A 57,671-nucleotide genomic window follows, 5' to 3' on the forward strand; every position below is an offset into this window, starting at 1 on the left:
AGGTTGAGGTCACGAGTTCGAACCTCGTGTGTCGCTCCAAATTTCTTACAGAACATCATCTGTAAGCACCAACACTCCGCATTGAATGCACCAGTTATTTTTAGGGTGTAGCGGGTCGTTGTCTTTAATGCTGTGAAGCATTATCTCCGGGCAAGGTCTAGCCCAAATACAATCTGAATGAGTTTTTTGCAGTAACGTGTCTGCATCACGCTTTGAGCACCTTTTTATCGTGTTTCTTAACAGAGTTATCCACAAAGTCTAGCTTGTGGGTAAAGCCGTTGATGAATATCAGAAGATGTGACGTTACTCAGAGTTATTTGTGCGGATGTTGATCGGTGGAAAACTGATCCCTGTGAATTGTTTTTGTTGTAACTCTATGTTTTTAATGATTTTAAAGTTTCGAGTTTCAATGTTTTCAAAAGATTATCCCCAGTTTCATCACCTTTCGTGACTTTCATCTGAGATTATTCACAGAGTGTGTTTAACTTTATCAGCATGCACTGTTTTATAGCGTACTGAAAAGGTTTTCCACATTTCGCAGAAGAAGTGAATCTATGTCTTGTTTTTGCATTAATTTTGAGCAGATAGGTGACTTTCCACTACCGCACGATTGCGCTTAGGCATCCCTTGGTAGGCCTTTCTGAACGATTCTGACTAACCTCTTGGTTGAGGAAGGCAGAACATCAACAGCATGTTCATTTCGGCGTTTAATCTGTTGTTCAAGCGCCCAATCAAGGTGCTGATCAAGCATAGCAGAGAATCCTTTGGCCGATTCCAAAAGTTCAATAATCTCTGGATCATAAGGGGCGTTTCCCATGGCCACAGAGAGGTTGCGGCGCCATTTTTCGTGGCCTATACGGCGAATGGCCGAACCCTCAGTTTCTTTCAAAAATGTGGATTCATCCCAGCTGAACAACGTTTTCAGAGGTTGTTGGACCAAGCTTTCTCGCCCATAAAAATCAGACTCGTTGGTTAACTCAGCTTCGCGGTTGTATGGACAAACCAACTGGCAGTCATCACAGCCATAGATCCGGTTCCCCATCGCCTCACGAAACTCTTCTGGGATTTCACCATCAAGTTCAATCGTGAGGTAAGAAATACAACGTCTGGCATCGACAATGGTGTCGCCAACAATGGCATCAGTTGGGCAAGAGGTAATACATGCTACGCACTTGCCACACTGACTTTCTGTTGGCTCATCCACTGGTAAGGGCAGATCAATCAGCAGTTCACCCAGAAAAAACCAGGAACCGACGTCTTCACTGAGCAACAGCGAATGCTTGCCTGTCCAGCCAAGACCGGCCTTCTCTGCCAGTGGACGTTCCAGAACCGGGGCAGAGTCGACAAAAGGTCGATAGCCGAATTTCCCAACTTCTTCTTCAATTCGCTGCCCTAATTTTTTCAGGCGGTTGCGGATGAGTTTGTGGTAGTCACGGCCGAGCGCATAACGACTGATATAGGCGAGAGAAGGCGTTTCCAATGTTTTGGCAAACCCCGCATCTGGCGGGAGGTAGTTCATTCTGGCACTGATCACGCGGACTGTGCCTTCAACCAGTTCCTGAGGACGGGCGCGCATCATGCCATGGCGTACCATCCATTCCATTTCCCCGTGATAGCCATTATCGAGCCAGCGTTGCAACTGAGCTTCATGCTGACTGAGATCAACATCAGTGATCCCAATATGCTGAAATCCTAGTTCATGTCCCCATTGCCTGATATTTTCAGCAAGTTGGGTAAAATTGATCGACAAAGAAGATCGGGACTCAGACATAAGATCAGCAAGGAAAAACTAAGATGAGCGCAAGTCTACCACACTCGCTTTACCGATCGGATCAGGTCAGAGACGGAGAGCGCAAGATCGCAGCAGATCTTGGCGTAGAAATGTACAACCTGATGGAACTCGCAGGACGTGCTGTCTTTGAAGCGATGAAAGATCGTTGGCCTGATGCAGAATCGATCTTCGTATGTTGTGGTAGCGGTAATAACGGCGGTGATGGCTATGTTATTGCGAGATTAGCTTTGGAAGCCAATATGTCGGTAACCCTCTGGTCGGTTGCCGACCCATCTAGCGTTAGCGGCGATGCGTTAAAAGCGCAGCAGAAGTTTGTGGCTGCTGGTGGCTTGATTGTACAAGGTGCCTTTCCTGATGGTGATTATGATCTGATCGTTGATGCGCTCTTTGGTACCGGGCTCAGCCGCGATTTATCCGGCGCATACCTGTTAGCAGTTAGTGCTATCAATGCGATTAACTGCCCCAAGATCGCGGTGGATCTTCCCAGTGGCTTGGATGCGGATACCGGACACGTCTGGGGTGAGGCCGTCATCGCAGATTGCACCGTCAGCTTCGTGGGATTGAAGCAAGGCCTCTTTACCGGCAAGGCGCGCGATCATTGTGGTGACATTCTCTATGACGGCTTGGGTATTGGAGAGGAGTTTGCTGCGCATATCTCTGCTTCGTCTAAACTGCTGACGCATACTCTTGCCAAGACACTGGAGCCACAACGCCAAAATAGTGCACACAAAGGGCAAGCTGGACGCGTCATTTGTATTGGTGGCCAAAAAGGAATGGGTGGGGCAATTATCCTCAGTGGTCAGGCGACACTGCGAAGCGGCGCCGGGCTCGTCGCGGTGCTCACCGATGAAAGCCATATTCCGGCAGTGTTGGCGCGTCAGCCTGAATTGATGACACGTTGGTGGCTTGAAGATGACGGCATTGAAGCGTTAGAGGAAACGCTGCGATGGGCTGATGTGATTGCTATTGGTCCCGGTCTTGGTCAAAGCGAGTGGGCGAAGAAACTCTTTGATGCCGCGGGGGCGTGTGGGATCCCCATGGTGGTGGATGCTGACGCATTGAATCTCTTGGCATTATCTCCGATGCGCAGGGATAACTGGATTTTGACTCCACATCCTGGAGAAGCCGCAAATTTATTGAGTACTCACGTAACAGAAATTGAACGGGATCGTTTTTCTGCCGTCAAAGAGTTACATAAACGCTATGGTGGCGTAGTGGTGCTTAAAGGCGCAGGCACAATCGTTTATGATGGCAGTACTTTACAGATCATCGATGCGGGCAACCCTGGAATGGCCTGTGGCGGCATGGGGGATGTTCTGACTGGTGTGATTGCCGGATGCGTAGCACAGATGTCTTCGCTGTCGGAATCAGCCAGTTTTGGTGCCTACTTACATAGCTATGCAGCAGATATTGCTGCACAAGACGGTGAGCGTGGCCTGATCGCCAGTGATTTGCTCCCGCTTCTTGGCAACAACATAAAAACAGAATCGCGATAGGGTAGCGCCTTATCGCAGAAAAGCAGTGAGAAACATGACACAGACTTTTATGACTGAGCTTGCCGATGAGCAAGCAACAGTGGCCTTTGGTGCAGCTGTCGCAAGCGCCTGCGCGCAGCAAACAACCATTTATCTTCATGGCGATCTGGGTGCAGGAAAAACCACTTTTTCTCGCGGATTCATCCAGTCTCTTGGCCATTCTGGCAACGTAAAGAGCCCGACTTATACTCTGGTTGAACCCTACCAACTGGATAGCTGGCAAGTCTATCACTTTGATTTGTACCGATTGGCTGATCCTGAAGAGCTTGAATTCATGGGGATCCGGGATTACTTCACACCTGACGCACTTTGTTTGGTTGAATGGCCAGAAAAAGGCGAAGGTTTGTTGCCGCAACCTGATCTTGATATCACACTGAAATATAACGATGAACAACGCACAGTGCAGGTTCAGGCCAATACGCCTGTTGGTGAAGCGTTGCTGGCAAAACTGGAGTGGAAATAACGATATGCTTTGGCGGGGCGTGTTAGCAGGGTTGCTATGCTGGTTTGGTGCACTTTCTCCTGTACTGGCTAATTCACTGGAAAATGTGCGGATCTGGCCTGCGCCGGATGAAACGCGCGTGGTGATGGATTTGGCCGATGATCCTTCCTATACCTATTTTACCCTGACCAAACCGAATCGCCTGGTGGTAGATCTGAAAGACACGACCCTGGGGATGACACTGCCTAAAACGGTCAGCGACAGTAAAATTCTGACGAAAATCCGCAAGAGCAATCCGCCTGACAACAAAACATACCGTTTGGTCTTTGAACTTAAGGATCAAAGTGTCCCGCGTCTGTTTCCGCTGGCACCCGGCGGTGAATATGGCCACCGTCTGGTGATTGATATTCCTCACGGAAAGAAAACCGTCGCGGTGAAACCTGCCAAGCCTGCCGCTACAGCCGAAACCCAGACCGCACTGCCGTTTGGTACCGACGACATTATTATCGCCATTGACCCAGGCCACGGAGGAAACGATCCGGGTGCCGTGGGACCACGACGTAAATACGAAAAGCACGTAACACTGGCTATTTCGCGCCAAGTCGCCGCCAAGATTAACGCGGTGCCAGGCATGAAAGCGGTACTGACGCGTAATGGTGATTACTTCGTCGATCTTAACAAGCGCTCGGATATTGCTCGCCGTAAGGGAGCGCATCTTTTGGTGTCTATTCATGCTGATGGTTTCCACAAACCACAGCCTCGTGGTGCGTCTGTATGGGTACTGTCCCGTCGTCGCGCGAACAGTGAAATTGGTCGTTGGATTGAGAAGCACGAAGAGCAATCGAACCTGTTAGGTGGTGGTGCGCTGCTGAATGACAACGAGGACGAATACCTGAGCCGTGCGGTGTTGGACTTGCAGTTCAGTAACTCACAAAAAGAGGGGTATGACGTTGCAGTTCGCGTGCTGAAAGAAATGGGTAAAGTGACAAAACTTCACAAATCCAGCCCGGAACACGCGAGTCTTGCTGTGCTGAAATCCCCAGATATTCCCTCTCTGTTGGTTGAGGCGGGTTTTATCACCAACCCACAGGAAGAAAAGCTGTTGCTGAGCTCCAGCCACCAAAACAAGATTGCCAATGCTGTATATAAAGGTGTGTTGACCTATTTTGAGGATTTCCCACCAGATGGCACCTTGATGGCGGCGCGTAAGAACGGCATTAAACACAAAGTCACGTCAGGCCAGTCCCTGTCTGTCATCGCCAGTAAATACGGTAGCTCAGTGTCGGCGATCAAAGCGGCAAACGGCTTGAAATCCAATAATCTGAAAGTTGGTCAGGTACTGACAGTGCCAGACGTCAACGTTGGGGCATTGACCAATGCCTCGAAACCTTCGTCTTCAGGTGCCAGTGCAAAACCCGCGTCACCTTCGGGTAAAACAGTGACTCACACCGTCAAACGTGGAGAGTTCTTGGGTAAAATCGCGCAGGAATATGATGTCAGTGTTGCCAGTATTCGCAGTGCCAACAAGCTGCGCTCAGATGAACTGGCGATAGGGCAGAGACTGAAAATTGTGGGTGTCCAGCCCAAAGACAAGCAGCACAAAGTGCAACGCGGAGAGTATCTGGGTAAAATCGCCAGCAATTATGGGGTGACGGTAGACAGTATCCGTCGTGCCAATAAGTTGCGTTCTGACGAGTTGGCTATCGGCCAGACCCTGATTATTCCTGGGAGTTAAGCATGGCAATTCAAATCCTACCTGCACGTCTGGCAAACCAGATTGCGGCAGGCGAAGTGGTTGAAAGGCCTGCTTCTGTCGTAAAAGAGCTTGTTGAAAACAGCATTGATGCTGGGGCGACCCGCATTGATGTTGATATCGAAAAAGGCGGCAGCAAGCTTATCCGCATTCGAGACAACGGCTCAGGCATAGCCAAAGAAGAACTCGAATTGGCGCTCAGCCGTCACGCGACCTCTAAGATTTCTTGCCTTGATGACCTCGAAGCGATTATCAGTCTTGGGTTTCGTGGTGAGGCACTGGCGAGTATCAGCTCGGTATCGCGACTCACCCTTACATCGAGAACTATCACTCAATCAGAAGCCTGGTCTGCCTATGCGGAAGGGCGTGATATGGCTGTGCAGGTTAAACCTGCGGCCCATCCAGTCGGCACGACGGTTGAGGTGGTGGATTTATTCTTTAATACACCAGCCCGCCGCAAGTTTCTCCGCACCGATAAAACCGAATTCGGCCATATTGATGAGCTTCTGAAGCGCATTGCGTTGAGCCGTTTTGATGTGGCTATTACCCTTCGTCACAACGGCACCATCGTGCGCCAGTACCGCGCAGCATCGAACGATGCCCAGCGTGAAAAGCGACTGGCGGCTATTTGCGGTTCGCCGTTTGTAAAAAGCTCTGTGGCAGTGAGCCTTGAACATCAGGGTTTAACCCTTCATGGCTGGATTTGTACGCCGGAAGGTGCGCGGGCCCAGAACGATATTCAGCACTGCTTTGTGAACCAGCGGATGATGAAAGACAAACTCATCAATCACGCGATTCGACAGGGCTATGAAGCATCATTGCGTCCTGATCAATTCGCCGCTTACGTTCTTTATATTGACATCGAGCCGCACCAGGTGGATGTGAATGTTCACCCTGCCAAGCATGAAGTCCGTTTCCATCAGGCCCGCTTGGTTCATGACTTTATCTATCAGGCTGTAGCCGATGCCCTGATGCAAGTTGCAGCGGAACAAGCACCTGCACTTGAGTTTGAACATCCGCCAGTGAGTGATCTCAGCAGTGGGCAGAATGCTACCCAGCCTGAAACCATGCCTGACACCCCAACACCTGAAATTCATGATTCGTTGGAGCCTCAGGGGGCGGGAAATGCCTCATACTCAAACTACCCTGGTCAGACTGAACACACAGAATGGCGGCCACAGTCGTCAGGGCAAAGTCCACGAGGGTCAAGCCTTGGCCACTCATCTGGCAGCGGCTCACGCCGAGAGCAATATGGTGATAACGCCCCATCAAAGCGTGAACAAAAAGTGTATCAAGCACTCATGACAACGCCTGTTGTCCCACCTGCGGATACGCAGGTAGCCGAAGCGCCACCTGTCTTTACGCCTTCATCAGTGGTGCAAACACCCGTTTCCGTCGGGCATGCAGGAAATGGCTTAGGTAAGGCGTTGGCCGTGGTGTCGTCTAAGTATTTGTTGCTTCAACGTACCGAGGGTATAGCCCTACTGGATTTGGATGCCGCCTCTTACCTCGCCATGCTTGGACAATTCCATGCTGCGGCAGAGGGTGAAGGCTTGAAAGCACAGCCGCTTCTGATCCCACAGGCGCTGCCCGCTTCGACGGAAGAATTGGCATTGATTGCGAAACATGAAAGTCTGCTTCAGCAATTTGGTATGCTTCTTCGTCAAAAGTCGCCAACCCAATTGATGGTGATGGCGGTTTGTCAGCCTGTACGCAATCATAACTTGCAGCAGCTCATTCCTTCGTTGATGACATTTCTTACCAGCGAATCTGACACTTTGTCGGCTGAGTTACTGGCAAACTGGTTTGCAGATCAGGCGACGCAAAAAACAGACGTCTATGGTTTATCACAAGCCGTTACACTGATCTCTGACTTAGAAAACTGCTGGCAGGAAAGGCTGGCAGCGCATTATTCAACGTTGTTGCGTCCGGTTGACGTAGCAGCGGCAATAGAAGCTTTTAAACATGACTAAGCCATTGCCGAAGGCAATTTTTTTAATGGGGCCTACCGCGTCGGGTAAAACTGATCTGGCGATCGGCCTGAGAAAACAATTTCCTGTCGAGATCATCAGTGTCGACAGCGCCCTTATCTACAAAGAGATGGATATCGGCACCGCCAAACCAACTGCAGATGAATTGGCACTGGCTCCACACCGTTTGATCAACATCCTCGATCCGTCAGAAGCTTACTCAGCGGCTGATTTCCGTGCTGATGCCTTGCGGGAAATGGAAGAGATTGTCGCAAAAGGGAGAATTCCCCTTTTGGTTGGTGGTACCATGCTTTACTTCAAAGCATTATTAGAAGGTTTGTCACCTTTGCCACCCGCGGATCCAGCGATTCGCGCTAAAATTGAACAGGAAGCAAAGGAACACGGTTGGCAGGCTCTGCATGATGAGTTATGCAACATTGACCCTGTCGCAGGTGCGAGGATCCACCCGAATGATCCTCAACGATTGTCGAGAGCGCTGGAAGTTTTTCGTATTTCGGGTAAAACTCTCACTGAGTTGACCGAAACCAAAGGTGAACCATTGCCATATGAGGTTCACCAATTTGCTATAGCCCCTAAGGAAAGGGGAGAACTGCATCGCCGTATTGAGCTGCGTTTCCAGAAAATGATGGAAGCGGGTTTCGAAGCGGAGGTACGCAAGCTGTATGATCGTGGCGATCTGAATCCTGATATGCCGTCGATCCGCTGCGTTGGGTACCGACAGATGTGGGATTATTTGGCGGGTAGCTGTTCGCTTGACGATGCAGTTTATCGAGGTGTGTGCGCAACCCGTCAGTTAGCCAAACGTCAGATCACCTGGCTTCGCAGCTGGGATAATTTGACATGGCTTGATAGCGACGATGCCGAGCTATCGTTACAAACAGTCACAAAGTGTCTGACCTGATCTAGGAAGAGACAGGTATACTTTGGGTTGTTGTAAGCGGCATTGTTGATTTTATTGTTGCTAATACAACTACAAACCAATAAGGAAAATTAAAAATGGCTAAGGGGCAATCTCTACAAGACCCATTTCTGAACGCACTGCGTCGTGAACGTGTACCTGTTTCTATCTATTTGGTAAACGGTATCAAGCTTCAGGGCCAGATCGAATCTTTTGACCAGTTCGTGATCCTGCTGAAAAACACTGTAAACCAAATGGTTTACAAGCACGCGATTTCTACCGTGGTCCCAGCTCGCCCAGTGAACCACCATCACAACAACTCTGAGCGTTCGCCAAACGAACGTCAGCAAGAGAAGACTGAGGAGTAATAATCCTTTGGTAAGGAGTTGATCGCTTGTTTGACCGTTATGAAGCCGGTGAACAGGCTGTTTTAGTTCATATCAACTTCACCCAGGAAGGCGAATGGGAAGATCTCAGCGAATTTGAAATGCTGGTATCGTCAGCGGGGGTTAGCAGGCTGCAAACCATTACGGGCAGTCGGCAGTCCCCGCATTCCAAATACTTCGTTGGTGAAGGTAAAGCCCAAGAAATCGCTGATGCAGTTCGATTGACAGGGGCTGACATTGTTATCTTCAACCATGCGCTTTCTCCTGCGCAAGAACGAAACCTTGAACGTCTGGTCAAATGTCGAGTGCTTGATCGCACTGGTCTGATCCTGGACATCTTTGCACAGCGTGCCCGGACTCACGAAGGTAAGTTGCAGGTCGAGCTGGCGCAGCTTCGCCACCTTTCCACCCGACTCGTCAGAGGCTGGACGCACTTGGAGCGTCAGAAAGGGGGGATTGGTTTGCGTGGTCCGGGTGAGACCCAGCTTGAGACTGACCGTCGATTGCTGCGTGATCGCGTTAAGGCAATTTTGCGTAGACTTGAGAAAGTGTCTAAACAGCGCGAGCAAGGGCGACGAGCTCGAAGCCGTGCTGAAGTACCAACCGTCTCGCTGGTGGGATACACCAACGCTGGCAAATCCACCCTCTTTAACCGCATTACTGAAGCGGGGGTCTACGCAGCGGATCAGCTGTTCGCGACCCTAGATCCGACGTTGCGTAAGATTGAGGTGGAAGATGTTGGTGACGTGATTCTTGCTGATACCGTTGGTTTTATCCGCCACCTACCGCACGATCTGGTCGCGGCGTTTAAAGCCACTTTGCAGGAAACACAGGAAGCAGCTTTGCTTCTGCATGTTATCGACGCCAGTGATGATCGCTTCCGCGAAAACATCGAAGCGGTTGACGTGGTACTTGAAGAAATCGATGCTCATGAAATCCCAACACTGTTGGTGATGAACAAAATCGACAACATGGAAGAGGCCTCGCCACGAATTGAGCGTGATGAAGAAGGTTTACCTCGTGTTGTCTATGTATCTGCACTAGCAGATCAGGGCATAGATCTTCTTTTTGAGGCACTGACCGAGAGGCTGGCGGGGACTATGGTAAGCTATCGCTTACGTATTCCACCTGCGGCTATCGGCAGAATGCACAGTAAATTCTGTCAGTTGCGCTGTATTACGCATGAAGAATACGAGCAGGACGGACATTTGCTGGTCGACGTGCGGTTACCTCAAACAGACTGGTTGAGGTTGAAAAAAAGGGAAGGCAGTGAGTTAGGCGACTTTATCGTCAACTGACAGCCTGTTACAGTATAAAAACTATCGTCATATCATACTGATGGAGTGCTCTAATGGCGTGGAATGAGCCAGGAAACAATGGCGGTCAGGACAAAGACCCGTGGGGAAACCGCGGAGGTCGTGACCAAGGGCCGCCGGACCTCGATGAGGTGTTTGGCAAGCTAAGCCGCAAACTGAGTGGCTTGTTTGGCGGCAAAGGGCCGTCTTTTGGTGGCAGCGGTGCTGCTGGTTTGGGCGTAATTGCCGTTGTGGGTGCAGTTATCTGGGGTGTCTCAGGCTTTTACACTATCGGTGAAGCTGAGCGCGGTGTCGTGCTGCGCTTTGGTGAATACAACCGCATTGTGCAGCCAGGTCTGAACTGGAAGCCAACGTTTATCGATGAAGTGACTCCGGTAAACGTTCAGGCCATTCGTTCTTTGCGCGGTTCAGGCGACATGCTGACCAAAGACGAAAACGTCGTGCGTGTTGAAATGGACGTGCAATATCGCGTTGCTGATCCTAAGAAATATCTGTTTGCAGTCACCAATGCCGACGACAGCCTGCGTCAGGCAACTGACTCTGCGCTGCGTGCAGTGATTGGTGATGCTGTGATGGACCAAATCCTGACCTCTGGTCGTCAGGAAATCCGTGAACGCACTGAAGTTGAAATCAACCGCATCGTGGACCGTTACGACATGGGTCTGCTGGTGGTTGATGTGAACTTTGATACAGCACGTCCACCGGAGCAGGTCAAAGACGCATTCGATGACGCCATTGCAGCGCGTGAGGATGAAGAGCGTTTCATTCGTGAAGCAGAAGCTTATCGCAACGATATTTTGCCTAAAGCAACGGGTCGTGCAGAGCGTCTGAAGAAAGAAGCACTGGGTTACAAAGAGAAAACTGTTAATGAAGCAGAGGGTGACGTAGCGCAGTTCGAGAAGCTGCTGCCTGAATATCAGGCTGCACCTGAAGTCACACGTAGCCGTCTGTACCTCCAGACCATGGAGAACGTCTTCGGTAACACCAGTAAAGTGTTGATTGATTCACAGGAAGGCGGTAACAACCTGCTTTACCTGCCATTGGATAAGCTGATGAACCAAACTCCTCAGCAACGTTCGACCACGGTTAACAGCAATGCATCAGATTACGGCATTGAGCTGGAAAGCTCGACGCAATCTGCAGCGCCAAGCAACAGCCGTTCGTCGACTTCGCGCCAGGGGAGATATTAATTATGCGTAAGTTGTTAATTCCTCTAATCATCATATCGCTCGTTTTAGGCTTGATGTCAGTATTCGTCGTCGACGAAGGAGACCGCGGTATTGTGATTCGTTTCGGTCGTGTACTGAAAGCTGACGATGACATGGCGAAAATTTATCCGCCGGGACTTCATTTTAAAGTTCCTGTTTTCGACAGCGTTAAAGTGCTGGATGCACGTATCCAGACCATGGATGACCAATCAGACCGTTTTGTAACGTCTGAGAAAAAAGACGTGATCATCGACTCCTACGTGAAGTGGAAAATCAAAGATTTCGGTCAGTACTACCTTTCAACAGGTGGTGGTAACCGTCTGACTGCTGAAGCCCTTCTGCAACGTAAAGTGGCAGATGGTTTGCGTGCAGAAATCGGTTCGAAAACCATTAAGGAAATCGTGTCCGAGAAGCGCGAGCAGGTGATGGCAGACGTACTGAGTGAACTTCAGGAAAGTGCTAACGACATCGGCATTGAAGTGATTGACCTTCGTATCAAGAAGATCAACCTGCCTGATGAAATCAGTGAGTCAATCTACGCTCGTATGCGTGCTGAGCGTGAAACTGTTGCCCGTCGTCACCGTTCACAAGGCCGTGAGAAGGCGGAAGTTATCCGCGCTCAGGCTGAACTGGAAGTGGCTACTGTTTTGGCAGAAGCAGAGCGTACTGCACGTGTAACACGTGGTGAGGCAGATGCAGAAGTTGCAAGGATCTATGCAAATACCTTCAACAAAGAGCCTGAGTTTTATAACTTCTTGCGCTCTCTGCAAGCTTACGAGAAGAGCTTCAACAACAAGGGCGACATCATGGTAGTCGACCCGAACAGTGAGTTCTTCCAGTACATGAAAGAGCCAACGTTGAAGGCAAACTAATCGTTGCCAGACAGCAAAACAGAAAAGACAAGGCGTCATGCCTTGTCTTTTTTTTATCCAAACGAACGAGAGTAAAAAAATGGGCAATGAGTTGTGGCTTGCAATGGGTTTAGTGCTGGTAGTTGAAGGGCTGGGGCCGATGTTGGTACCGAAAAAATGGCGGCAAATGGTCAGCGAAATGAGCCTGTTACCTGATGCTACCCTACGTCGTATTGGCGGGTGTTTAGTCGTCGCTGGTGCGGTAATCGCATATATGATGTGGCCGTCCAAGTAAATCGAAAGAGCAAAAAACTGTGACAGCCCGATGACCATAAGCAGGACGGCGCTCAAAAAATGACTGCATCCTTCAAACGATGGTGCTAGAATCCCGTTTTAATCATCAACTGACTGGAAAAGATGAGTAATAACGTAGTCGTTCTCGGCACCCAATGGGGTGACGAAGGTAAGGGTAAAATCGTTGATCTGTTGACTGAAGACGCTCAGTACGTTGTTCGCTACCAAGGCGGCCACAACGCAGGTCACACTCTTGTCATTGACGGTGAAAAAACCGTTCTTCACTTGATTCCTTCTGGCATTCTTCGCAACAACGTAAAATGCATCATCGGTAACGGTGTTGTTTTGTCCCCAGACGCCCTGATGAAAGAAATGAGCGGTCTGGAAGAACGTGGCATTCCAGTACGTGAGCGTCTTTTCCTGTCAGAAGCTTGTCCGCTAATTCTTCCTTATCACATCGCCCTTGATATGGCGCGTGAAAAAGCACGTGGCGCGAAAGCAATCGGTACAACCGGTCGCGGTATCGGTCCTGCTTACGAAGACAAAGTTGCCCGCCGCGGTCTGCGCGTTGGTGACCTGTTCGATAAAGAAGCGTTTGCCGAGAAGCTTAAAGAAGTGATGGAACTGCACAACTTCCAGTTGGAGCATTTCTACAAAGCTGAACCAGTAAGCTACGAAGAAACCCTGGCGAAAGTGATGGAGCAAGCTGACATCCTGACCAGCATGGTTATCGACGTGACCCAAGAACTGGATGACGCACGTAAGCGTGGCGACAAGATCATGTTCGAAGGCGCGCAAGGCACGCTACTGGACATCGACCACGGTACTTACCCATACGTAACGTCTTCAAACACTACCGCTGGTGGTGTTGCTGCAGGTTCTGGCTTTGGTCCTCGTCACCTGGGCTACATCCTGGGTATCGCAAAAGCATACTGCACCCGCGTAGGTTCTGGTCCTTTCCCGACTGAACTCTATGACGGTCAAGAGAAACAAGATCCAATCGGTAAGCACCTGGGTACTGTTGGCCACGAGTTTGGCGCGACTACCGGTCGTCTGCGCCGTACTGGTTGGTTTGATGCGGTTGCAATGCGCCGCGCAATCCAGATCAACTCGATCACTGGCTTCTGTCTGACCAAGATGGACGTTCTGGACGGTCTGGAAGAAATCAAAATCTGTACGGGTTACCAGAAAGCTGACGGCACCATCCTGAATGTTTCACCGATGGCGGCTGACGAGTACGAGAACATCACACCAATCTACGAAACCGTTCCAGGTTGGAGTGAGAAGACTTTCGGTGCTAAGTCTATCGAAGAGCTTCCGCAGGCTGCACTGGATTACATTGCGCGTATCGAAGAACTGACCGGCGTGCCAGTAGACATCATCTCTACTGGTCCAGACCGTAACGAGACCATCATCAAGGTTCATCCTTTCGCGTCTTAATCGGTTTCCGGTGAAAAAAAAACCAGCCTTCAAGGCTGGTTTTTTTTTGCCCAATCGGCCTTATACTGTTGATATTAGTCGGCGGAAATTTTTCGCCGGAAAAAGGGTAAAGTTCGGCAAATCCTTGCCGATATAAGTTAGGCAAGACACACCGTATCCAAGGCCAAAGAGGCGGATGTTTCCTCTTTTTGGCAGAACAATACCTGTATAGTGGGAAGGCATGAAACTGCGTACCTTATTTATATCCATGATGTTAGCCAGCCCTTTCGCGAAAGCGGAAGTGGGTCCGGCTCTTCCTGTGTATGAAGAGTCGCAACTGATCCGCCTGTTTGAGTCGAATACGCACCTCAAGAAGGTGAAAGAAGACGATTGTCAGCTCCTTCAAGATATCGAGGCCCGCGCCATTCGCGTTGAATCCCCAGCTTACCAGTTCCTTTATGGTGATATGTTGGCATGGGGTGTGTGTGTCGACAGAGATGTCGAAACTGGCGTTTATTATATGCAGGTCGCGGCGCAGCAGGGTTTGCCTGCAGCGCTAGAGCAACTTGGTCGCTATTACTCCAAAGGCACTTTGGTGCAGCAGGACAAAGAACGGGCGATCCCATACTTGCGTGAAGCCGCATCTCTAGGGAACACTCGGGCGAGGCTTCAATTAGCCGAGCTTCTGGTGGCTGATTACGGCAGCCCATTGGATTACGAAGATGCCTATCGCTGGCTGTATCACACCATTACCGCTGACACATCCACGCACAATCGCATTGCCCTACTACGAAGAGCGTTGGAAGACAAAATGCCGCGAAATGTCATTGCCCGCGCGAAACGACGCGATACCTATTGGTGATGACCAGAACGAATTAAAAAATGCCCGCAGATTGCGGGCATTTTTGCTTTTAGGTGAACGCTTAAATCACTTTATGTGGGCCAAAGCACTCATAGAATATTCGGTCTTTGCTGATGCCCGCATCCACAAGCTGTGTGGCAACAGCCTGCATGAAACCGACGGGGCCACAAAGATAAAAGTCTCGGCTCGAACCTTGGGTTAACCCTTCAACTTTGCTGATGTCTATCAGGCCTTGATGGTCAAATTGTTCGCCCGGCAAATCTGCGTTTGAAGGCTCACGGAACCATACGTCACGCTTGGCAGTATGATGCTGGCTCAGCAAGGTATCAATATGAGCACCAAAAGCGTGGTGATCGCCATTTTCAGCAGCATGTAGCCAGTGGATTTCGGCATCATGCTTGCTGCTGAGAGATTCCAGCATCGACAGCATAGGCGTCAGCCCAACACCGCCTGAAATCAGCGCAACAGGGGTGTCATTGTCTGAATGGAAGAAAAAGTCGCCGGTTGGTGGCGCGAGCTCAACGGTATCGCCCACATTGAGGTGATCGTGTAGATAACTCGAAACCGTTCCCTGAGCTTCTCGTTTCACAGAGATACGGTAAAGCTCACCATTTGGGGCGGCAGACAGGCTATATTGACGGATTTCCTGATTGGCAAACTGTTCAGGAGACAGGTAAATACCGATGTATTGTCCCGGCACGTAGTCCGCCACTTGCTGACCATCGACAGGGGCGAAAATGAAACTGGTGATCACTTCACTCTCGGGTGTTTTGCTGACCAGCTTGAAAGTGCGTGTTCCACGCCAGCCGCCGTTAGAGCCAGCATTCTGTTGGTAGATTTCCTCTTCTCGATTAATGAAAACCTGCGCGAGCACTCCATAGGCTTCTGCCCATGCATCTAACACTTCCTGACCTGGCGAGAAAAGCTCGTCAATTGTAGCCAACAGGTTTTCACCGACGATGGCATACATTTCCGGTGTGATATTAAAGCTCGCGTGCTTTTGCGCGATCTTTTCCACCACTGGAAGCAGGGCTGGCAAGTTATCAATGTTGGCGGCATAGCCGTAGACCGCATTGAAAAGTGCCTCGCGTTGAGCTCCCGTAAACTGGTTACTCATGTTGAAAATATCTTTGAGTTCAGGGTGTCGGCTGAACATGCGCTCGTAAAAATGCGCAGTCAGTTTTGGGCCAGTTTCAGCAAGCAAAGGGGCAGTAGACTTCACTATTTCAATGGTTTTCTCGTTGAGCATGAGGGTTACCTTCTTATGTTTTGTGTTTTTAAAGCTTCATTTGAAATGCATGTTTAAAGTTGTATATGAAATGAATGTTTAGATCAACCAAAATTCCATAAAACGGTCAGTGAAAACGGCGAAGACGTGTATACCCAAACAACCTGAATCCTGCTTTATCAGGTTGTTTGGGTATAAACAGAAAGAAAATCAGAGAGTACGCGCCTTTTGTCTGTGATAAGAGTACAATGTGTGCAAGGAGATTTGAAAACGTGCAATTAACCAGCTTTACAGACTATGGCCTTAGGGCGCTTATGTATCTGGCTATGCTGCCTCCCGGAGAGTTGACCAGTATTACCGTGGTCACCGAGAAGTATGGGGTTTCCCGCAATCACATGGTGAAGATCATTCACCGTATGAGTCAGGTCGGCTACGTTGAAGCCGTGCGGGGAAAGAACGGGGGGATTCGACTCGGCAAGCCAGCTGACACGATTGTTATCGGGGAAGTGATCCGTTCACTTGAACCGTTGCAACTCGTCAACTGTGCGCCGCAAAATTGCCACATCACGCCAGCCTGTCGCCTGAAAACTGCCGTAGCGGCAGCGTTGGAGGCATTCCTTGCTGAGATGGATAAATACACACTTCAAGACATGGTGTCAGGCAACAATGACCTGCATCACCTTCTTATCCCAGTTCGCCCGATCTGATTCTCACCCTGTGAGACGTCATGCCAATTTTTACTGGCAATGACTACGGGCACCCAATTTCGAAATATTTAAGCGATATACTTGATATGCCAATGTCGCTAACGGGAATCTTATATGTCTCAAGACAAACACCTACACAGCAACGACCCTTTTTTGGGGCGTGAAGCAGAAAAATATGACAACCCTGTGCCAAGCCGAGAGCATCTGCTTGAAGTGATTAAAGGCTTTACCACACCGGTAAACCGCGACCAGTTATTTGAAGTACTGGGTTTGCGCAGCGACGAAGAATACGAAGGCCTGCGCCGACGCCTGCGCGCGATGGAGCGTGATGGCCAACTGATTTTTACCCGCCGTCAATGCTATGCACTGCCTGAGCGTCTGGACTTGGTAAAAGGTACCGTGATTGGTCACCGTGATGGCTTCGGTTTCCTGCGCCCTGAAGGGAAAGGCAACCGCGAAGACTGGCTGCTGCCACATCACCAGATGAAACAGGTGATGCACGGCGATTTCATCCTTGCTCAACCTGCTGGTACCGATAAACGTGGTCGTAAAGAGGCGCGTGTTGTCCGTGTGCTGGAAGAGCGAAAAGGCCAGATTGTGGGCCGCTACTTTGTCGAAAATGGTCAGGGCTTTGTGGTACCTGACGATTCTCGTTTGGGTCAGGATATTGTTATTCCGCAAGACGAGCGCAAAGGCGCGCGCATGGGTAACGTTGTGGTGGTGGAAATCTTCCAACGCCCAACCCGCCAGCATAATCCGGTTGGCCGAGTGGTCGAAGTTCTCGGTGAGAACATGGCACCGGGCATGGAAATCGAAATTGCCGTCCGTACCCACAACATTCCGCATGAGTGGCCGCAAGACGTCGAAAAACAAATCAAGAGCTTCACCGAGCAAGTACCGGAAGACGCGAAAAAAGGTCGTGTTGATCTGCGTGATTTACCACTGGTGACCATTGACGGTGAAGATGCCCGTGACTTCGATGACGCCGTCTTCTGTGAGAAGAAAAAATCAGGCGGTTGGCGCCTTTGGGTCGCGATTGCGGACGTGAGCTACTACGTACGACCAGACTCGGCGTTAGACAAAGAAGCGGTAAACCGCGGCAACTCGGTGTACTTCCCGTCGCAGGTTATTCCTATGCTGCCGGAAGTGCTGTCGAACGGCCTTTGTTCGCTGAACCCGCAGGTAGACCGCTTGTGCATGGTCTGTGAAATGACCATTTCAGAAGCCGGCAAGCTTTCCGGTTTCAAACACTACGAAGCGGTAATGAACTCCCACGCGCGCCTGACTTACACCAAAGTCGCCGCGATGCTGGACGGTGATGAAGAGCTTCGTGAGCGTTATGCGCCCTTGGTTCCGCATCTGGAAGAGTTGAACCGCATGTACAAAGCGCTGAAAGCGTCACGCGAACAGCGCGGTGCGATTGAGTTTGAAACCGTTGAGACCAAATTCATCTTCAACGCCATGCGTAAGATTGAGCGCATTGTGCCAGTTGAGCGTAATGACGCCCACAAGATCATCGAAGAATGTATGATTCTGGCGAACATCGCGTCGGCGCGTTTTGTTGAGAAGGCCAAAGAGCCTGCGCTATACCGCGTGCACGAAGCGCCGGGCGAAGAGCGACTCACCGGCTTTAAAGACTTCTTGAGCGAAATGGGTCTGGCGCTTGAAGGTGGCTTAGAGCCATCTCCAACCGATTACGCCAAACTGGCGCATTTGATTGCTGGACGTCCAGATCAGGAACTTATCCAAACCATGCTGCTGCGCTCCATGAAGCAGGCGGTATATCAGGCCGACAACTCTGGCCACTTTGGTCTGGCGCTCAAACAGTACGCGCACTTTACCTCGCCAATCCGCCGTTATCCGGATTTGCTGCTGCACCGTGCGATCAAGTATCTGATTGCCAAAGAAGAAGGACGTAACAAAGACCGTTGGACGCCAACCGGTGGTTACCACTATTCCTTCGACGATATGGACGTGATGGGTGAACAGTGCTCGATGACAGAACGCCGCGCCGATGACGCGACGCGTGATGTTTCAGACTGGCTGAAGTGTGAATACATGCAGGATCACGTTGGCGAAGTCATGGAAGGCACCATTGCCAATGTCACAGGGTTCGGCTTCTTTGTACGTTTGAACGAGCTGCACATCGATGGTCTGGTGCATATCTCGAATCTTGACAATGACTACTACAACTACGACATGGTGGGTCAAAAACTGGTGGGCGAGAGCTCTGGTCGCATTTTCCGACTTGGCGATCAGGTCACGGTCAAAGTATTATCCGTCAACCTTGATGAAAGGATGATCGATTTCGAGCTGGACGGAACAACCCGTAAAGCCCGCGGAGCAGGAAAAACTGCCCGTAATAAAGCCAAGAAAGGCCGCGCTGAGTCAGGGAAAAATCCTGAAGCACGCCAAGAGCGTATGTCTGTTCGTCAGCAATTAAAACGCGGCGCGATTCCAAAAGGTGAGGGTGATAAAGCCCCGGCCGGAAAGCGCGGCGAAAAAGCAGCTGCTGGCAAACGAGGCGGCAAAGGCGAAAACCCGGCGAAGAAGAAAACCAAGGCTGAGAAGGTGCGCAAGAAAAAAGCGCAGAAAGGCAAACCAGCCAAAGCAGGCAAGAATAAGAAGTAATCCATGAGCAATGAAATGATTTACGGCATCCACGCCGTTAAAGCCGTACTGGAATCTGATCCGTCCCGCTTCATCGAAGTCTTCGTGCTGAAAGGCCGTCAGGATGATCGTGTATTGCCTGTACTGAATGAGTTGACCCGCCTGGGCATCACTCTGCAGGAAATGGGTCGCAAGGCGCTGGATGACAAAGCCAAAGGTGCGTCGCACCAGGGCTTGATTGCCCGCGTGAAACCCGGTCGTCAGTACAACGAAAACGATCTCGATATCATTCTGGATGGTAAAGAGAACCCGCTACTGTTGGTGCTGGACGGTGTCACTGACCCACACAATCTGGGTGCGTGTCTGCGTAACGCGGATGCTGCCGGTGTGTGCGCGGTTATCGTACCGAAAGACAAATCTGCTCAATTGAATGCGACGGCGCGTAAAGTGGCGGTAGGCGCTGCAGAAGTGGTGCCATTGGTTCGTGTGACTAATCTGGCGCGCACTATGCGTGCACTGCAGGAAAAAGGCGTGTGGTTTGTCGGTACCGCTGGTGAAGCGACCCACGATGTCTACGATGCGAAACTGACTGGCCCATTGGCGATTGTGATGGGCGCAGAAGGTGACGGTATGCGCCGCCTGACCCGCGAGACCTGTGACGATCTCATCAGCATTCCAATGGCGGGCAGCGTATCGAGCCTGAACGTGTCTGTGGCAACTGGTATCTGTCTGTTTGAAGCGGTGCGACAACGCCGCGGATAACCGCAAGAAAACAGACCGTTTTCAGATAAAGCAACGCCCGGTGATTTATTTCTCCGGGCGTTGTGCTTTTTGTTGCTATTAGCGGCGCAATTCTGTACTATCCTGCCTCCAAATTCCCGGTCTTTTACTTTCGTTCCTTGCTTCCGCTGGACGACCGGGCCAAGCGTGGAAGCTGAATAATCCGTAAGGAGCAACCAATGCGTCATTACGAAATCGTATTCATGGTGCACCCTGATCAAAGCGAGCAAGTTGCTGGCATGATCGAGCGTTACACTGGTTCTATCAAAGAGTCAGGTGGTCAGATCCACCGTCTGGAAGACTGGGGCCGTCGTCAACTGGCTTACCCAATCAACAAGCTGCACAAAGCACACTACGTTCTGATGAACGTTGAAGCTGAGCAAGCTGTGATTGATGAGCTGGAAACTGCGTTCCGCTTCAACGACGCTGTGATCCGTAACATGATCATGCGTACCAAAGGCGCTATCACTGAGCCATCTGTAATGATGAAGGCTAAAGAAGAGCGCGCACCACGTCGCGAAGAGCGTGCAGAAGCACAATCTGAAGACGAAGCAGCAGCTGAGTAATTTGATTTGATGACCAATCGGATTGAGCTAGCAGGTGCTATCACCCAAGGCCCGATTCGAAAACAGAGTCCTGCCGGCGTGCCCCATTGTCACTTTGTGATTGAGCATCGTTCGGACCAACGGGAAGCTGGATTGCCAAGGCAAGTCTACTGCCGTTTACCGGTTGTAGTGAGCGGGCAAGGGTCGCAAAACAAAACACAGCACTTAGCTTTAGGCAGTAACATCAAGGTAGGCGGGTTTCTCGCTTATCAGACCGGCCGAAATGGCGTAGGCAAATTGGTGTTGCATGCTGATGAAATTATAGACATTTAAGATCAGGAGATAGCCCCATGGCACGTTTCTTCCGTCGTCGTAAATTCTGCCGTTTCACTGCAGAAGGCGTACAAGAGATCGATTACAAAGACGTAGCGACTCTGAAAAACTACATCACCGAAGCTGGTAAAATCGTACCTAGCCGTATCACTGGTACCCGTGCTAAGTACCAGCGTCAGCTGGCACGCGCTATCAAGCGTTCACGTTACCTGGCTCTGCTGCCATACACTGACAAGCATCAGTAATCGGCACTGTCCAAGTTAATAGAGGAATAGATAATGCAAGTTATTCTGCTTGATAAAATCGCTAACCTGGGTGGTCTGGGTGATCAGGTAACTGTTAAGTCTGGTTACGCACGTAACTTCCTTATCCCACAAGGTAAGGCAGTAATGGCTACTAAATCTAACGTTGAGCACTTCGAAGCTCGTCGTGCAGATCTGGAAGCTAAAGTTGCTGAAGCTCTGGCTGCTGCTCAAGCACGCGCTGAGCAAGTTGAAGCACTGGAAGCAGTAGAAGTTGCTTCTAAAGCTGGTGACGAAGGTAAACTGTTCGGTTCTATCGGTACTCGTGACATCGCTGACGCTGTAACTGCAGCTGGCGTTGCTGTAGCGAAGAGCGAAGTTCGCCTGCCAGAAGGTGCACTGCGTAACACTGGTGAGTACGAAATCAGCCTGCAACTGCACTCTGAAGTATTCGCTACTGTTAAGCTGAACGTTGTTGCTGAGTAATTCAGACACATCGTCGCTTTGAAAAAACCGGCCTTTGGGCCGGTTTTTTTGTACCTGGAGTTTGGGAAAGCGATCCTAGGAAAAGCATAAGCGGACCTAGTTCCTGGGAGAAGAAGGTCCTAGGAAGGGGTAAAAGGGCTTACCTCTAAGCCTACACCATCTAAAATCATGCAGTACCCAGTACCTAAAACTTATAAAGCATATTCACAGTAAAAATCGAATCGAGGTTTTTTAATCCCGGCGGCACTTCACTGATGTATTTCTGGGTGGTGGAAAGCTTGATCGCCAGATCGTCGATGAGGCTGGTGGACACCGATGCCCGCGCTTCAAAACTGGTGTTACTTGGCCCACTGATAGCCGTAATTCGACCTTCAAACAGGGCGGTCTTAGTCATCTGCCAGGACAGTTCTGCCTGACCACGCAAAATCGCCTCTTCCACGTCATACGGCAAAATAAGGTCATCGTCATCCAGCTCATCCAGATTCGGGGTTTGATAACGGTAACCGGGGCCGATCTCGAGCAAAAGTGACAAATCTTCCTGCCAAATAGCCTGATAACCTAACCCTGCGGCAACGGTGAGATCCTCGTAGTACGGGCCATATTTATCATCCAGAAAGCTGATGTTTCCCCACACATAGCGTTTTGGGTCAAACTTATAGTTGGCCTGGCTCTCGAACTCACTTTTACGTTTGTCTTCCTCGCCATCTTTTTCAACTAGCAGGAACTTAGCTTCTGAGGTGTGTCGGTAGGGGCCCTCGGTGTAGTTAACCCCTAGGCGGCTGTTGATGGTCATCGAGTCCGAGTTACCGGAAAGGGCTTGAAACCCCAACTCGACTTCTGATTGCCATGGTTCAGGTACACTGGCGCTTGCACAAAGAGGGAGTGCCACCAGACAAAACAGAGACGGTTTCAGTAGCGACGACGCCATTTAGGTTACCATTACAACATCAGGGGCCACATTCTATATGAATCTTCCTGCATTTCGTCAGCAACACGTTAAATTGGCAGGCAAAAAAGTCGTGGTCGCTCTAAAGCGGCTAGCGATAGTTATTCGCCAGACGTTCTGGGTATAATGTCGGTCGAATCGACAAGGTAATAAGTGATATGGCAGAGCAACGCAGCAAGCAATTTAATTCCAACAAACCCAAAGACCGTCAGGTTGATGCCCTGAAGGTGCCACCGCACTCTTTGGAAGCCGAGCAGTCAGTGCTGGGCGGCCTGATGCTGGACAATGAGCGTTGGGACAGTGTGGCGGAAAAAGTGGTTGCTGCCGACTTCTACAGCCGTCCTCATCGTCTGATTTTTGAAAGCACGAAGCAACTGCTTGATGCAGGTATGCCGCTGGATCTTATTACCCTTTCTGAAAACCTCGAAAAGCATAGCCAACTGGAAGATGTCGGCGGTTTTGCTTATCTCGCCGAGCTTGCGAAAAATACCCCAAGTGCGGCGAACATTGTTGCCTATGCGGATATCGTCCGTGAACGTGCTATGGTGCGTAACCTTATCAGCGTCGCCAATGAAATCGCTGATGCAGGTTATGACCCAGAAGGGCGTACGTCAGAAGACTTACTCGACATGGCAGAGAGCAAGGTTTTCGCCATTGCCGAATCGCGCACCACGGAAAACGAAGGTCCACAGAACATCGACAATGTTCTGTCGAAAACCCTTGAGCGTATCGAAATCCTGTTCAAATCACCGCAAGATGGTGTGACCGGTGTGTCGACCGGCTTCGCAGACCTCAACAAGAAAACTGCAGGCCTGCAAGGCTCTGACCTCATCATCGTGGCGGCGCGTCCATCCATGGGTAAAACGACCTTTGCGATGAACCTGTGTGAAAACGCCGCCATGGATCAGGAAAAGCCAGTACTGATTTTCTCTCTCGAGATGCCTGCTGAACAGCTGATGATGCGTATGCTCGCGTCGCTTTCCCGAGTTGATCAGACCAAAATCCGTACCGGTCAATTGGATGACGAGGACTGGGCGCGTATTTCATCGACCATGGGTATTCTGATGCAGAAGAAGAATATGTATATCGATGACAGCTCAGGCCTGACGCCAACAGAAGTGCGCTCCCGAGCCCGCCGTGTGGCGCGTGAACATGGCGGTCTGTCGATGATCATGGTCGACTACCTTCAGTTGATGCGTGTGCCTGGCCTTCAGGATAACCGTACCCTTGAGATTGCCGAGATCAGCCGCTCGCTCAAGGCGCTGGCTAAAGAATTAAACGTGCCTGTTGTGGCCCTGTCGCAGCTTAACCGCTCGCTGGAACAACGTGCAGACAAACGCCCTGTAAACTCCGACTTGCGTGAATCGGGCGCGATCGAGCAGGATGCGGACCTTATCATGTTCATTTACCGTGATGAGGTGTACAACCCGGAAAGTCCGCTAAAAGGCATTGCAGAAATCATCCTCGGTAAGCAGCGTAACGGTCCAATCGGTAGCGTGCGTTTGACCTTCCAAGGCCAGTTCTCCCGCTTTGATAACTATGCGGGTCCTGCGTTTGATGAAGAATAAAACAGAGTTTGTTGAGTATTAACCGCGAGGTGTTATGAAAGCGGCAACAGCAATCATCCATACCGCTGCCCTGAACCACAATATCGACATTATCCGTGCCATGGCGCCGAACAGTCGAACTTGGGCGGCGATTAAAGCGAATGGATACGGACATGGCCTTTTGCCCGTGGCAAAGGCACTTTCTTCTCAGGCCGATGGCTTCGGCGTTGCACGCCTTGAAGAGGCGATGAGCCTTCGCGCTGGCGGGATTGTGAAACCTATCCTGCTGCTTGAAGGTTTTTATTCTTCTGCGGATTTGCCAACGCTCGAAGCACAGAATCTGCAAACGGCGGTTCATTGTATTGAGCAACTGGAAGCGCTGGAAAAAGCCAACCTAGAACATCCACTTCATGTCTGGCTGAAAATCGACACCGGTATGCATCGTTTGGGTGTGCGTCCGGAATACGTGGCGGAATTTATCGAGCGACTGAATGCCTGCCCGAATGTCGCGAAACCACTTAACTTTATGAGCCATTTCGGCTGTGCGGATGAACCGGAAAAGCCAGTCACAGAGCAGCAAATTGGGCTGTTTGAAGAACTGATTGCTGGTCAGCCGGGTTACAAATCGTTGGCAGCATCTTCCGGTAGTTTAATTTGGCCAACCAGCCATTTTGATTATGTTCGCCCTGGAATCAGTCTTTACGGTATATCTCCGATGGTAGAGCGCTGTGGCAAGGATTTCGGCCTCAAGCCAGCCATGACCATGACCTCAAGCCTTATCGCTGTGCGTGAAGCCAAGAAAGGCGAGACGGTGGGCTACGGCGGACGCTGGATGACAGATCGTGATACCAAAATCGGTGTGGTGGCGATTGGCTATGGCGACGGATACCCGCGCGCAGCGCCAGATGGCACTCCGGTAATGATCAATGGTCGACGTGTGTCTTTGGCTGGGCGTGTTTCAATGGACATGATCACCATTGATTTGGGGCCAGATGCGACCGACCGCGTGGGCGATGAAGTGATCCTGTGGGGCGAGGAACTCCCTGTAGAAGAAATTGCCCGTCATGTAGGCACCATTGGCTATGAGCTTGTCACCAATCTCACATCCCGTGTTGACCTAATTTATACCTAGGGTCAATAGACCCAAACGTAAGTTGTAGAACGTTTTGAATCTAAATTTTTCTAAAGCCGTAACCCGCGTTACGGCTTTCTTATCTTTGCCATTTTTGCTTTTTCCAAATGGCGCTCTGGCATCAAGTCATCCAGAGTCGGAATTGCTGGATATTGAAGTGGTTCCCTTTGTCTTCTCCACTGAAACCTTGGGTTTCTCCGCGGGTATGGCTGGGCTTTGGAAAGGTGCGGGACAACCGCAAGCCTCGTTGTTTGCGGCGGGGCTTGGTACATCAAAAAGCACGTGGATGGGCTTTGTTGCCGCCAATAATTACATGCTTTCAGCAGACAGTCGCTGGCTGCTGAGTGGGCAGTTTTATGAAGGTGACTTCAAACAGTTTGACTACTATCTGGGTGATGCCGCGTCCAACAACTCTGTCTATGACGATCGTCTGACTGCAGACAGTCGTGATGCCCAGCATCATCTTTCCTTCCGTTATATCTTGCCTTTGGGCGAAGCAGTAAGCAGTCCCGTTCGTGCTGCGCTTTCCCCTGAGCGAGACGTTGAAGGAAATGCGCCGTGGAACAGCGGCGTCTCTTCGATTGATTTCCGCCCCTTCTACAATGCCCGAACGTTGGAAGGTGAGGGCATCAATACGCCGAGCGATTTTTCGGATGCAACCGAAGTGTGGGGACTTGAAACCCACTTGAAATGGGATAACCGCGACAGCAGTAACAACCCAACTAAAGGCAGTCTCAGCGAGGTTATTGTCACCGTCGATCCGGGCGCTGATAACAGGGCGAGTTGGTGGAAGTGGGAACTAAATCAAAGCTGGTACTGGGACCTCGGCGGTTGGGATGATCTTGCCAACGAGCAAGTTTTGGCGTTCAACCTCTATACCTCAGATACGCCAAGCTGGAACGACAAATCTGAGATAAATGGTGAATGGCTCTATCGCAGACCCCCGGAATTCGCCGCAGCTCGCTTAGGGGGACTATATCGTTTGAGAAGCTTTCAGTCCGGCCGTTATGCTGACCGTTCGGCGTTGAGTTACAGTGCGGAATACCGGGTGATCCCGGAATGGCAGCCTCTGGGCCAGTTACCCGTTTTCAATTGGTATGACGTGCCATGGTGGCAGTGGGTGCTATTTACTGATGTTGGTCGTGTGGCTGATGAGCACGATTTGAGTGAGCTTCACAGTGATATGAAATGGAGCGCTGGCGCAGCAGTGCGTTTTCAGGTGGAAGGCATTGTAGTGCGCTCAGAGCTTGCAATGGGCTCGGAGGAAAGCATTTTCCGCGTCATGATTAACCAGCCATTCTGATAAAAGAAAAAGCCCCGACGCATAGCGTTGGGGCTTTTTCGTTCTACCAAGTGATTTTTTCAAATCCTATTGAGACGTCATCCCCGCCACCTGGTTCGTCAGACCTGATGTTCCACGTTAGCCTGAACTTGGCAGTGCTCGATGCAGGCGTAAAGTTGAAGGTATAGTTGGTTTTAATTGGCTTAGAAGAAATTCGCGATTGATAGTTACCCACCAACTCCCAGCCATTCCCGTGGTCAACCTCAACTTTTAACTGTGATAGCCCACCAATATCTTGCGTTGAGAGGATTTGATAATGCAATGTACTGGCAGAGCCCACGGACAGGCCAGCAATCGTTCCTTCAAAGCGAGATGAGTGGTTGGAATTGTGGTAGTCACCAACCCATGCCCTTGGGTAGGAACCTGGATCAGAGCAAAAAGTAAGACTTGCAGGTTTCCACGCCCAGCTGCCGTTACTACAAAACTTATTGAAGGTGACTTGAGCAGGATCATTATCGGTAATGGTGACACTGGCTGAACTCAGGTCACTCTTATTGGTGTTCACCCACGCATCCATCGAAAACTGTTCACTGGCCTCATGCACCGAGTCATTGACCGTAGGTACCGCAATACGCACCGATGTCACGCCTTGTGGCAGGCTGATGTCAGTACCTGTTGATGAAAGGGTGGCCGACCCGGTTGAGTTATCAGAGAACAGTAATGCCACGGTGTTTGTAAAATCAGTGGTCACTTTCGCCGTACCATCTTTCAGAGCGACGTGCAGTTTGGTGTTTGTATCACTGGTGGCTTTGTCAAAGTTAACGGTGAAATAGGCTGTCGCGCCTTCTGCTACCGAGTTCGAAGCCAGCGTAATGCCAGAGACCGTTGGTTTCAGGTCACTCGGGAACACGGTCTTATCATAACAAGTGTGATCTTCAGAGGTGACAGTGGCCATTGCACTTATGCGACTAGGGAACAAGCCCACCGCTTTTTTCTCGCCGGTAGAAGGTTTGATGCGGAACAGGTGGTTACTGTTCACGTTACCTGAAACGTTTTGGTTCTTGGCGGCAACCAGCATTTGTCCGTTTTGATCCAGCGTCGCTGCGGCAACTAAATCAATAAAGTGGAAGGCTTTCAGGGTTTGTGCACCTGTGGTGGTATTAATCACGAAGGTGCGGCTATTGGTCACAAACAGCAGTTCACCGTCCTGAAACACAAAATCGCCCCAACTGGTAAAGCCGCCAAATTTCAAGTCGTCAGAAAAGTCAGCGATGTGCGTGGTCTCACCTGTGGTTGGGTTGACCTTGAAAATGGTTCTTGCGTCTGACGCATAAAGCTCACCAGAGTCTGGGTCAAATGCCATACGCATAATCTGCTTATTGACGGTTGGACCTGCGACATGCTGTCCTGTTGCCGGATCCATATACGCCAATTGATAGCTTTCGATGCGGTTAGCGTGCAGGTCTAAGCTTTTTAGCTCTTCATCTGTGTAGGTTCCTTCAGGAACATCCACATAGTAAGACGTTGGCTGAGGTGCGCTGGCGTAATACAGACGATCAGTGACGCGATCGTATGACATGCTGGAAGCACTGAAGTGTGCACGGGAATGGAAAATCGAACGATCAACCGCATCAGCGAAGTATCGGGACGACATTTGCTTGGCTTCCTTCACATCAAGCAACATGCCTGCGTGTCCGCGACCTGCATTCATAGAGTAAACGTTACCGGCACAGTTGGCGAATGCCTGCAATGAAGTCAATGTTCCAGTAATGATTACAGCAGTGAGAAGTGATTTTTTTATTTTTGTCATATTTGTAATCCATGGGTGGTTTGTAAATCTATTCATCCTGATTAGCTATATCAGGATGGTCGATTAATTTTTGTGTTCTCGCTTCTGAAACAGTAGCGATAAGAAGAGTGTATTGAAATGTTCCAACGAAATGTTGATGAAAGATGATAAGCGTATTTTTTTAATAAATTATTAGGAAATAAATACGTGTTATTTGGTTGGTCGATTAAGAAAGTAGTGCGGGCAATCTCAATAGAAATGATTTTGCTGGTAAAAAAGAATGAATAATGGGTGAATTAGATGTTCTTCTTGAAATGAACTTGCATGTCTGAATTTATTAGCATCGCTGATTGATAATTTGGTTGAGTATCAGCATGTGAGACGACACTCCTCAGAATGTTGAATTAAAAAAGGTGAACAAGCAGCCCACCTTTTTATGTTTTCTCATGCATATCTATCGGCTACAGCAGTTTTTACTTTTTTGCTTTGCTCGATACATGGCTTCATCTGCATGCCGGATTAAGGAAGTGGTATCTTCAGCATCGTCTGGGCACACTGCAATTCCAAGGCTCAGCGTCACCGGGATGGTTGCACTGACCAGTTTTAGTCCGGTTTCAATAGATACGACCAACTTTTCGGCGATCTCCATGGCTTCGTCTGCTTCGCGAAGATTGGTGAACAGCAGTACAAATTCATCACCACCAATTCGGGCAACAAAGTCACCATCACGCAATGCTTCCTGAAAAATACGAGCGGCGGCTTTAAGCACTTCATCGCCAATATGGTGACCCAAGGTGTCATTGACGGTTTTGAAGTTATCAAGATCAGCGAACATAACTGCAAACGGGAAATGCTCTTTGCTGTAGCTTTTTGTCATGTCTTGCAGACGATCTGTAATGAGCTGCCGAGTTGGAAGTCCTGTTAACATGTCGTGGTGCGCCATGTAAGTCAGCTCTTTTTGTAGCTTATCTTTTTCAATGGCATTGCTTTTAAATACCTCCAGCGCTTTGGCCATGTGGCCGACTTCATCTTTCCGCTCTGATACAGAAATGTTGATGTCCAATTCATTGTTAGCAATACGGTTCATCATTGATGACATGGCAGCGATCGGCTTTGCAATGTCTGAAGCAAGAAAATATCCGACGATAAAAATAACGACGGTTCCTGCCAGCACTGAAAAGGCTAACGCACTGACAAAAACGCGAAGAGGGCTCAATATTTCGTCTCGCTCTATTTCAGCGATGATTGCCCAATGCAGCGACATAAAGTCAAAAGGCGCGAAGGCAGTGAGTACTTCCATCCCTCTGTAATCTTGCTCAAACTGAACGCCAGAAACGCCACTGAGTGCTTTCACAGCAGACTCGGTATGAACAGAGGCTTCCAGAATACTTTCTCCATCAAGAAATCGGGAATTGCTTCGCATCAGCTCATCAGAACCAATCAGAATGGTTTCACCGGTCTCCCCCATACCTGCGCTGATTTGCATGACACTGTTGATATATTTAATTGGCATTTCGAAGATGAGGACGCCTATGTATTCCTCACCATTTTTGTGTATGGGTGTAGCGAAAAAGGCTTCAGGTTGATTGAAGCTGGGCTCATATCTTTCGAAATCAGTTAGGTAGGCATTACCCACAGAAGGGTTCTTATTGACCATTGTAAATGCCTGGGCCAAGTGAGTGTCTTTCCATTTGCCATTGAGAAGATTAGTGGCAAAGTCATCTTCTTTTTTGACGGTATAAAGGATATTGCCCGTTTTATCGACGAGGAAAATATCAAAGTATCCATGCTCAGCGGCTAGATTACGGAAGAAAGGGTGATATTTTTTATGGGCTTGGCTATATGCAGAACCATCTTCGGCATTCAGCAAAGCTTCTTTTTGGCCGACATCGAATGGGTTATCAGTAATATAAAGCGATTGAAGAGTTGATTGCTGATGACGACCTAAATCTGCCCATGCCTCAGAGATTTCAATCACTGCATCTCTCGTCTGAGGTGAGCGAGCGTGAATAAAGAGATCTCGCTTTACCGTATCAAAGTACTGAAGTAGCGATTCCTTCCTTGAGTCGAGCAGCGCAACAAGTTTTGACTCCGCAGAGAGGATGAGCTGTTCTGATGCGAACTTGTAACTCATTATTCCCGTTGTAATTGAAGATAAAAGCGCGAAAGAAATAATTACCAGTGGCAGTTTTCTTGTGATTTTGACGTTTTCTAACATTTGACCTCCCCAAGCCCTTTGAAAAGTATAGGAAGTGAGTCGTCAAACGAGAGGTTGTTTATGCGGTGTTATTCATGTTTTTACAAGCTAGCAGTACAGTTAGCGTGAACGGACTCAGTTTTGCCCGCCTTGTATTGTCACAATCATTCTTCGTGTACCACCGTGGTCTCGATGCTCACCCAGATAAATACCCTGCCAGGTTCCTAAGGCCAATCTACCGTTGCTGATTGGAATCATGACACTTGCGCCCAAGAGCGATGCCTTGATGTGCGCTGGCATATCGTCGTCGCCCTCGTAGGTGTGCTGATAGTAAGGTGCGCGCTCTGGCACGAACTGGTTAAAGTGCGCTTCCATGTCGCTTCTCACCGTTGGGTCAGCGTTTTCATTGAGTGTCAGACTGGCCGAAGTGTGTTGAATAAACAGGTTCACCAAGCCGACATCCAGGCTGCGAATTTCCGGTATTTGCTTTACCACTTCGTCGGTGATCAGGTGGAAGCCTCTTGCGCGGGGACGTAGGCTAATTGTTTTTTGTGTCCACATTTAAAACAACCTGCTTTAAAAATTTTGGGTAGAGTGCGTGACGCTGCGAGTTCAAGTTGGTTAATCGGTCGTCACTGACCTAGCGCAACATTGCAGCAATTTTTTCGTGGCAAACTGTCACGCCCTTGGTGCCTGTTTTGAACAGGCATTGGATTTTATACCTAGATGTCCTGAAATCTACAACTGAGCAGTATTTGGGTATACCATTATGCGATTCTGGAGGCTGCCCCGAAACAAGGCGGCCTACCTCTGTAACGTGGGAAGGCAGTGCCCGCGATAACAGACTCTGTCTACAAAGGAACAATGATTATGTTGAAGTCCATCAATCCGACGCAAACCGCAGCGTGGAAAGCGCTGACGGCTCACTTTGAAGATGCGCAGGATTTGACCCTCACCTCGCTTTTCGCCAACGATCCGAACCGTTTCGATAAGTTCTCTGTGCAATTCGGCAATGACATCCTACTGGACTATTCAAAGAACCTGATCAGCGAGCAAACGCTGGACAAACTGTTCGCATTGGCTGATGAAACGGAAGTAAAAGGCGCTATCGAAGCGATGTTCCGTGGTGACAAGATCAACCACACTGAAGGCCGCTCAGTGCTGCACGTTGCCCTGCGTAACCGCAGCAACACGCCAGTGATGGTCGATGGCGAAGACGTGATGCCTGCAGTTAACGCTGTGCTGGAGAAAATGAAAGGTTTTTCCGAGCGTCTTATCAGTGGCGAGTGGAAAGGTTACACCGGCAAAGAAATCACTGACATCGTGAACATCGGTATCGGCGGCTCTGATCTGGGTCCTTACATGGTGAGCGAAGCGCTGGCTGCTTACAAAACACGTTTGAACCTGCACTTCGTTTCTAACGTTGACGGTACACACGTTGCGGAGACCTTGAAAGATCTGAATCCAGAAACAACCCTGTTCCTGATTGCATCAAAAACTTTCACGACGCAAGAAACCATGACCAATGCTCTGTCTGCGCGTGATTGGTTCCTGGCATCAGCAGAAGATCAGGCGCACGTAGCGAAACACTTCGCTGCGTTGTCTACCAACGCACAAGCCGTTGCTGAGTTTGGCATCGATACCGACAACATGTTCGAGTTCTGGGACTGGGTGGGTGGCCGTTACTCACTCTGGTCTGCGATTGGTCTGTCAATCTGTCTGGCCATTGGCTACGACAACTTTATTGAGTTGCTGGCTGGCGCGCATGACATGGATAAACACTTCCAAAGCTCGCCGTTCACTGAAAACCTGCCTGTGCTGCTGGCACTGATTGGTCTGTGGTACAACAACTTCCACGGCGCGGAATCAGAAGCGATTCTGCCTTATGACCAGTACCTGCACCGCTTTGCGGCGTACTTCCAGCAAGGCAACATGGAATCAAACGGTAAGTATGTGGACCGTGACGGCAAGCCTGTTGACTACCAGACCGGCCCAATCATTTGGGGCGAGCCAGGTACCAATGGTCAGCACGCGTTCTACCAGCTTATCCACCAAGGCACCAAGCTGATCCCATGTGATTTCATTGCACCTGCAATCAGCCACAACCCGCTGAGCGATCACCATCCTAAATTGATGGCGAACTTCTTCGCGCAAACGGAAGCACTGGCATTCGGTAAAACCCGCGAGCAGGTAGAAGCAGAATTCGCAGCAGCGGGTAAATCGGCTGAGGAAGTGGCGGATCTGGTACCGTTCAAAGTCTTTGAAGGCAACCGCCCAACCAACTCAATTCTGGTGAAGCAAATCACCCCTCGCAGCTTGGGTGCGCTCATCGCAATGTACGAGCACAAAATCTTCGTACAGGGCGTGATTTGGAACATCTACAGCTTCGACCAGTGGGGCGTAGAGCTGGGTAAACAGCTGGCGAACCAAATCCTGCCAGAACTGGCGGATCAGGATGAAGTGACCAGCCATGACAGCTCAACCAATGGTCTGATCAACGCGTTCAAACAGTGGCGCGCATAATACCAATCGTAGTAAATATCTGCTCATCCTAGCTTGTTAAAATGCTCGATAACTGCGTTGAAAAATTTAATTGTAGAATAACTACTTATCGAAATTTTCCGCCTTGTTCTCGAGCATTTTCCCTGCGCTATTTCTGAACAGCTACCCACTGTGATTGGTATAATCGCTGAAGTTTGAATGTTAGAAACAAAAACGCCGCATCAATGATGCGGCGTTTTTTATGAGGGTATTTTCTGCTCAGTCGAAGCAAATTTCGATATAGGCACGGCCAAATTCGGAATCGAACGGCATGATGATGATCTGACCTTCACTCTTATGGGTGATGGTATGTTCACGGCCAGATACCACAATCGGGGTCGCCATATCAAAATCGAAGCCTTTTTCCGCCAGCAGACGTTTGGCTCCACCGGTCACCATATTGGTGATTTCGCCCACCATGTCGGTGACATCCGCATCAATAGAAGTGGGTCTTTCGCCCAGCATGCGGCTCATGATTTCCAGCGCCAGTTCTTCTTCAAAGGTCACAGAGAAAGAGCCTTTGGTCTTTGGACCGACCATGCCAATAAGACCGGATACATCGCCCTTGGCGACTTCAGATTTCTTTAGCTGAGGCTTTTTAGGCGTAATTTCCAGCTGCGCCATGGTGGTCAGCACGTTTACCAACGAAGACAAAAAAGGGTTTACAAATTCAGCGCGCATAATAGTTCTTTACCGTCCTACTGCATTTTCTGTGTCGCCACCTGGCAGGCGTGACAGGTTCCATGTGTTTCAACTACGTGATGACTCACTGCAAAGTTAACCTGATTGGCTTTTTGCTGAAGAGCTGTCGACAGTGTGTCAGTGTGACACTCTTCGACTGTGCCACAAGAGTTACAAATCAATAGCTGTGAACAATGTTGCTCATGTCCGGGCAAGCAGCAAGCAATAAAGCTATTTGTTGACTCCACTTTGTGCACAAAGCCCTGAGAAAGCAAAAAATCGAGCGCGCGGTAAACCGTCGGTGGTTTGGCTTGCGGCTCTGTTTCGCGCAATACGTCCAGCAAATCATAGGCGCTAATCGCCCTTTTGCTCTGGACGATAATCTCATATACCCGCTCGCGCTGTGCTGTCAGACGGACACCGCGCTGCTCACAAAGCGATTGAGCTCGGGCAATTAATTGTGAAAGATTGGCCATAAGACCTCAAAAATCAGGCTGAGGAAAACATTCTATCACAGCCAACAAATCACGCACCCGCCAAGCCGTGACCGGCGTTCGCCTTTAGATAATTGTAGATGATACTTCAGCGCGGAAAGGGTACAACGCCCAGGGTTTGAGCGTGCTTTTCACTGTTTTGTTTTAATCGAGAGTATGTTCCCGGCAAATCAGCTCCCCTCCTGCGGCATCCAGCGTTTCCTTGGTCAACTCGCAGAAGAACTTACCATCGGCAATGGGTTGATGGAATTTGCAGGTTTTACAAAGCCCAAAGCTGGCACTATTGGTAGCTTTTTGCATGCTACGTAGCAGGGTCTCGAGTTGCTCCCTCAGTGCGTGTTGACCTTCGCCCAACTGCTCCAATCCATTTTGCAGCACGGTGGGAGGAATCGCGCTTTTCGCGACCTCTTCGCCTTTTTCCGTTAACACCAGATGGGTGACACGGCGATCAACCGGATCTTTCTCTTTGGTTAGGAAACCTTTTGAAGCCAGAAGGGTGATGGACTGAGAGGTTGTGCCTTTGGTGATCCCCAAAAACTCAGTGACAGCAGCTGGTGTGTCGCTGAATTTGTTGCAGCGGGAGAGGTAATACAGCACTTCCAGATGCACAGGGTGCAGGCCATGCTCCACGCCAACCAAGCGCACTTCGTTGCGGTAGAGGGTCGTGATGCGTTCGAGAATGTCACTCAAAGGGTCAATGTGGCTCATTCGTTTTCCCTGCAAAAAGGTTTTTTGTCGAAACTATGTTGACAAGTTTAGCAGGATCCTTATTCTGAATAAAGTTTCGATACGAAACCAAAATTCAGAATACAAGGAGTTCATGATGAGAAAGACATCTCTTGCTTTAGCCCTTTTCGGGGCTATCAGCTCGGTACAAGCACATACCAGCGCCCATGAAGGGCATATCGTCAGCGCTAAGAACGGTGCGATTTCCCCGACATTCGATATTGTTCACGCCAAAGTCGTGAAAAATGGCGGCTCACTGACGTTCCAAACAGAAGTAGCCGCTGACATAGGTGAGGAAAAGCCGACAGCAGTTGGCAAGCTCGCGGGTTCATCGGTTTATAGCTACGTTTGGCCAACCTCGCTCAACTCGGCAGACATTGGCTTTGATGAGGGCAAAGGCATTGTGGCGCTCGCGGTTACTGCGCACCCAGATTTTGACGATACCCCGCGTTACGACGAAAACAAAGATGGCAACAAAGCCAACGATGGTAATGAATGGCACTCGCACTGGGTGGTATTGACCGAAGACAAAGCCTGTCCAGCTGGTCTAAAAGTCCGCGACATTCCAGAAGGAGCCACACCCAAAGTGCCTGTGACCTGGCCGGAGCTTCCAATCTATATCGACAGTCCGGGCTATGAACCACGCTTTACCAGCACAGAATTAACGGTGGAAGTGCCAGTTAAAGACATTGGTTTTAAAGACGACTTCAACTTCGATGCCGTGACGTCAGTGCTTAAAGTGAATGCGAGTGTGCACAACCCGCTGCTTTGCGTGACCGCCGTTGATGATATTGCCTCTGGCGATCTGTCGCTGCCCGGTTTCACCAAATAAGAAGGAGAGTGCGAATGGCGATTCATGTTTATGACACCTACGCGACCTCATCTTCCGGGAAAATCCTGCATTTTGATGTGTTGCTTCGGGAGAAAAGCGACGAGTTAGCGGTGAAATATGCCAAAGCTTGGCTGGCTGAGATTGGCGAAGCGGATGCCACTGTAAAATCTGGCAACTGTGCGTTTTGCCACACCGCCGCTGACTTGCCTGAGTTTGATAGTGAGATAAACGAAAAAGGATATGCGATATACAAATTGGAAGGATGCCCTGTGTGACGATGGGTAAATCTTCAGAAAATGAAGGGCATAGCCGCGGGCTATGCCCTTTGTGTTTCCGGTGTCAGAATGTATGTGAAAGCACTGCACCTTCACGACTTGGGCAAACGCCCGAGTTAGGGTAGAATCCGCACACTTTTTTATCAGGTACTGTATGAGACAGTGCCTTTGCGTGACCAAGTGCAATGAGGTTTATCCATGCTGAACGAAACAACTGACATCCAAAACTCATCATCAGGCGTTGTGTCTGAGGGTGTGTCCTACCCGTCAGCGCGCTTCAGTGTGGCTCCGATGCTTGATTGGACTGACCGTCATTGCCGCTACTTCCACCGTATTCTGTCTAAGAACGCTTTGCTTTACACCGAGATGGTCACCACGGGTGCGATCATTCACGGTAAAGGTGACTTTCTGGCGTTTAACGAAGAAGAGCATCCTGTCGCGCTGCAATTGGGTGGTTCAAACCCTGCTGATCTGGCGACTTGTGCCAAACTGGCGGTTGAACGCGGCTACGATGAAATTAACCTTAACGTGGGTTGCCCGTCTGATCGCGTTCAAAATGGTCGTTTCGGTGCTTGTCTGATGGGCGAAGCGGAACTGGTCGCGCAGTGTGTATCGGCAATGAAAGAAGTGGTCGATATTCCGGTGACCGTAAAAACCCGTATCGGTATCGACGATCAGGACAGCTATGAGTTTCTGGTCGATTTCGTGCGCACCGTGAGCGAGAAAGGCAGCTGCGATAACTTCACCATTCACGCCCGTAAAGCGTGGCTTTCTGGCCTGAGCCCGAAAGAGAACCGTGAAATTCCGCCGCTGGATTATCCGCGCGTTTACCAACTTAAGAAAGACTTCCCGCACCTGACCATGGCAATCAATGGTGGTATTAAATCACTGGAAGAAGCGGAAGAGCATCTGAAGCATCTGGATGGCGTCATGATTGGCCGTGAGGCTTACCAAAGCCCTTACATGCTGGCAGAAGTGGATAACCGCCTTTTTGGTGGCGATGCACCAATCATCAAGCGAAGTGACGCTGTGAAAGCCATGTTCCCTTATATTGAAGCGGAACTGAGTAAGGGCACTTACCTGAATCATATCAGCCGTCACATGCTGGGCTTGTTCCAAAACATGCCGGGTGCGCGTCAATGGCGTCGATACATTAGTGAAAACGCGCACAAACCGGGTTCAGGCGTTGAAGTGCTGGAAGCCGCACTGGCGAAAATCCCTGCGCATCTGGATGTGTAAATTAGTCTGGTTAAATTTAACGCAATAGTCGGTAAAATTTGCCAAGAATAAACGAAGCGCCGCAGTCAAACTGCGGCGCTTTTTCTTTATCTGTTTGTTTTAAAAGGAATTGATAAAGTTGGCCTGCTTCGTGCAATACCTAATACAAACAAGAAAGAGTCACTGACCTTAGGAGGGTATGATGATCGAGTTTCTGTTTATTGTTGGTTTTACGATTGCACTGTTAGCAACGGGTATCAGCTTTCTGGGCATTGTCGCTGCCATGGCGGTGGGATTTATCGTGATGGCACTGGCAGGCATGATTGGCTTGGTATTCAAAATGCTGCCATGGATTTTGCTGGCTGCGGTGATTGTCTGGTTGCTCAAAGGCCGCGATAAAACAGCCACCCAAGCGCGTGATTACTGCTATAAACGCTCACGTCGCTACCACCGAGCGCGCCGTTATTAAGCGGCGCTACCATTGAATCGGGCTATGATTAAGGCAAAAGGTTTCGCATAAAAATCCGGCAGATTATGCGGAATCTTTGTCTTGGTTTTGCTATAGTGCTCGCAAACCATAAACTCAAAAAATGTAAGGCGGAGCCCTTTCAATGAAAAAACTAAACCTTTCTCTGGCTGCACTGGCAGTGGCTGGTGCATTCGCAATGCCTGCACAGGCAGCAGTGCTTTTAGGGGCTAAAGTTGGCGCAGATGCATGGTATGCAGATGCGAAAGTCAACGACGTTCGTGCCGACGATGCAAGCGTTCAGCCTTCTTACTACGCCGCTTTCGAACACTTCATTCCTCTGGTGCCAAACGCGAAAATCCGTTACACCGGCGTGGAGTCTGCAAAGTTTGACGTGGACTTCACCCAGTACGATCTGATTGCGTACTACGAAATTCTGGATAACGACCTGATCTCTTTCGATATTGGTCTGAACCTGCAGAAATTCGACGGTCGCTTCACTGGTCGTAGCTTCGATGAGTGGCAGCCAGCGGTTTACTCTGATGTGCGTCTGGGCATTCCAGCAACCCCAGTTTCTCTGTTTGGTACCTTCAGCTTTGGTAGCTACGACGACACCAGCACTGTTGATGCAGAAGCGGGTGTGTTGTTCACTCTGGGTCTGGTTGCCGCTGACCTGAACTTCAAAGCGGGTTACCGTGTTCAGGACTACGACTTCAACTACTTCGGTGCGAACGACGGTAAGTTCTACAACGACGGTTTCTTCGGTGGCGTAGAGTTCAACTTCTAAACCCTGGAAACGTTGAAAAAACCGCGCAAAGGCGCGGTTTTTTTGTGTCTGTAGTCTCGTGAAAGTTGCTGGTTCGCTTACGGTTTTCCGCCAGGTTTGTCCTGTTCTTTCACGGGTTGGAAACCCACGACGGCGAGAATCACAAACGCCAGTGTACAGCCGGAGACCACAAGCAGGGCGGTGACATTCAATTGCTGATACAGCGCAAACCGGATGAGCTCCACGCCAAAAGTGAACGGATTAAAGCGACAGATTTCATACAGCCAGAGACTTGCTTCCTGCATTTTCCAAAGCGGATACAGCGCCGAAGAAAGGAAAAACATCGGGAAGATGACAAAGTTCATCACCCCGGCAAAATTCTCCAGTTGTTTGATGCGCGAAGCGATAACAATGCCCAGTGCACTGAGCATCAACGCGACAAGGAAAAGGGCGGGGATCACCAGCACATAACCCATGGGCTCCAGCGGTCTATCGTACAACGCAGCGATCACAAGAAAGGCACCGACCTGAAGCACACTCACCAAAGCACTGGCTATTTGTTTGGAAAGCAGCAAAAAAGGGCGCGGCAGTGGGCTGGTCAATAGCACCTTGATGCTTCCCATTTCCCGGTCATAGACAATCGAGAGTGAGCTTTGCATGCCATTGAACAGCAAAATCATGGCGCAAAGACCGGGCAGGATATATTCCTCGTAATTGATGTAGGTGGCGTAGGGTTCCATGATGGCAATGCCAAGCGCTGCCCTGAAACCTGCTGCAAACACCACGAGCCACAGAAGTGGCCTGACGAGGCTGGCTGCAAACCTTGCCCGTTGGGAGAAAAAACGCAGCCATTCGCGATAGCAAATCCCGACAAACGCATACCAATAGCTCATCGGCCGTCCCCCTCGTTATCTGCGGTCAGGGTGGCGAAGACTTTCGCAAGTGTCGGATGCTTGTGCAAGGCTCTAAGTTCACTGGCCTTGTTGTGTGCTCGTAAGGTGCCGCGATGCAGGATCAACACATCATCATGGTCGTCGACTTCTTCAATCAAATGGGTCGCCCAAAGAACACATAATGGCTGCTGCTCGCAAAGGCTTCTTACTGCGTCAGAAAGGGATGCCCGCGCTTTCGGATCAAGCCCGCTGGTGGGCTCATCCAACAACAGAATAGAGGGTGAATGCATTAATGAACGGACAAGTTCTGTGCGACGCCGATGCCCGCCATTTAAGGTGCGGACTTTATCGTTCAGACGATCGGTAAGGGAAAAATGCGCCAACAGAGGCGCTGCTTTTTCGAGGCTCTGTTTTTTGCTGTAGCCATGCAGGGCGCCGTAATAACTGAGGTTTTGCCCTACGGTCAAATCAAGGTCCAGAGTGCTTTGCTGGAACACCATGCCGAGCTTCGCCATGGTCTGGCGGGATGGCGTTTCTCCCAGTAAAGCGATTTCGCCCTGTTGGATAGGCGTTAAACGGGTGAGCAAGGAAAACAGGGTGCTTTTCCCTGCACCATTCGGGCCAAGAAGCATGTGGAGGCCGCGCCCCAGCGCAAGGGAGAGATCGCTCAGGGCGCAGCGCGAACCATAGTGGTGAGACAAACCGGAAACTTCAATCATGTCAGGTGTCTCACCTCTCCTTATTCCGCTTGACCAACAGCCACTCCCCAAGGATAGCGACCGACTTTTACGGTTTTCACCACTTTGCGGTTCGGAACGTCAATGATCGACACATCGCCGCTCACGCCATTGGTCGCCAGCAATTTATCCTGTTCGCCATTGAAGGCCATTTGCCATACACGGCGACCCACCAAAAGATAATCTTCCACTTCCAAGGTATCAGTATTAACCACGGCAACATGGTTTGCTGGTCCCAATGCGACAAATGCGGTTTTGCCATCTGCTGTGATTTTCACACCGACCGGCTGCACTTTGTCTTTGTGGACGCCTTTGGGCGCAAAGCCGATTTTCTTGATGATTTCTTTGGTGTCGGTGTCGATCACCGCTACCGTGCCACCAATTTCAGCGCTTACCCAAAGTTGCTCACCGTCTGGGGTAAATTCGGCGTAACGCGGGCGGGCATCAACCAAAGTGTTATGCACCATCTGGTTAGATTCGGTATCAATCCAGTGCGCCATGTTGGAGGTTTCAGAGGTGATGATGGCGATTTTTCCATCCGGGCTCACCGCCACACCTTCTGGCTCAACACCCACTTCCACTTGCGCAACCACGCTGCTGGTTGGAATGTCGACCACGGTCATCAATGCATCGTCTTCGTTGGCAATGTATAGGCGTTTGCCATCCGGGTGCAGGGCAAAGAGCTCAGGATCGTCGCCAGAAGGGAGATCGCCAACAATAGTGTTGGTGGCAAGATCGAGAATTTGTACGGTGTCGGACTCGCTGGCACAGATAAACAGTTTGGTGCCGTCTTTACTGAGTTCCACGCCGCGGGGACGATCTCCCACCTCAATGGTGTCAATCACTTCCATTGTGTTCATGTCTATCACACTGACGGTGTCATCCTTTTCGTTTGCCACATAAGCCACCTCCTTTGCCAAAGCGGGAGTGGCTAACAGCACCGAGAAGACCACGGCGAGAATCGATTTCGAATAATTCATTGTGATGTCCTTATTGTTAGCTGTCGTTCGATGAAACAGAGTTAAAACTGGCGGCACTGGCTTTGCGCTTCATCGATACCGAGCGAATCAAGCTCATTTCTGGGATGAAGGAAACCCTCGAATGGGGCGCTGGCCACCAGCGCTTGCGAGTCAAACAAAGGCACGGTTTGACGGAGTTGACCATTCCATGGCCGGTAGGTCAGCTTGCGGCCTTTGTAGGCCGCAAGCTGGAATTTGTCGCTCATGATGAAAGGCAAAACGGTTTCCACGTCGCCTTTGTTGAGTACGGTCACCGCTTCATTGATGGAACGAACTGCCACCCAAGCGGCGTAGTCTTTGGCGGTCATGGGGCGGTCGAATTGCTTGGTAAAGCGGTTCTGAAGCTGAATGGCACCCCATTGTTCGATGACGTAATGCCAGCCATCTGCACGTAAACCGTGGGTGCCGACAACCGGGCGAGGCAACCAGGTGTTGTAAGGCAGGTGCTGACCGAACAGATTGCTTTCATCAATCACCCAGACCAAGTCGTAATCACGGGCTTGCGTAAAGAGGGGAAGTTCTGCCGATGCAGTGCGGCGAAGGTCGGTATCAAAATTCCAGACCTTTTCTTCAATGACCTTTTGGTTGAATTTCTTCAGGGTTTGTTTGGTCGCCGTCAGGAAGGCGTTGTCTTCGGCAGTGGTGCCTGACACCAAAAAGACATCATTCAGGCGTCGTACACGCATCCACTGTCCCAGTGCATCAGCACGCATGGTGTAACTGAGCGCGGTATGCAGGGTGTTAGGCAGGCAAACATCGCGTCTCAATGCATCGTCCTGATTACCGATATTAAACAGCAGCGCATCTTCTGGCAGTGTTTTACGGAGCGCTTGCAGAGAAGGTGTGTCGAGATCAGCAAGGAAGTATCGCACCCCTTCGTCATACCAAGTCTTCGCGGTGGTATTGAGCGCAGTGGTATCGTCATTGGTTTCCGCGCGAAATACGTACTTTTGCCCCAGAAATTTCCCGGTGCCATTGGCATCGCCCACAGAGAGCTCTGCCCCTGCTTCCCCGTTATTTTCCGGTTCTGCAAGGTACGCAGGAACAGCGGTCGTGGTTTCTATCGGCTGCCTTAACATGCCGATTTCTACATTCACGGCGGCGTGCGACGAGACGGAATAAAACATCAGCGCTGCCCACAACAAGGCGGCGTAATTGATTGTTTCTTTGTGGTTTGACGCTTTTTCCATAGCGAATGCTGCTCCGTAAGTGCCTACGGTTTTACTGTATGCAGCGGTGGCATATTTGCCAAAAGCAAGGACGAGATTTTCTGAAAATTCATCCCAAAGAATGAGGAATATCCCCGCTTTTGTACCATGTCCCCAAACTCTCGCCGCTCCTACACTTTTTCCAACGCTGACCAATTAAGGAGTCGAGAGACATGGAAAAGGTTGAACGCAACATTTGTATTTTCACGGCGGTGGCACTGGTTTCTGTGCTGAGTACCCAACTGGCATTTGCCCATGGCGATGTCACCCCACAATCCATTGATACCTCCACCATTCCCACGCTTGGACAAGAGTGGTCTGAGACCAACCCTTACCGTGAACTCGATGGTGATGTGAGGGTGGAAATCGAGCGTCTTGGCGCGTCGGCCTATAACCAGAACTGCGCACGATGCCATGGTCTTGAAGGTATTTCAGGTGGTATCGCGCCGGATTTACGCATGCTTGCACCGGACTATGACGGTGACGAGTGGTATGTCTACCGGGTGCAAAATGGTGCGGTTCGTAACGGCGCGGTTTACATGCCGAAAATGACCGAACACCTCAACCAGGAAGCACTGTGGGCGATCCGCACCTGGCTGGAATCTGTGGCGCCGGATAACGGTTAACAGGAGGGCGACGGGATGAAGTTGGTCACTGTCATTCGGACACTTTGCTTGCTGCTGTGCATGGCGCTGACTGCGCCATCCCACGCGCTTTCCTATGACGATATTCAAGCCCGTGGCGTGATTGCCATTGCGGTCTACAACGATTTCCCGCCGTACTCGTTCAAGGATGAGAATGGAAATCCGGCGGGCATTGATGTGGAGCTTGCTAAAGCACTCGCTAAGGGGCTGGATGTCGAACTCGACCTTCGCTGGATGACGCCAGACGAAACGGTCGAAGATGACATGCGCAATTACCTTTGGAAAGGGATGAATCTGACCAGCGAAGACGGCCAGCGGGTGAAAGCCGACGTCATGTTACGGGTGCCGTATGACCGCGAATTCGCTATGAAGCGTGACGATATCGGTCATCCCGCGCATGAACTGGTACATATGTTCGCGCCATATCAGCAAGAGCGTTGGTTGATGGCTTACGATGCGGCCAAGCTCGACAGACCACAAACTGCCGCCCGTTTTATGTATCACCCGGTGGGCGTTGAAGTGGATACGGTGCCTCAGTTCTTCGTTACCACTGCCTATGGGGGGCGTTTCCGCGAAAAAAGCCGCACTTACCCCTCTACACCGGAAGCATTTCAGGCGCTCAACGATGGTGAAGTCTCTATCGTGATGGGCACTGCTTCGCAGCTGGAATGGCTGCATCACAACAACAAAAAGCCGCAAGCCAACGAGCAACTCACCGAACTTGCGTTCCCACTTCTGGGGCGCAGCGAATGGGAACTCGGCATTGCTGTGCATTCGAACTACCGTCAATTGGCCTACGCACTGGAAGATATTGTGATGGTTCATATCAACAACGGCGACTTTGTCCGCTGGGGTGAACGATTCGGGGTGGATTACCAACTCCCTGAACGTTTCCGTCCTAAGCCCGATGTCGCCGATGAAGGGGCTATCGCACAGACACCGTAATTCCAAACAGCCTGTTATCTCTCGCGAACCGAACTCTCCCTCATGGCGATGCGGGGGCAGGGCAGGCACGACTAAAACGAAACAAGCATTCAGCCAACAATGAGGTATCCCTATGACAATGAAGTCATTTAAACGTTGCGGACTCTATGCCGCACTCTCGCTCGCGATGACGGCTTCGCCCGTTTACGCGGGTGTCACGGACAAAGACATCCTCGCCGATCAGGAGACCATAGAGGACGTGGTGACTTATGGTCTTGGGCTTCGTGGTCAGCGCTACAGCCCGATAGACACCATCAACCGTGAGACCGTCAAAGAAATCCGTCCTGTGTGGGCCTTCTCTCTCGGTGGGGAAAAACAGCGTGGTCAGGAAAGCCAGCCCATGGTGAAAGATGGCGTTATGTACATCACAGGTTCCTATTCCCGTGTGTTCGCGATTGATGCGAAAACCGGCGAAGAGCTGTGGCAATACGACGCGCGCCTGCCGGATGGCATCATGCCCTGTTGTGACGTGATTAACCGTGGTGTCGCGCTTTACGATGATTTGGTTATCTTCGGTACCTTGGACGCCAAGCTTGTGGCGCTGGATGCGAAAACCGGTAAAACCCGCTGGAAAAAAACCGTTGATAATTATCAGGATGGCTACTCCATTACTGCGGCACCCATTGTGGTGAAAGGCAAAGTGATCACCGGTGTATCAGGCGGTGAGTTTGGTATCGTTGGTAAGGTTAGAGCTTATGACGCAAAAACCGGTAAGTTGGTCTGGGAACGTCCAACGGTCGAGGGCCACATGGGCTACGTCTGGAAAGACGGTAAGAAAACTGAAAACGGGATCTCAGGCGGTGCGCCGGGGAAAACCTGGCCAGCAGACCTCTGGAAAAGCGGCGGCGCAGCACCTTGGCTAGGCGGTACTTATGATGCCGACACTGACCTTTTATTCTTCGGCACCGGTAACCCAGCGCCTTGGAACTCACACATGCGTCCGGGCGACAACCTATTCTCTTCTTCACGTCTCGCGATCGACCCGGATGACGGCAAAATTGTCTGGCACTTCCAGACCACGCCGCATGATGGCTGGGACTTCGATGGTGTTAATGAACTGATTGCGTTCGACTACACCGAAAACGGTAAGAAAGTGAAAGCAGCGGCGACGGCCGACCGTAACGGATTCTTCTATGTTCTGAACCGCACCAACGGTGATTTCATCCGTGGCTTCCCGTTTGTGAATGAAATCAGCTGGGCGACGGGGCTCGATGACAAAGGCCGTCCGCTTTATGTCAAAGACAACCGTCCGGGCAACCCATCTGGCGAGAAGCAGGGTAAAACAGTGGAAGCTGTGCCTTCCTTCCTCGGCGGTAAAAACTGGATGCCAATGGCATACAGCCCGGATACCGGCCTGTTCTATGTGCCTGCTAATGAATGGAAAATGGACATCTGGAATGAGCCTGTCGCTTACAAAAAAGGTGCGGCTTACTTAGGTGCGGGCTTTACCATCAGAACACTCAATGATGAGTATATTGGCGCACTGCGCGCCTACGATCCAAAAACCGGTGAGCGCGTTTGGGAATACAAAAACTACGCGCCACTGTGGGGCGGTGTCATGACCACGGCAGGCGGTCTGGTGTTCACGGGTAACCCGGAAGGTTATCTGATGGCATTCGATGACAAGACTGGCGAGCTGCTTTACAAGTTCAACACTGGCTCTGGCATCGTAGGTAGCCCTGTGACCTGGGAAATGGACGGTGAGCAGTATGTGTCCGTACTTTCCGGTTGGGGTGGTGCGGTACCGCTGTGGGGCGGTGATGTGGCCAAACGTGTCAAAGACTTCAACCAAGGTGGCATGGTCTGGACCTTTAAGCTGCCGAAAAGCTGATGCTTTCAAACTAAAGTAAAAATCAACAAGGCCGGATGATTTCCGGCCTTGCTGCGTTTTGGTGCATAACAATCCGGCGGGGTATTGAATTTGTGACGGCCTCCTTTCCGGAAATCCTCAGATACTGAAGTGAAAGCAACATTATCCTCCTCTCTGTCTCCCTCCAAAGTATGAGATTTTGCCAACCAAGGGGCGATGGAGAGATTTGGTGGTCATTCCATACTGTTACTACAACAACGCCTGACTCCGTATCTTCGGTTCGTCAGGGAAGACACAGGGAATTTCGCCAAAACAGGGGTGGATAATGATTTACGCAAAACCAAATACCGACGGAGCCGTCGTAAACTTTAAGGCGCGTTATGCAAACTACATCGGTGGTGATTGGATTCCGCCAGTCAAGGGACAGTACTTCACGGACACCTCGCCTTGTACAGGTGATCCCATCGCTGAAATCCCGCGCTCAACGTCAGAAGACATCGAGCTCGCGCTGGACGCCGCCCACTCGGCAAAAGCCTCTTGGGGTGCTACCTCGGTCACTGAGCGTGCCAACATCCTGCTTAAAATCGCCGACCGCATCGAAGCCAACCTCGAATATCTGGCCGTGGCAGAGACTTGGGAAAACGGCAAAGCAGTGCGCGAAACCCTTGCCGCTGACATTCCGCTTTGTGTCGACCATTTCCGCTACTTCGCCGGCGCGATTAGGGCGCAAGAGGGCTCTGCGGCTGAAATTGACTCCAATACCGTGGCCTACCATATCCATGAGCCACTTGGTGTAGTCGGTCAAATCATTCCATGGAACTTCCCACTGCTGATGGCGGCATGGAAACTGGCGCCGGCACTGGCTGCAGGTAACTGTATTGTTCTGAAACCTGCTGAGCAAACTCCAACCACCATTCTTCTATTGATGGAAATCATCGGCGATCTGCTGCCACCGGGCGTACTGAATGTCGTCAACGGTATGGGTCCAGAAGCCGGTCAGGCACTAGCTACCTCAGACCGCATTGCGAAAATTGCCTTCACCGGTTCAACCGCGATTGGTAACCATGTACTTCGCTGCGCCGCTGACAACCTGATCCCATCCACGGTTGAGCTGGGCGGTAAGTCGCCAAACATCTACTTCGAAGACGTGATGCAGCAGGAAGACGAGTTCATCAGCAAAGCCGTAGAAGGTTGTGTGCTGGCGTTCTTCAACCAAGGCGAAGTGTGTACTTGTCCTTCACGCCTTCTGGTTCAGGAAAGCATCTACGAAGAGTTTATTGCCAAAGTGATTGAGCGAGCGAAAGCCATCAAACACGGTAACCCGCTGGATACTGAAACTCAGGTGGGTGCGCAGGCTTCTAATGAGCAGTTCGAGAAAATCAAAGGTTACTTCGACATTGGCCGTGCGGAAGGTGCTGAAGTGTTGATTGGTGGTGACGCGGCTGACTTCGGTGGTGGTTACTACATCCAACCAACCATCCTGAAAGGCGAAAACCACATGCGTGTGTTCCAGGAAGAGATCTTCGGTCCGGTTGTGAGCGTGGTGACCTTCAAAGATGAAGCGGAAGCGCTGGCCATTGCCAACGACACAGAATACGGCTTAGGTGCCGGTCTGTGGACCCGCGACATCAACCGTGCTTATCGCGTTGGTCGCGCGATTGAAGCAGGTCGTGTCTGGACTAACTGTTACCACCTTTACCCAGCGCATGCTGCATTCGGTGGCTACAAGAAATCCGGTATCGGCCGTGAAACCCATAAGATGATGCTCGACCATTACCAGCAAACCAAGAACCTGCTGGTGAGCTACGACATCAATCCATTGGGTTTCTTCTAAGTCGAGAACCTAGTTCTTTGTTCTAAGTCCGTTTGTTCGATATCCGCTTGTCCGAAGGCAGTCAATCCTCCCGGTACTGCCTGAGGCGAGAGCTTTTTGCGGGGCATATGCCCCGTTTTTTTCTCTCCAAGCACACGAAGAATGAAGGTGTATCATGCGTTGGCGTAGTGCCCTTATACTGTGGCTGCTTCTCATGTTATTGCCCTTCCTCTCGATGGCTTCCCCTTGGCTGGAAGTGAGCGAGGAAGCAGCGTCATTGTTTCCCAGCGCAACCCGGATGAAAGCTTCGGAAGACGCGCTGCCTGTTACTGAGATCTACCAACTCGACCAACCCATCGGCTATGTGTTTGAAACCGATAACCTCACCAACTTTCCCGGTTTCTCTGGCGATACGATTAACCTGCGTGTAGGGCTTGATACCGAAGGGCGCATTGTGGGGCTGCTATTGCTCGGTCACCACGAACCGATTTTCCTGCACGGCCTTGGCGAAAAGCCGCTGATTGACTTCATCAGCCAATATCAGGGGTTGTCGTTGAAACAACAGGTGCTGGTGGGCAGCGACCAACAACGTATCGCGAGTGATGATATCGCCTACTTTGATGGTGTTACCAAGGCGACCGTGTCAGTGATGGTAGTGCATGACACCATCATCGCAGCGGCAAGGAAAGTGGCGCAGTCGCGGCTTTCCGGGTTCGGCTCAGCGACTCAGGCGATCTTGAATACGGAAAGCTATCGCCCGAAAACCCTAGAAGAACTGCGAAGCGAAGGCCTGCTGTTCCAATGGCAAATGAGGAGTGAAGAAGCTGAGGTTGCCCTTAACTCCTCACCGGGCAGAATTGCCGAGGCGAGAGAAGATAACGCAGACGAAGATGCGCCATTTTTGGATTTTACCTTTGCAGTTCTGAACCCCCCGCTGATAGGAAAAAATCTGCTGGGGGAGGAGGAATACGCCCGCGTTATGGCAACACTGGAGCCGGGTGAAGTGGCAGTGCTGGTGGGCTCTCGCGGTGGCTATCATCATGTGGCGGAAGACTTCGTGGCGGGCACCATTCCCCAGCGCCTGACTTTGAAGCAGGAAGCCAGCCCGCTCGCCCTTCGGGATGCGGATTTGTACCATGCACAACCTCCTGAGTTTTCCGTTGCGCTGACACCATTCGAACGCATCCATATTTTTACCTTTTCAGACCAAAGTGGCTTCGATCCTTCGCTTCCGATCACTGTTGGAATCAATGTTCAGGTGAAAAAGAATTTTCTGGAATCGGAAACAATCGCCGTTTCCACCGATTATTTACTCCCCAAATCGGTGCAAACCCCGGTTGAGCCTCCGGAGAAACCTTTGCCGCTGTGGCAACGTATCTGGCTGGATAGAACGATAGAAATCAGCGTGTTAGCGGTATATCTGGTGTTGCTGACGGGGGCATTTGTATTCCAGCACAGGCTGGCCAAATTTGGCCAATACTTGACGCCAATAAGATTGGTATCTCTCTGTTTTATCGTTCTTTTTATTGGCTTTTATACCCAGGGGCAATTGTCGGTGGTGAACATCTACACTTTGCTGTTATCGCTCTGGCAAGGGTTTGATATCCAAGTCTTTTTACTTGATCCCATGCTGTTTATTCTCTGGAGTTACGTGTTTATCAGCCTTTTTTTATGGGGAAGGGGACTTTTCTGTGGCTGGCTATGCCCGTTTGGCGCCATGCAGGAGCTGGTGGCAGCGGTGGCTGAGAAGCTTCGTATCCGGCAATGGAAGGTCGATGACGTGCTTCATAGCCGATTGATTTACCTGAAATATGGCGTGCTTTTGGTGCTGGTGGGAACGTCCTTTTACAGCCTCTCTTTAGCTGAAACCATGGCCGAAATTGAGCCCTTTAAAACGGCTGTCACCCTGATGTTTGAGCGCAGCGCCCCCTTTGTCATTTATGCGGTTTTACTGCTGCTGATCAGCGCCAAAATCCACAAGGCTTACTGTCGGTATTTGTGTCCTCTTGGAGCGGGTTTAGCAGTGCTTGGAAGGCTCAGGGTCTTCAGCTGGCTGACCCGAAGAAAAGAGTGTGGAAGCCCCTGTCGGCTTTGTGAAAAACACTGTGGGATCAACGCTATCCATAAAGATGGCGCGATAGATTATAACGAGTGTGTACAGTGTTTTGCCTGCCTGGCAATCATCAATGACAACACCCGTTGCGTGGCGGATAAATACGGCAAACGCAGACGTAAAACGAGGACCTCGGGCGAGGCGATTCCAGTTGCCATCTGTGACCCTTTGGTGGGCACTCAACAAGGCCCATCAGAGATATGAAATCAGTGTCTTAGATGAGAGAAATCATCACAAAGTAGGATTGGTAGATCCGGCGCTTATGCTTAGGCTAAATCAGGAGGCAAGTTGTGCCTCGAAGTATCGGTACAAGGAGCGACAGTATGTGGAAGAAACCAAGCTACACAGAACTCAGACTCGGTTTTGAAGTAACCCTTTACATCAGTAACCGTTAAGTAGCTGACAAACGGGATGCACCTTCGCTGATTCACAGAGGTGCATCCCGTTTTTAATTCCCTGCTGTTTGTCGACAGGATAGCAATCGACGAGGTGAATGGATGCAAATTGTTGTATTAGGTTCAGCCGCCGGAGGCGGATTTCCCCAGTGGAATTGTCATTGTCGTATGTGCCAGTCGGTGCGAAACGGTACCAGTCGTGCTGAGCCACGCACCCAATCTTCTATTGCTGTGAGCGATGATGGTGAACATTGGGTGGTGATTAATGCTTCCCCCGATATCCGTCAACAAATCAATGCATCGCCGCAACTCGCGAAAGCAGATGGAGCTAGAGGCTCTGCCATTAGCGCTGTGGTGGTCACAGATGCACAGATTGACCACACGACCGGATTGCTCATTCTTCGCGAAGGATTACCACTCGAGCTTTACTGCACCCCTGAAGTCGCAGAAGAGCTCAGTACCAGCTATCCGATTTTGTCGATGATGAAGCATTGGGAAGGGGGTTACCAAACCTGTACCGTCGATATCCATTCGCAGGAAGGCTGGCGAATTCCTTCTGTGCCGAATCTCGAATTCCATCCGATTTCCCTGTCATCCAATGCGCCGCCTTTTTCGCCTTACCGCAACCGCCCGCGCCCCGGAGACAACATTGGCCTCAAGATTGTCGATACCCGCACTGGTGCCACTCTCTTTTACGCACCCGGTCTGGGCGCGCCGGAAGATGCTGTGCTGGCAGCCATGCGCGATGCCGATTGCGTGATGATGGACGGCACGCTCTGGACGGACGATGAAATGATCCGCGAAGGGCTTGGCACCTCTCTGGGTTCGGAAATGGGCCATCTTTCAGTCTCTGGCGACGACGGCATGTTGGCGCTGATGGAAGACTTTACTAAGCCGCGCAAGGTGCTTATCCATATCAATAATACCAACCCCATTCTGGATCCTGATTCGCCGCAGCATCAGGCGGTGCTGGACGCCGGAGTGGAAATTGCCTTCGACGGCATGACGATTGAGATTTGATTCAGGGAGGCGCCATGGCACAGCCAATGACACGTGATGAATTCCAACAGGCACTGCTCGCCAAAGGGCAGTACTACCACATTCACCATCCCTTCCATCAAGCCATGTATGCGGGCAAGTGCACCAAAGCGCAAATCCGCGCCTGGGTAGCAAACCGCTTTTATTACCAGACCTCTATTCCGGTGAAGGACGCCGCCATTATGGCGAACTGCCGTGACCCAGAAATTCGTCGTGAATGGGTGCAGCGCATCCTCGATCACGACGGTCATAAGAGTCTGGATTGCAAATGGGGTGGAATCGAAGCCTGGTTGCGTTTGGCCGAATCCGTTGGTCTGGATAGACAAGAAGTACTCGATGAAAAATGGGTGCTGCCGGGCGTACGCTTTGCGGTGGATGCGTATGTGAATTTTGCCCGCCGGGCCACCTGGCAGGAGGCAGCCTGCTCATCACTGACCGAGCTGTTCGCACCGGAAATTCACCAGTCGCGCCTCGATTCTTGGCCAAATCACTATGCCTGGATTGACCCGGAGGGGCTGACCTATTTCCGCCAGCGTCTCAGTCAGGCCCGCCGTGATGTGGAGCACGGCTTGTCCATTACACTCGATCATTTCCAGACGGCTGAGCAACAGGCTCAGGCGCTGAATATTCTGCAATTTAAACTCGATATCCTTTGGTCGCTGCTCGATGCCATCAGCATGGCATACGAATTTGAGCGTCCACCTTATGTTGGCATTACCGACAAACCTGTCTGGCACCACGCGCTCGACAGATAACAATTAAAACAAAGAAGGGAGGCGACATGAACAGCGATACCGTCTATCAGCGTAACAGCATGTTCCGTATGCAGTTTGAAAAAGCGCAGGACTGCCACGTACTGCTCTACCCAGAAGGAATGGTGAAATTGAGCGAAAGCGCCGCTGAGATTCTGATGCAGTTTGACGCACCAAGCTCAATTGAGGCAGTGATCTCACGTCTGGAAGAAAAGTTTCCTGGAGTGGATTTGGCTGATGATGTGAACGAGTTCGTGGAGGTCGCCCGTGACAAAAAATGGCTCGAAGCCTGTTAATCCGCCGCTCTGGCTGTTGGCGGAGCTGACCTATCGCTGCCCGCTGCATTGCGCCTATTGTGCCAACCCGCTGAATCTCGGCGATCCGGACGACGAGTTGTCTACCGATGACTGGTTCCGCGTGCTGGAAGAAGGTCGGGAGCTGGGTGCGGTTCAGCTTGGCTTTTCCGGTGGCGAACCTTTGATGCGCAAAGATTTGGAACAATTGGTCGCCCACGCCAAAGGGCTGGGCTACTACACCAACCTGATCACCTCTGCGGTCGGACTCAATGAGAAGCGGATTCTCGCACTGAAAGAAGCAGGGCTTGATCATATCCAAATCAGTTTTCAGTCGGCCGACCCGGATTTAAGCGATGCGATAGCCGGGAAGCGTCACGCTTTCGAGCACAAAAAAAACATGTTCAAAGCCGTCAAAGACAACGGTTTTCCCATGGTAATGAACGTGGTGATCACCCGCCAGAACATTGACTCAATTGAAGCGATTATGGCGCTTGCGATTGAGCTGGAAGCGGACTTCGTTGAGCTGGCCACCTCGCAATATTATGGCTGGGCGCTGCATAACCGCGATGCGCTGCTGCCATCCCAATCCCAGATTGAAGAAGCCGAAGCTAAGGTGAACGCGCTTCGCGACAGTCAAAACGGCGTGGGACCCAAATTCATCTTCGTCACGCCGGATTACCATGAATCCCGTCCCAAGCCTTGCATGAGCGGTTGGGGGAACATTTTCCTCAACATTGCGCCGGATGGGAAAGCACTGCCTTGCCACAGTGCGGCGATGTTGGATTTGCCTCATCCAAACGTGAAGGAACACTCACTTTCCTACATTTGGAATGAATCAGAGAGCTTTAATCACTTCCGCGGATTTGACTGGATGCGGGAACCTTGCCGAAGCTGTAATGAGAAGGAAAAAGACTTTGGTGGTTGTCGTTGTCAGGCCATGTTGCTGACCGGAGACCCGACCAATGCCGATCCTGTTTGCAGTAAATCTCCGCATCATCATGTGATTGAGGAAGCTGTGGCGAAAGCCAATCAGGGTTGTCACAGCGCCGCCTTGGCGAGAACCGTGAAGAACAGCCAGATGATTCTGTCCGTCAAACCTTGATGTTTGATGAATAAAGTGAGTAAGGAGCCGCAATGGCGAAACCGCATCCTGCTGCGCCGGACTGGCTGCTGTTGCCGCCAGATGAACAGCAACTGGAAACAGGCTGGGTCGGGTATCGTCATGTCAGCGGCGCCTTGCATTGGCATCATGCTGCCTCAGAAGAAGACAGATTAAGCGCCGCGATTGTGTTTCCAACCCCCGTGGATGATGACAGCGGGATAACTCATGCACTCGAACACATGGTGCTTCGCGGTTCCGCCCGCTATCCCGAGCCGGATACTTTCCTGACCCTTCGTGCAGAACTGGCCTTGCTCGAATTTAACGCCACCACCCAGAAAGAAAGCACCCGATTTCACCTGACCGGATATGACCCACACTCAGTGCTGCGGGGCATCGGGTTCATGGCGGACTCTGTGTTGGCACCGCAGTTAGCGGATGATGATTTTGACGATGAAATCGTGCGGGAGAGTGGCGATAACTTTGAAGGAGCACTGTATCGGGAGCTTGGCGAGTACATGCGCCATGAGCGTTTCCAACAATCTACAGAACAGGCGGCAATGAGTGAGCCCCGAGCGCCGCTTTATGGCGGCATGCCAGAAACCGTGCCGCTGTTGGGCATCAATGATCTTCGCCGCTATCACAACCATTACTATCGGCCGGAATCTATGGTGATCCTCACCTCTGGCAACTGGCCCATGGTGGCGCTTTGGCGGCAAATCTCTAAATCCCTCAGCAACGTTGGAAAGCCACTGCCGACGGATGTACCTGAGTTATCGCTTCAGGCTAATGTGGCTTCAGAAAATCATGCTTTCGTTGAAACACTTTCCTATTCGCCCCATTGGGCGGCGGCGCTTTACCCAACGCTTTGCTCGCTGAGAAACCAGCAAATAATGAAAGCGCACGGTGCAGCGCTTTTGCCGCTGATCACCGATTTTCAGCCGGTGCCAGCATTACGTTTTAGGTTGGATGACAATGCCGATCTCGAAGCGCTACATCGCCATGTTGAAGAGGTGGCAAAGCGCATGCCTTCACGGCGTGTTAACTGGCAATCCGGCTATTTCTCCCTGCAACAGGGACGGGACATGGTGCGTCGCTGGGGAGATGGACTGCAGCGTCTCTACCATGATTTTTCGGTGACGCCATTTGCTCCGCCTTTCCTCAAAGGCGATGTCAGTGAACCGCTGCTCGAAGATACGCAGCTTTCTATAGCCAATGCCGAATGGCTTTCGCCTTGCAAACCATTAACGCGGATGGCGATCCTCTGTCGCTGTAACGCGCGTGATGAGGACACCAAAGCATCGCTGGAACGCTGGCTTATCCTTTGCCAACAGCGCACTTTGCGCTGGGCCTGGATGCAGGGCCAGCCTGTATTGGGCAGTATGGGGGAATGGCATTGTGCCAATGCACTGGTGCTCGGATATACAGTGGACCTGCCCCTTGAGCAGGTTAATACGCTTCGTCATTTCTGGCATAACCACTTAAGCGCGGATGAAATCAATGTGCTGGACGGCGAATGGCAGCACACCCAAAATGGCATTGAGTTTTACGTCACGCAAAGCACACCGGTCTTTCGTGCTGGTAGCATCATGGCGAGTCATAAAGACGAAGAGGGCGCCATGCACGTGACGCTTTCGTTTCCTCACACCGTGGAAGCGGGAGACATTGCGACCTTTGGTCAGGCAGTGATGGCAAGTGAGATGGTGAAAAAGCGCCGTCTCGGCGGGCGTTGCTACAGCTTTGGGGTGTCGATTGATTTGATGACTTACGAGCTTGCTTTCGATACGGTGGCAGACAGCGATCCCAGTGTCAGTTTTGTCGCTTTGCTCAATGCGATGGAAGGGCTGACAAAGCCTATGGAAAATAGTGAGTTGGAAAAGCGCTGTCAGGGTGGATTAGGGCTGGTGTCAGCCCGTTACCGGAAATCCCATGCCCGCTTCCACACCGCGCTACTGGGCACGGTTGGACAGCCAAGCGCTGTGGATTTCACTGTCGTCACACCCACCAGTCTGGCCGACATTGCCACTAATGTACTAACCGCGCTTAAACATCCCACCGTGCACTGATGCCTTGAGTGTCAGCGCTTCAGATATCGGTCAAAGTCGATATTGGTGACTCCGACAACGGCCTGGATTCGGTTGTGTACACCAAGCTTTTTCAAAATCGCCGAGACGTGCGACTTCACCGTGGTTTCGGAGATATTCAGATCGTAGGCAATCTGCTTATTCGCTGCGCCCTGTGCCATGGACTTCAACACCAGTAATTGGCGACGTGTGAGGGTATGGAGCATTTCTGGCGAGAATTGCGGCTCTTCTTTACGTCGATGCGAGCCTTCACTCTCTCCTTCAGCACGGATGATATCGGCAGGCAAATACACATGCCCATCCAGGATCTGCTCGAACGCTTCCCGCATTTTTTCGCGGGGGGCGCTTTTAGCGATAAACCCGACTGCGCCATAGGCGATGGTTTGCAGAATAATTTGTTTGTTGGTTTCGGCGGAAATAATGGCAACGGGGATGGTGGGGTGTTGGTTTCGAAGCTCAAGCAACCCTTTTAGCCCTGCCATGCCGGGCATGTTCAGATCTAGGAGGATAAGGTCAAGATCCGGGTTTTCTTCAGCCACATCCAGTGTACGTTCAATGTCTTCAGACTGCAGGATTTCACACTCTTCGAAACGTCCGCGTATCACCGCAATTAAGGCATCGCGAAACAGCGGGTGGTCGTCTGCAACGAGAAATTTGTACATGATTCAATCCTTTTTAATACTGCAAACACCGTCATCCCAACGGGTGTCACATCAAAAATGACCCTTTAAGGCGTCACTAAAATAGCCACTTTGTCCCTAAGGTATTGCGTGCTATTCAGTGTAGTGACCCTGATTCCATTTGTGTTGGTCGAGGTGTCACAATCTTGAAACTTTTGACATGCAAAGTTTGCAATTTTGTAAATATCCTTCCTAAGTATGACGTTACTCCGACCTGCGAGCGATTAAACTTAAGTCATATGCCCAGCGATCAATAGGCATGCTAAGTTGTCTTAAAAGTGAGCAGGAGAGCCCATGGCAGCACTTCAACCTTCCGCACAACACCGTGCGATATTCAGCGCGGCGACATATCAGCTTGACGCCACCAAAGCGGCGCGTGAGCTGGCGATGCAGCTTGATGATGAAGATATCGGCTTTGTGCTTTTCTTCTGCTCCGCCGCGTATGATTTGGAGGCACTTGGTCGCGAGATGAATCAAGCCTTCTCAAATTGCGAAGTGATGGGCTGTACCACGGCGGGCGAATTGATGCCGTCCGGCTATGCCAAGAGCAGCATCAGTGCGCTGGGCTTTTCGCAGCGTGACTTCAAGGTCAGTGGGCAGCGGGTTTCACTCGACGGGTTTGACCTGCAATCTGCGCAGCTTTGCGTTAGTGATTTGATGGATGCCTGCCAGCAAGATCTCAAAGCGCCGATCAATACCAATACTTTCGTCTTAACCCTGATTGATGGTCTCTCACCGAACGAAGAGCGTTTTCTGGTGACCTTGGATACCGCCCTTGGCCGGTTGCCGCATTTCGGCGGTTCAGCTGGGGATGACATCAATCTCGCCAATACCCATGTCTACAGCGACGGGGCGTTTCACAGCGAATCTGCGATAGTGGTGATGTTCAACACCCACTGTCCGTTTGAAGTCTTTACCACCCACCATATTGAAAGTCTGGATAGCAAACTGGTCGTGACCGACGCTGACTGTACTGCCCGCCGGGTGCATGAATTCAATGCTGAGCCTGCTGCCGAAGTCTATGCCCGTGAAGCGGGAATCTCGCTGGAAGATTTGCGTCCTGAAATCTATGCCCTTCATCCGCTAGCTGTACTGATCGGCGACCAGTATTACGTCCGCTCTATCCAGAAAGTGAACGAGGATTTGAGTCTCGATTTCTACTGTGCAGTCGACGATGGGATTGTGGTGACAGCCATGCGTCCCGGCGATTTGTTTGCCGATATGGAGGCCAAACTCTCCGCGATTCAGTCCCGTATTGGCGAGCCGGAACTTACACTGGCCTGTGACTGCTTCCTGCGCCGTCTGGAGATTGAACAGAAGATGATGCGCGACAAAGCCAAGATGATGTTCCGCCGATTCAGTTTCGTTGGCTTTAACACCTATGGTGAGCAGCTCAATGGTATTCACATGAACCAGACACTGACAGGGGTGATGATTGGCAAACCGCCTGCTCATCCGCCGGAAATGCCGGTGACGGTCGACCTTAAGGCGGGGTAGTCAGTGGCTGAAAAGGATTTGTCGCTCGAACAGCAACTC

Annotated in this window: 55 protein-coding genes (1 of these 55 running past the window's edge); 41 read left to right on the top strand and 14 right to left on the bottom strand. The window is 50.8% G+C overall.

The window, feature by feature from the left end; translation table 11 throughout:
- Positions 1–616: 616 nt before the first annotated feature.
- Positions 617–1,744, bottom strand: a complete 1,128-nt coding sequence (gene queG, locus D515_RS13910; protein ID WP_152442378.1) for a tRNA epoxyqueuosine(34) reductase QueG — start codon at positions 1,742–1,744, stop codon at positions 617–619.
- Positions 1,745–1,794: 50 nt separating this feature from the next.
- Here queG and D515_RS13915 point away from each other — a divergent pair, with 50 nt between their 5' ends.
- The 12 genes from D515_RS13915 to motX all read left to right on the top strand — a co-directional run bounded on the left by D515_RS13915 (position 1,795) and on the right by motX (position 14,747).
- Entirely contained in the window at positions 1,795–3,288 is a 1,494-nt protein-coding gene (locus D515_RS13915) for a bifunctional ADP-dependent NAD(P)H-hydrate dehydratase/NAD(P)H-hydrate epimerase (RefSeq protein ID WP_002539389.1), read from the top strand.
- A 34-nt stretch (positions 3,289–3,322) separates the two neighbouring features.
- A complete protein-coding gene (gene tsaE, locus D515_RS13920; RefSeq protein ID WP_002539391.1) occupies positions 3,323–3,790 on the top strand; it encodes a tRNA (adenosine(37)-N6)-threonylcarbamoyltransferase complex ATPase subunit type 1 TsaE in 468 nt (155 codons plus the stop codon).
- 4 nt (positions 3,791–3,794) lie between these two features.
- Entirely contained in the window at positions 3,795–5,504 is a 1,710-nt protein-coding gene (locus tag D515_RS13925) for an N-acetylmuramoyl-L-alanine amidase (protein WP_002539392.1), read from the top strand.
- A gap of 2 nt (positions 5,505–5,506) precedes the next feature.
- Entirely contained in the window at positions 5,507–7,495 is a 1,989-nt protein-coding gene (mutL, locus tag D515_RS13930; RefSeq protein ID WP_002539394.1) for a DNA mismatch repair endonuclease MutL, read from the top strand.
- Positions 7,488–8,414, top strand: a complete 927-nt coding sequence (gene miaA / locus D515_RS13935) for a tRNA (adenosine(37)-N6)-dimethylallyltransferase MiaA (protein ID WP_039850119.1) — start codon at positions 7,488–7,490, stop codon at positions 8,412–8,414. The genes mutL and miaA overlap by 8 nt, the downstream gene beginning before the upstream one ends.
- Before the next feature lie 95 nt (positions 8,415–8,509).
- On the top strand, positions 8,510–8,779 hold the full coding sequence (gene hfq, locus D515_RS13940; protein WP_002539397.1) for an RNA chaperone Hfq: 270 nt from the start codon (positions 8,510–8,512) through the stop codon (positions 8,777–8,779).
- Positions 8,780–8,805: 26 nt separating this feature from the next.
- Positions 8,806–10,095: a ribosome rescue GTPase HflX gene (gene hflX / locus D515_RS13945; protein WP_002539399.1), complete on the top strand. Its 1,290-nt coding sequence runs from the start codon at positions 8,806–8,808 to the stop codon at positions 10,093–10,095.
- A 53-nt stretch (positions 10,096–10,148) separates the two neighbouring features.
- Positions 10,149–11,303 (top strand): FtsH protease activity modulator HflK, encoded by a 1,155-nt coding sequence (gene hflK, locus D515_RS13950; protein WP_002539401.1) that lies wholly within the window; start codon positions 10,149–10,151, stop codon positions 11,301–11,303.
- Positions 11,304–11,305: 2 nt separating this feature from the next.
- Entirely contained in the window at positions 11,306–12,193 is an 888-nt protein-coding gene (gene hflC, locus D515_RS13955) for a protease modulator HflC (RefSeq protein ID WP_002539403.1), read from the top strand.
- Positions 12,194–12,272: 79 nt separating this feature from the next.
- Positions 12,273–12,467, top strand: coding sequence for a DUF2065 domain-containing protein (locus D515_RS13960; RefSeq protein WP_002539404.1), 195 nt, complete (start codon positions 12,273–12,275; stop codon positions 12,465–12,467).
- A gap of 122 nt (positions 12,468–12,589) precedes the next feature.
- Positions 12,590–13,906 (top strand): adenylosuccinate synthase, encoded by a 1,317-nt coding sequence (locus tag D515_RS13965; RefSeq protein WP_002539405.1) that lies wholly within the window; start codon positions 12,590–12,592, stop codon positions 13,904–13,906.
- Positions 13,907–14,126: 220 nt separating this feature from the next.
- Positions 14,127–14,747: a flagellar protein MotX gene (gene motX / locus D515_RS13970; protein ID WP_002539406.1), complete on the top strand. Its 621-nt coding sequence runs from the start codon at positions 14,127–14,129 to the stop codon at positions 14,745–14,747.
- A gap of 61 nt (positions 14,748–14,808) precedes the next feature.
- Here motX and hmpA read toward each other — a convergent pair whose 3' ends face one another.
- On the bottom strand, positions 14,809–15,996 hold the full coding sequence (gene hmpA, locus D515_RS13975; protein ID WP_002539407.1) for an NO-inducible flavohemoprotein: 1,188 nt from the start codon (positions 15,994–15,996) through the stop codon (positions 14,809–14,811).
- Between the two features lie 251 nt (positions 15,997–16,247).
- Between hmpA and nsrR the strand changes: the two genes are divergently transcribed.
- From nsrR to rplI, 7 genes are all read left to right on the top strand, one after another.
- A complete protein-coding gene (nsrR, locus tag D515_RS13980) occupies positions 16,248–16,682 on the top strand; it encodes a nitric oxide-sensing transcriptional repressor NsrR (protein WP_039850120.1) in 435 nt (144 codons plus the stop codon).
- Between the two features lie 114 nt (positions 16,683–16,796).
- The gene (rnr, locus tag D515_RS13985; RefSeq protein WP_002539409.1) at positions 16,797–19,313 is read left to right on the top strand and encodes a ribonuclease R; all 2,517 of its coding nucleotides are present in this window, start codon (positions 16,797–16,799) and stop codon (positions 19,311–19,313) included.
- A gap of 3 nt (positions 19,314–19,316) precedes the next feature.
- A complete protein-coding gene (rlmB, locus tag D515_RS13990; RefSeq protein ID WP_002539410.1) occupies positions 19,317–20,054 on the top strand; it encodes a 23S rRNA (guanosine(2251)-2'-O)-methyltransferase RlmB in 738 nt (245 codons plus the stop codon).
- 197 nt (positions 20,055–20,251) lie between these two features.
- On the top strand, positions 20,252–20,638 hold the full coding sequence (gene rpsF, locus D515_RS13995; protein WP_002539412.1) for a 30S ribosomal protein S6: 387 nt from the start codon (positions 20,252–20,254) through the stop codon (positions 20,636–20,638).
- Positions 20,639–20,647: 9 nt separating this feature from the next.
- The gene (gene priB / locus D515_RS14000) at positions 20,648–20,950 is read left to right on the top strand and encodes a primosomal replication protein N (protein ID WP_039850121.1); all 303 of its coding nucleotides are present in this window, start codon (positions 20,648–20,650) and stop codon (positions 20,948–20,950) included.
- Positions 20,951–20,967: 17 nt separating this feature from the next.
- Positions 20,968–21,195, top strand: a complete 228-nt coding sequence (gene rpsR, locus D515_RS14005) for a 30S ribosomal protein S18 (protein ID WP_002539422.1) — start codon at positions 20,968–20,970, stop codon at positions 21,193–21,195.
- A 33-nt stretch (positions 21,196–21,228) separates the two neighbouring features.
- Positions 21,229–21,678 (top strand): 50S ribosomal protein L9, encoded by a 450-nt coding sequence (rplI, locus tag D515_RS14010; RefSeq protein WP_002539424.1) that lies wholly within the window; start codon positions 21,229–21,231, stop codon positions 21,676–21,678.
- A gap of 184 nt (positions 21,679–21,862) precedes the next feature.
- Here rplI and D515_RS14015 read toward each other — a convergent pair whose 3' ends face one another.
- A complete protein-coding gene (locus tag D515_RS14015) occupies positions 21,863–22,606 on the bottom strand; it encodes a DUF481 domain-containing protein (protein ID WP_002539425.1) in 744 nt (247 codons plus the stop codon).
- A 176-nt stretch (positions 22,607–22,782) separates the two neighbouring features.
- Here D515_RS14015 and D515_RS14020 point away from each other — a divergent pair, with 176 nt between their 5' ends.
- From D515_RS14020 to D515_RS14030, 3 genes are all read left to right on the top strand, one after another.
- Positions 22,783–24,192, top strand: coding sequence for a replicative DNA helicase (locus D515_RS14020; protein WP_002539426.1), 1,410 nt, complete (start codon positions 22,783–22,785; stop codon positions 24,190–24,192).
- 34 nt (positions 24,193–24,226) lie between these two features.
- On the top strand, positions 24,227–25,303 hold the full coding sequence (gene alr / locus D515_RS14025; protein WP_002539427.1) for an alanine racemase: 1,077 nt from the start codon (positions 24,227–24,229) through the stop codon (positions 25,301–25,303).
- 85 nt (positions 25,304–25,388) lie between these two features.
- On the top strand, positions 25,389–26,606 hold the full coding sequence (locus tag D515_RS14030; protein ID WP_002539428.1) for a BamA/TamA family outer membrane protein: 1,218 nt from the start codon (positions 25,389–25,391) through the stop codon (positions 26,604–26,606).
- A 43-nt stretch (positions 26,607–26,649) separates the two neighbouring features.
- Here D515_RS14030 and D515_RS14035 read toward each other — a convergent pair whose 3' ends face one another.
- The 3 genes from D515_RS14035 to D515_RS14045 form a co-directional block, all read right to left on the bottom strand.
- Complete coding sequence (locus tag D515_RS14035; protein WP_039850123.1) at positions 26,650–28,395, bottom strand: YncE family protein; 1,746 nt, start codon at positions 28,393–28,395, stop codon at positions 26,650–26,652.
- A 433-nt stretch (positions 28,396–28,828) separates the two neighbouring features.
- On the bottom strand, positions 28,829–30,508 hold the full coding sequence (locus tag D515_RS14040; RefSeq protein WP_239643978.1) for a GGDEF domain-containing protein: 1,680 nt from the start codon (positions 30,506–30,508) through the stop codon (positions 28,829–28,831).
- Between the two features lie 198 nt (positions 30,509–30,706).
- Positions 30,707–31,132 (bottom strand): secondary thiamine-phosphate synthase enzyme YjbQ, encoded by a 426-nt coding sequence (locus D515_RS14045; protein ID WP_002539432.1) that lies wholly within the window; start codon positions 31,130–31,132, stop codon positions 30,707–30,709.
- A 309-nt stretch (positions 31,133–31,441) separates the two neighbouring features.
- On the opposite strand from D515_RS14045, the gene pgi reads away from it, so the two are divergent.
- On the top strand, positions 31,442–33,094 hold the full coding sequence (pgi, locus tag D515_RS14050; protein WP_002539434.1) for a glucose-6-phosphate isomerase: 1,653 nt from the start codon (positions 31,442–31,444) through the stop codon (positions 33,092–33,094).
- Between the two features lie 237 nt (positions 33,095–33,331).
- Here the strand turns inward: pgi and D515_RS14055 are convergent, their stop codons facing one another.
- The 3 genes from D515_RS14055 to D515_RS14065 all read right to left on the bottom strand — a co-directional run bounded on the left by D515_RS14055 (position 33,332) and on the right by D515_RS14065 (position 34,995).
- Entirely contained in the window at positions 33,332–33,793 is a 462-nt protein-coding gene (locus tag D515_RS14055; RefSeq protein WP_002539436.1) for a chemotaxis protein CheX, read from the bottom strand.
- A gap of 17 nt (positions 33,794–33,810) precedes the next feature.
- Positions 33,811–34,269: a zinc uptake transcriptional repressor Zur gene (gene zur / locus D515_RS14060; protein WP_002539437.1), complete on the bottom strand. Its 459-nt coding sequence runs from the start codon at positions 34,267–34,269 to the stop codon at positions 33,811–33,813.
- Positions 34,270–34,431: 162 nt separating this feature from the next.
- A complete protein-coding gene (locus D515_RS14065) occupies positions 34,432–34,995 on the bottom strand; it encodes a MarR family winged helix-turn-helix transcriptional regulator (protein ID WP_002539438.1) in 564 nt (187 codons plus the stop codon).
- A gap of 115 nt (positions 34,996–35,110) precedes the next feature.
- On the opposite strand from D515_RS14065, the gene D515_RS14070 reads away from it, so the two are divergent.
- The 5 genes from D515_RS14070 to D515_RS14090 all read left to right on the top strand — a co-directional run bounded on the left by D515_RS14070 (position 35,111) and on the right by D515_RS14090 (position 38,591).
- A complete protein-coding gene (locus D515_RS14070) occupies positions 35,111–35,845 on the top strand; it encodes a hypothetical protein (protein WP_002539440.1) in 735 nt (244 codons plus the stop codon).
- A gap of 14 nt (positions 35,846–35,859) precedes the next feature.
- Positions 35,860–36,120, top strand: coding sequence for a DUF2024 family protein (locus tag D515_RS14075; RefSeq protein WP_002539441.1), 261 nt, complete (start codon positions 35,860–35,862; stop codon positions 36,118–36,120).
- A 198-nt stretch (positions 36,121–36,318) separates the two neighbouring features.
- The gene (gene dusA, locus D515_RS14080) at positions 36,319–37,359 is read left to right on the top strand and encodes a tRNA dihydrouridine(20/20a) synthase DusA (protein WP_002539442.1); all 1,041 of its coding nucleotides are present in this window, start codon (positions 36,319–36,321) and stop codon (positions 37,357–37,359) included.
- Between the two features lie 181 nt (positions 37,360–37,540).
- Entirely contained in the window at positions 37,541–37,807 is a 267-nt protein-coding gene (pspG, locus tag D515_RS14085) for an envelope stress response protein PspG (protein ID WP_002539445.1), read from the top strand.
- A gap of 142 nt (positions 37,808–37,949) precedes the next feature.
- On the top strand, positions 37,950–38,591 hold the full coding sequence (locus tag D515_RS14090; RefSeq protein WP_002539446.1) for a TIGR04219 family outer membrane beta-barrel protein: 642 nt from the start codon (positions 37,950–37,952) through the stop codon (positions 38,589–38,591).
- Between the two features lie 77 nt (positions 38,592–38,668).
- Here D515_RS14090 and D515_RS14095 read toward each other — a convergent pair whose 3' ends face one another.
- Genes D515_RS14095 through D515_RS14110 form a run of 4 tightly spaced genes read right to left on the bottom strand, consistent with a single transcriptional unit; the run spans position 38,669 to position 42,409 of the window.
- Complete coding sequence (locus tag D515_RS14095) at positions 38,669–39,463, bottom strand: ABC transporter permease (RefSeq protein WP_002539448.1); 795 nt, start codon at positions 39,461–39,463, stop codon at positions 38,669–38,671.
- Positions 39,460–40,182, bottom strand: a complete 723-nt coding sequence (locus D515_RS14100; RefSeq protein ID WP_002539450.1) for an ATP-binding cassette domain-containing protein — start codon at positions 40,180–40,182, stop codon at positions 39,460–39,462. The genes D515_RS14095 and D515_RS14100 overlap by 4 nt, the downstream gene beginning before the upstream one ends.
- Positions 40,183–40,202: 20 nt before the next feature.
- Positions 40,203–41,180, bottom strand: coding sequence for a PQQ-dependent catabolism-associated beta-propeller protein (locus tag D515_RS14105; protein ID WP_002539451.1), 978 nt, complete (start codon positions 41,178–41,180; stop codon positions 40,203–40,205).
- A 41-nt stretch (positions 41,181–41,221) separates the two neighbouring features.
- Positions 41,222–42,409, bottom strand: a complete 1,188-nt coding sequence (locus D515_RS14110) for an ABC transporter substrate-binding protein (RefSeq protein WP_002539452.1) — start codon at positions 42,407–42,409, stop codon at positions 41,222–41,224.
- A gap of 191 nt (positions 42,410–42,600) precedes the next feature.
- Here D515_RS14110 and pedF point away from each other — a divergent pair, with 191 nt between their 5' ends.
- The 11 genes from pedF to D515_RS14160 all read left to right on the top strand — a co-directional run bounded on the left by pedF (position 42,601) and on the right by D515_RS14160 (position 55,437).
- Positions 42,601–43,053, top strand: a complete 453-nt coding sequence (gene pedF / locus D515_RS14115; protein ID WP_002539454.1) for a cytochrome c-550 PedF — start codon at positions 42,601–42,603, stop codon at positions 43,051–43,053.
- A 15-nt stretch (positions 43,054–43,068) separates the two neighbouring features.
- A complete protein-coding gene (locus D515_RS14120; RefSeq protein WP_002539456.1) occupies positions 43,069–44,016 on the top strand; it encodes a substrate-binding periplasmic protein in 948 nt (315 codons plus the stop codon).
- Between the two features lie 112 nt (positions 44,017–44,128).
- Positions 44,129–45,886: a PQQ-dependent methanol/ethanol family dehydrogenase gene (locus tag D515_RS14125; protein WP_002539457.1), complete on the top strand. Its 1,758-nt coding sequence runs from the start codon at positions 44,129–44,131 to the stop codon at positions 45,884–45,886.
- A gap of 304 nt (positions 45,887–46,190) precedes the next feature.
- The gene (gene exaC / locus D515_RS14130; protein WP_002539459.1) at positions 46,191–47,699 is read left to right on the top strand and encodes an acetaldehyde dehydrogenase ExaC; all 1,509 of its coding nucleotides are present in this window, start codon (positions 46,191–46,193) and stop codon (positions 47,697–47,699) included.
- A gap of 154 nt (positions 47,700–47,853) precedes the next feature.
- Positions 47,854–49,995, top strand: a complete 2,142-nt coding sequence (locus D515_RS14135; protein ID WP_039850124.1) for a NosR/NirI family protein — start codon at positions 47,854–47,856, stop codon at positions 49,993–49,995.
- Positions 49,996–50,114: 119 nt separating this feature from the next.
- On the top strand, positions 50,115–50,186 hold the full coding sequence (gene pqqA / locus D515_RS25345; protein WP_081796241.1) for a pyrroloquinoline quinone precursor peptide PqqA: 72 nt from the start codon (positions 50,115–50,117) through the stop codon (positions 50,184–50,186).
- Positions 50,187–50,288: 102 nt separating this feature from the next.
- On the top strand, positions 50,289–51,206 hold the full coding sequence (gene pqqB, locus D515_RS14140) for a pyrroloquinoline quinone biosynthesis protein PqqB (RefSeq protein ID WP_039850125.1): 918 nt from the start codon (positions 50,289–50,291) through the stop codon (positions 51,204–51,206).
- A gap of 14 nt (positions 51,207–51,220) precedes the next feature.
- The gene (gene pqqC / locus D515_RS14145; protein ID WP_002539464.1) at positions 51,221–51,979 is read left to right on the top strand and encodes a pyrroloquinoline-quinone synthase PqqC; all 759 of its coding nucleotides are present in this window, start codon (positions 51,221–51,223) and stop codon (positions 51,977–51,979) included.
- A gap of 26 nt (positions 51,980–52,005) precedes the next feature.
- Entirely contained in the window at positions 52,006–52,272 is a 267-nt protein-coding gene (gene pqqD / locus D515_RS14150; protein ID WP_002539466.1) for a pyrroloquinoline quinone biosynthesis peptide chaperone PqqD, read from the top strand.
- On the top strand, positions 52,244–53,374 hold the full coding sequence (pqqE, locus tag D515_RS14155; protein WP_002539467.1) for a pyrroloquinoline quinone biosynthesis protein PqqE: 1,131 nt from the start codon (positions 52,244–52,246) through the stop codon (positions 53,372–53,374). The genes pqqD and pqqE overlap by 29 nt, the downstream gene beginning before the upstream one ends.
- A 32-nt stretch (positions 53,375–53,406) precedes the next feature.
- Positions 53,407–55,437 carry an insulinase family protein gene (locus D515_RS14160; protein ID WP_002539468.1) on the top strand — a complete coding sequence of 677 codons (2,031 nt, stop codon included), beginning with the start codon at positions 53,407–53,409 and terminating at the stop codon, positions 55,435–55,437.
- A gap of 11 nt (positions 55,438–55,448) precedes the next feature.
- Here the strand turns inward: D515_RS14160 and D515_RS14165 are convergent, their stop codons facing one another.
- Positions 55,449–56,117 (bottom strand): response regulator, encoded by a 669-nt coding sequence (locus D515_RS14165; protein WP_002539469.1) that lies wholly within the window; start codon positions 56,115–56,117, stop codon positions 55,449–55,451.
- A 312-nt stretch (positions 56,118–56,429) separates the two neighbouring features.
- Here D515_RS14165 and nosP point away from each other — a divergent pair, with 312 nt between their 5' ends.
- Together nosP and D515_RS14175 are read left to right on the top strand one after the other, a co-directional pair.
- Positions 56,430–57,632 carry a nitric oxide-sensing protein NosP gene (nosP, locus tag D515_RS14170; RefSeq protein WP_002539470.1) on the top strand — a complete coding sequence of 401 codons (1,203 nt, stop codon included), beginning with the start codon at positions 56,430–56,432 and terminating at the stop codon, positions 57,630–57,632.
- 3 nt (positions 57,633–57,635) lie between these two features.
- Positions 57,636–57,671 carry the start of a NahK/ErcS family hybrid sensor histidine kinase/response regulator gene (locus D515_RS14175; protein ID WP_002539471.1) on the top strand. Its footprint extends 2,595 nt past the window's final position, so only the first 36 of its 2,631 coding nucleotides appear in the window; it begins with the start codon at positions 57,636–57,638; the stop codon falls past the right edge of the window.

It is taken from the genome of Grimontia indica, assembly GCF_000333895.2.
Classification (GTDB): domain Bacteria; phylum Pseudomonadota; class Gammaproteobacteria; order Enterobacterales; family Vibrionaceae; genus Enterovibrio; species Enterovibrio indicus.

Excerpts from the sequence above, each read along its gene's own strand:
- D515_RS13915 (WP_002539389.1), top strand. The coding sequence starts at position 1,795 with ATGAGCGCAAGTCTACCACACTCGCTTTACCGATCGGATCAGGTCAGA.
- tsaE (WP_002539391.1), top strand. The coding sequence starts at position 3,323 with ATGACACAGACTTTTATGACTGAGCTTGCCGATGAGCAAGCAACAGTG.
- D515_RS13925 (WP_002539392.1), top strand. The coding sequence starts at position 3,795 with ATGCTTTGGCGGGGCGTGTTAGCAGGGTTGCTATGCTGGTTTGGTGCA.
- mutL (WP_002539394.1), top strand. The coding sequence starts at position 5,507 with ATGGCAATTCAAATCCTACCTGCACGTCTGGCAAACCAGATTGCGGCA.
- miaA (WP_039850119.1), top strand. The coding sequence starts at position 7,488 with ATGACTAAGCCATTGCCGAAGGCAATTTTTTTAATGGGGCCTACCGCG.
- hfq (WP_002539397.1), top strand. The coding sequence starts at position 8,510 with ATGGCTAAGGGGCAATCTCTACAAGACCCATTTCTGAACGCACTGCGT.
- hflK (WP_002539401.1), top strand. The coding sequence starts at position 10,149 with ATGGCGTGGAATGAGCCAGGAAACAATGGCGGTCAGGACAAAGACCCG.
- hflC (WP_002539403.1), top strand. The coding sequence starts at position 11,306 with ATGCGTAAGTTGTTAATTCCTCTAATCATCATATCGCTCGTTTTAGGC.
- D515_RS13960 (WP_002539404.1), top strand. The coding sequence starts at position 12,273 with ATGGGCAATGAGTTGTGGCTTGCAATGGGTTTAGTGCTGGTAGTTGAA.
- D515_RS13965 (WP_002539405.1), top strand. The coding sequence starts at position 12,590 with ATGAGTAATAACGTAGTCGTTCTCGGCACCCAATGGGGTGACGAAGGT.
- motX (WP_002539406.1), top strand. The coding sequence starts at position 14,127 with ATGAAACTGCGTACCTTATTTATATCCATGATGTTAGCCAGCCCTTTC.
- hmpA (WP_002539407.1), bottom strand. The coding sequence starts at position 15,996 with ATGCTCAACGAGAAAACCATTGAAATAGTGAAGTCTACTGCCCCTTTG.
- rnr (WP_002539409.1), top strand. The coding sequence starts at position 16,797 with ATGTCTCAAGACAAACACCTACACAGCAACGACCCTTTTTTGGGGCGT.
- rlmB (WP_002539410.1), top strand. The coding sequence starts at position 19,317 with ATGAGCAATGAAATGATTTACGGCATCCACGCCGTTAAAGCCGTACTG.
- rpsF (WP_002539412.1), top strand. The coding sequence starts at position 20,252 with ATGCGTCATTACGAAATCGTATTCATGGTGCACCCTGATCAAAGCGAG.
- priB (WP_039850121.1), top strand. The coding sequence starts at position 20,648 with ATGACCAATCGGATTGAGCTAGCAGGTGCTATCACCCAAGGCCCGATT.
- rpsR (WP_002539422.1), top strand. The coding sequence starts at position 20,968 with ATGGCACGTTTCTTCCGTCGTCGTAAATTCTGCCGTTTCACTGCAGAA.
- rplI (WP_002539424.1), top strand. The coding sequence starts at position 21,229 with ATGCAAGTTATTCTGCTTGATAAAATCGCTAACCTGGGTGGTCTGGGT.
- D515_RS14015 (WP_002539425.1), bottom strand. The coding sequence starts at position 22,606 with ATGGCGTCGTCGCTACTGAAACCGTCTCTGTTTTGTCTGGTGGCACTC.
- D515_RS14020 (WP_002539426.1), top strand. The coding sequence starts at position 22,783 with ATGGCAGAGCAACGCAGCAAGCAATTTAATTCCAACAAACCCAAAGAC.
- alr (WP_002539427.1), top strand. The coding sequence starts at position 24,227 with ATGAAAGCGGCAACAGCAATCATCCATACCGCTGCCCTGAACCACAAT.
- D515_RS14035 (WP_039850123.1), bottom strand. The coding sequence starts at position 28,395 with ATGACAAAAATAAAAAAATCACTTCTCACTGCTGTAATCATTACTGGA.
- D515_RS14040 (WP_239643978.1), bottom strand. The coding sequence starts at position 30,508 with ATGAGTTACAAGTTCGCATCAGAACAGCTCATCCTCTCTGCGGAGTCA.
- D515_RS14045 (WP_002539432.1), bottom strand. The coding sequence starts at position 31,132 with ATGTGGACACAAAAAACAATTAGCCTACGTCCCCGCGCAAGAGGCTTC.
- pgi (WP_002539434.1), top strand. The coding sequence starts at position 31,442 with ATGTTGAAGTCCATCAATCCGACGCAAACCGCAGCGTGGAAAGCGCTG.
- D515_RS14055 (WP_002539436.1), bottom strand. The coding sequence starts at position 33,793 with ATGCGCGCTGAATTTGTAAACCCTTTTTTGTCTTCGTTGGTAAACGTG.
- zur (WP_002539437.1), bottom strand. The coding sequence starts at position 34,269 with ATGGCCAATCTTTCACAATTAATTGCCCGAGCTCAATCGCTTTGTGAG.
- D515_RS14065 (WP_002539438.1), bottom strand. The coding sequence starts at position 34,995 with ATGAGCCACATTGACCCTTTGAGTGACATTCTCGAACGCATCACGACC.
- D515_RS14070 (WP_002539440.1), top strand. The coding sequence starts at position 35,111 with ATGAGAAAGACATCTCTTGCTTTAGCCCTTTTCGGGGCTATCAGCTCG.
- D515_RS14075 (WP_002539441.1), top strand. The coding sequence starts at position 35,860 with ATGGCGATTCATGTTTATGACACCTACGCGACCTCATCTTCCGGGAAA.
- dusA (WP_002539442.1), top strand. The coding sequence starts at position 36,319 with ATGCTGAACGAAACAACTGACATCCAAAACTCATCATCAGGCGTTGTG.
- pspG (WP_002539445.1), top strand. The coding sequence starts at position 37,541 with ATGATCGAGTTTCTGTTTATTGTTGGTTTTACGATTGCACTGTTAGCA.
- D515_RS14090 (WP_002539446.1), top strand. The coding sequence starts at position 37,950 with ATGAAAAAACTAAACCTTTCTCTGGCTGCACTGGCAGTGGCTGGTGCA.
- D515_RS14095 (WP_002539448.1), bottom strand. The coding sequence starts at position 39,463 with ATGAGCTATTGGTATGCGTTTGTCGGGATTTGCTATCGCGAATGGCTG.
- D515_RS14100 (WP_002539450.1), bottom strand. The coding sequence starts at position 40,182 with ATGATTGAAGTTTCCGGTTTGTCTCACCACTATGGTTCGCGCTGCGCC.
- D515_RS14105 (WP_002539451.1), bottom strand. The coding sequence starts at position 41,180 with ATGAATTATTCGAAATCGATTCTCGCCGTGGTCTTCTCGGTGCTGTTA.
- D515_RS14110 (WP_002539452.1), bottom strand. The coding sequence starts at position 42,409 with ATGGAAAAAGCGTCAAACCACAAAGAAACAATCAATTACGCCGCCTTG.
- pedF (WP_002539454.1), top strand. The coding sequence starts at position 42,601 with ATGGAAAAGGTTGAACGCAACATTTGTATTTTCACGGCGGTGGCACTG.
- D515_RS14120 (WP_002539456.1), top strand. The coding sequence starts at position 43,069 with ATGAAGTTGGTCACTGTCATTCGGACACTTTGCTTGCTGCTGTGCATG.
- D515_RS14125 (WP_002539457.1), top strand. The coding sequence starts at position 44,129 with ATGACAATGAAGTCATTTAAACGTTGCGGACTCTATGCCGCACTCTCG.
- exaC (WP_002539459.1), top strand. The coding sequence starts at position 46,191 with ATGATTTACGCAAAACCAAATACCGACGGAGCCGTCGTAAACTTTAAG.
- D515_RS14135 (WP_039850124.1), top strand. The coding sequence starts at position 47,854 with ATGCGTTGGCGTAGTGCCCTTATACTGTGGCTGCTTCTCATGTTATTG.
- pqqB (WP_039850125.1), top strand. The coding sequence starts at position 50,289 with ATGCAAATTGTTGTATTAGGTTCAGCCGCCGGAGGCGGATTTCCCCAG.
- pqqC (WP_002539464.1), top strand. The coding sequence starts at position 51,221 with ATGGCACAGCCAATGACACGTGATGAATTCCAACAGGCACTGCTCGCC.
- pqqD (WP_002539466.1), top strand. The coding sequence starts at position 52,006 with ATGAACAGCGATACCGTCTATCAGCGTAACAGCATGTTCCGTATGCAG.
- D515_RS14160 (WP_002539468.1), top strand. The coding sequence starts at position 53,407 with ATGGCGAAACCGCATCCTGCTGCGCCGGACTGGCTGCTGTTGCCGCCA.
- D515_RS14165 (WP_002539469.1), bottom strand. The coding sequence starts at position 56,117 with ATGTACAAATTTCTCGTTGCAGACGACCACCCGCTGTTTCGCGATGCC.
- nosP (WP_002539470.1), top strand. The coding sequence starts at position 56,430 with ATGGCAGCACTTCAACCTTCCGCACAACACCGTGCGATATTCAGCGCG.